The following is a 57,671-nucleotide window of genomic DNA, read 5'->3' as shown; positions in this document are numbered from 1 at the left end:
TCTCGCGGGCCTCCCGGAGCGTGCCGACGGCCTCGTCCAGGCGGTCCAGGGTGCCGAGGGCGAGGGCGCGGTAGATGAGCATGCTGGTCAGCACGTCCAGGTACTGGTGCTCGCCCGGGGCGGTGCGGGCGAGTTCGCGGCCGATCTCGATGCCCCGGTCCCATTCGGCCACGGCCTCCTCGGTGCGGCGCCTGCGCTGGAGCAGCTGGCCGGTGGCGTGCCTGGCGTACGCCTCCGCCCCGGGGTCGCGCACCCGGTCGGGCAGCACGAACACCCGGGCCGCGGCCTCCGCGGTCAGCTCGTGGCGGCCCGCGCCCTGGAGGGCCAGGGCGCGCAGGGCCTGGAAGCGCTGGCCCCAGGCGGAGTGCCGGTCGCCCACGCGGCGCTCCTCCTCGTCCAGTACCGCCAGCGCCTCGTCCCAGGTGCCCTCCCAGAACATCCCTCCGACCAGCCAGGCGGCGCACCGGGACCTGCGCTCCGCGTCCGTGGTGCGGGCGAGCAGTCCGCGCAGGATGCGGTGGCTCTCGGGGCGGCGCAGCATGTAGGCGACGGCGGCGAGCCGGTCCTCCAGACCGGGGCAGCGGCTGTCGTCGGACGGGACCTGGTCGATGGCGCGCCGCAGGAGTTCGACGCAGACGTCGGCGGAGCGGTAGCCGAGGCGTTCGCCGTGCACGGCCAGCCAGTCGACGACCCAGTCGTCCAACTCGCCGCCGGTCAGCATGAGTTGCTCGGCCACCCGCTCGAGTGCCGCGTCGGCCGCGTACAGGGCGCGCGCCGCCTCGCGGTGCAGGGTGGTGCGCTCGGCCTCCGGCGTGCCGTCGTACAGCGTGGCGCGGAACAGGGCGTGCCCGAAGCGCAGCAGTTCCCCGGTGTCCACGAGCACCCCCGCGGTGATCGCGTCCTCCACGGCGCCGAGCAGGGCGAACACGCTGCGCCCGGTGACCGCCGCGAGGTCGGTGGCGGTGAACTCGGTGCCCAGCAGGGCCGCCCGGCGCAGCACCTCGACGGTGTCGGGGCGCAGCGCGCCGAAGCGGTGGGCGACGGCGCGCAGGGGCGGGCGGGCGCCGTCGCCGCGCGCCTCGTCCGTGAGCCGGGCCCGTTCCCGCGCGACGAAGATGCCGCCGCTGCGCCACAGCGCGTCGAGCATCTCGCGCACGTACAGCGGATTGCCCTCGGCGGCGTCCAGGCGTTCGCTCAGCTCCCGCGCGGGCTCGGCGCCCGACTCGGCGGCGACGAGGGCGGCCACGTCCTCGGTGGTCAGCGGCGGCAGGACGAGGACGGTGGCGCCGCGGTCGGTGAGCGCGTGGCGCACGCCGTCCGCGGCGCCGGTGCGCACGGAGGCGATCAGGAGCACGGGGAGGCGCGCCGTGGTGCGGGTGAGCCGGTGCCAGAGCAGCAGGGTGGCGTCGTCCGCCCAGTGCACGTCGTCCAGGAGGACGGCGACCGGTCCTTGTGCGGCGGCGCCGCCGATCGCGCCGATGATCTGCTCGACGATCAGCAGGGGTGAGCGCTCCGCGCCCGCGGTCGCGGCCTGCGCACCCGGCGCGGCGGGGAGGCTCAACGAGCCGCGGTCGAGCGCCTCCCGCACCGAACGCAGGGGGAAACGCTGACCGATTTCCGTCGCGGCCATGCGGATCAGGCGGCAGCCACGGGCGGCGGCGCGGGCCGCGGCCCAGGACAGCAGCGCCGACTTGCCCATTCCCTGGCCGCCTTCGACGAGGACGGATCCGCCCTTGCCCGCGGCCAGTTCGTCCAGGAGTCCGGCGATCCGGTCCGTCTGGGCCGTACGTCCCACCAGCGTGCCGATCGCGGGGGTCTGCATCGTCTCACCCGTTCCTCGTCGTCATCGGCATCCCGCGCACGTCCCGGAAGAACCTGGATCCACGGCTCGTGTGGCAGTCGTCAGAAAGGTATACATCAGGGCCGCGCGGGGTGCCGAACCACGGGAATCGGGTCTGGCCACACCGGAAACACGGGCCAACCGGCCCTGACGGGTGGGGAATCGGCCGCCCGTCAGGCGCGCGGGTCCCCGCACCGTCGCACCGCGCCGACGACGAGGCCGACGCCCGTCGCGGGCAGCCTGACGGGCGTCCTCGTGAGTGCCTCCACCGGGGGCGTGAGCATCTTCACAGGCATGGGGAAGAGTTCCTCTCGGATGTCGTTGCCTGCGGACACGGGGTTCCGGACTGGCCGGTTCACCACCCCGTGGGCGCCGGTTCGCGACGCCCCGGCCCGGCTCCTCCGCAGGTGCGCGCGGGCGGGCGCCGTCCTCTCGGGCCCTGAACCGCGGCCGTCCCCGGCGCGTGCCACCGGCACGTCAGCCCACGTCGGACCCAAGGCCCCGGGAGCGCGCCGTGCACCTCACCTCGACCGGGCGGGGAGTCACCCCGCTCGACATCACGATCCTGGCCGGCCTCGCGCGGGGGCACCCGCACCAGCGGATCGGCTGCGACCTGCACCTCACGGAGCAGGAGTTCGGGCGGCGGATCCGGCTGCTGTTCGTGCGGCTCGGTGCCCGTTCGGGCGCCCACGCCGTGGCACTCGCGTACCGCTCGGGCTGGATGGGCGGGCTGCGGCGCGAGGCCCGGCCCGCGGTCGTCCTCTCGGACCGGCAGCGGGCCCTGCTCGGGTGCCTGGCCGAGGGCCGGGCCGTCGCCGCGTCCGCGTCCGTCGTGGGGCTCGCGCCCAAGTCGCTCGGCCCGCTGCTGTACGAGCTGCGCACCCGCCTGGGCGCGCGCACCGACGCCCACGCCGTGGCGCTGGCGGTCCAGCACGGCTACCTGGGCGGTCCGGTCGGCAGCTCCTCGGCCGGGTCGACGGCCCGCTGATCCGTCGCTCCTCCGCGCACGGCGGGGTCACGCACGCCCGACGGCGTGCGGGACCCCGCCGTGCGCGCGGGTCTCAGAAGGCCGACGTCAGGCAGGCCAGGCGGTTGCCCGCGGTGCCCGCCATGCCCGGCATGGTGGAGGTGTGCGCGGCGTGGAGCACCACGGCGTTCGCCTCGCCGGGGCGGAAGGACCAGTCGACGGTGGCGGTCGCGGTGCCCGCTCCGGACGCGTCGGTGGTGAGGTCGAGCCAGATCTCGTTGCGGCTGTTGGCGAAGGCCGGGTCCACCGACGGCGTGACCGGGTCCTTGGTGTGCTGGTAGTGCGGCCCGGCGTCGGCGGGCCGGGCGCCGCACGGCTTGGTGTGGACGTGGGCGCCGTAGGCGTGGCCGGGCAGCAGGCCCGTCACGGACAGGGTCACCACGGTCCCGGTGGCGGTCCGCTTCCGGGACGCGGAGATGCCGCCGCCCAGGGGCGCGGACGCCGGGTCGTAGCTGACGGCCTCGGGCTGGTTCCCGTACGTGTGGGGCGCCTTCAGCACCGAGGCGGACCCCTCGGGTCCGGGCGCCCGGCTCACGCCCCCGGACGTCGGCCCGGGCGTCGCGGCGGCGCCGGGCCCGTCGGGCGTGTCACCGCCGATCGAGCAGCCTGCGACGGCACCGAGGGCCAGCAGGGCCCCGCACACACCGCTCACTGTCTTGCGCATGGTCGTCCTCCACGGGATCCCCGGCGGCCGGTGCCGACCGGGTTCTCGCCGGGATCACGGGGACGGCACGGGGGCGGTTCACCGGCTTCCGGCCGTACGAGGACCCCGCACGGACCGACCACGCACCCCTAGGTCGTGGCGTCAGAATGCCTGCGCCGCGGCCCGTGCGTCACCGCCGTGCGCCGACGTCCTTGCCCGCCGCCTCGCGGGCGATCTCGACGCGCGAGCGGACGCCCAGCTTGCCGAAGATGTGCGCCACATGGGTCTGCACCGTGCGCGGCGACAGGATCAGCTCCCCCGCGATCTCGGGGTTGGAACGCCCTTCGGCGACGAGCCGCGCGACCTTGAGCTCGGTCGGCGTCAGGGCCTCCCAGCCGGACTTGGGCCGCCCTCCGGTGCCGGCCCGGCCGCGCCGCACGCCCAGGGCGCGCAGCCGGGCGTCGGCCCTGGCCAGGTACCAGTCGGCGCCGAGCGAGGCGTACACGGCCGCGGCGGCGTTGAGCTGCACGCGCGCCTCGTCGTTGCGCCCGTGCCGGGCCAGCACGACGGCGAGGTCCTCCAGGGTCGCGCCGACGGCGGGCGGGCTGTCGGTGCCGGCCAGGTCGTCCAGCGCGGCGCGCAGCAGACCGGGGTCCTCCTCGATCAGGCCGCGGCAGCGCCGCGCGGCCGCCAGGGACGCGGCCGACTCGTCGAGTTGGCCGGCCTCCCGCTCGCAGGCCGCGAGCGCGGCCCGTGCGAGGTCCGGGTCGCCGGTGGCGAGGCCGAGCCGGACGACGTCGGGCATCCACAGGTGGCAGGAGTGCAGCTCCCGCGCCCAGTCGCCGTCCAGGGTGGGGCGCAGGGCGGCCAGGGCCCGCTCCGGATCGCCCTCGCGCTCGGCCAGCATCGCGGTCGCCATCGAGGCGTACGGGACGTGGGTCTGCGGGATGCCGGTGTTCAGGGGCAGGTGCGCGATCGCGTCCAGGCTGCGCCGTGCCTCTTCCCTGCGGCCCCGCGCCCCCTGGATGAAGGCGGCGATGCCGTGCAGCGCGACGGGCAGCCACTGGTCGTCGGGCTGCGGTCCGGACAGCGCGGCGCGCAGGGCGGTGAGCGCGTCGGTCCAGCGCCCGGTGCGACAGGTGAAGGTGGCCATGCAGTAGTGGGCCCAGGGCAGGAAGCCCGGCGCGTCCCCGGCGAGCGCGAGGGCCTCGCCCAGGAGGGCGCGCGAGCGGTCGTCGTCCCTGCCGTGGTGGGCCAGGACGTGGGCGGCGAGCTGGGTGGAGAGGGTGAGCACGTCACGGGTCTCCTCCGCGTCCCCGGCGACGCGCCGCGCCGCCTCGGCGGCTTCCAGGCACCGGTGGTGGCGCCGGCGGGTCAGGGCGACGAGGCCGCGGGCGTAGTACGCGTACGACTCCGCGAGCGGGCCGAGCGGCCCGGCCGACCCGCTCAGGACCCGGTCGGCGAGGGCGTCCGCCTCGTCCAGCCTGCTCGCGGACCACAGCAGGAACGCGCGGATGCCGTGGAAGGCCACCGCGGCCTCGGGCTCGGGCCGCTCCGCCAGGGCGCGGTCGACGGCGTCGAGGGCCTCGGCGAACCGCCCCTCGCCGGCGAGGCCGAGGAGCAGCATCAGGTGCAGCTCCTGCCGCCGCGCCGGGGCCGTGGTCCGGTCGAGGAGGTCGCTGACCTGGTCGGCCGCGCCCGGGCGGCGCAGCCGGGCGGCTCCGGTGGCCTGGACGTCCCGCAGCCTGGCGCCCTCGGCGCTGTCCCGGGGGACGCGCACGGCGGCGCGCTCGGCCAGTTCGACGGCGACGCCCGGTGTGGAGCGGACGAGCCCGTCGGCGTGGGCGGCGATCCAGGTGACGCTCCAGTCGTCGAGGGGGCCCGCCACCCGGAGCAGCTGGCCGGCGACGGCGCGCGGGGCCGAGCCCGCCTCGTCCAGGGCGCGGGCCGTGTGCAGGTGCATCGCGGGGAGCAGTGCCCTGGGCATCCGCTCGTACAGTGCCTCGCGGATCGCCTCGTGACGGAAGCTGAGGAGCCCCTCGGCGTCCTCCAGGACGCCGTTTCCGGCGAGTCCGTCGACGACGCGTGCCGCGACCGCCGCCTCCGCGCCGGTCAGGGCGGCGAGTTCGGGGACGCGGAAACCGGGCCCCAGGAGGCTGGCGGCGCGCAGGACGTCGGTCTCCTCGGCCGAGAGGGGCTCCAGGCGGGCGGCGACCGATCGCGCGGACAGCCCCGGGACGTCGAAGTCGGTTTCGGTGTCGGCGAGTTCGGCCTGGCCGTCGAGGACCTCGACGACGCCCGCCGCGCGGAGGGCGTCGAGCATCTCGCGCACGTAGCGGAGGTTGCCGCCCGCCCCGGCGAGCCGCTCGCACAGCAGCGGGCCCGGCGGTGCGCCGAGCAGCGCGGCGACCAGGTCGGCGGTCTGTTCCGGGGTGAGCGGCGCGAGCGCGACCACCACTCCGAGCGAGGCGAACTCCTCGCGGAGCACGGTGAGGGTCGCGCGGTCCGGGCCCGGCCGGATCGCGGCGACGACGAGGAGGGGCAGGGCGGGCGCGGCCTCCGCGAGGGCGCGCCACACGCGCAGGCTCCCGGAGTCCGCCGACTGCGCGTTGTCCAGGACCAGCAGGACGGGGCTCTCCCGGCAGCGGTCGGTGACCCAGCCGACCATCGCGTCGACGACGGGGGCGATCGGGTCGTCGTCGTGGTCGCCGAGCAGTTCCAGGAACCGCGCCCGCCTTGCGGCGCCCTCCGCTTCGCCGCGGCCGAGGCAGTCGAGGACCGCCGCCAGCGGGAAGCGCCTGCCCAGTTCGTCGGCCGTCCCGTGCAGCACGTGGTAGCCGGAGCGGTGCGCGTCGCCGCGCAGCCGCGCCAGGAGCGCCGACTTGCCCGCGCCCGGCTCCCCTTCCACGAGGACGGCCCCGCCGCTGCCGCTTGCGGCGGCGCGCAGCAGGGCGTCCAGACGGCGCCCCTCCTCGTCCCGCCCGGACCAGAGTCCCTCGTCCACGCGCCCCCTCCTCCACGACGGCCTCGCGCCGCCGGACGCCGGTGGCCGGTTCACGGGGTGCGATCCGTCGGGATCACCCGTACGTGAGCAGTGGCACACGCGGCGTCATGGGACTGATGTACCACACCGTTCTGCCGGGGCTCCAGAGCGTGACACCCAAGTGTCGCCACGGGACCCGGAGTTCACACCGGTTGCGTACCGCCACCCTGGGCCGCCCCCTCCTGGGGCCGTACCAGCCCCGCCTCGGTGAGCCACCTGACGACGAGTGCGTCCCGCAGCGCCCGCGAACCCTCTTCGGCCGGAAGCACCTCGGACGCCACGGCCCGCACGGCCTCGCCGTCCAGCGGGCCCCACACGAGCGCGAACTGCCGCCCCCGCCGCACCACTTCGTCCTTCACCTCCGTGTACGGGAACGGCCTGCCCGCCTCCCTGAGGAGCCCGACCGTCGTCGCCCAGGCCCGGAACCTGCTGCCCTGGGCGGCGACCTGCCACTCGGGGAGCACGGTGCGGGCGCTGTCCAGGGGGTCCGCCGACGGGTGCGCCAGCATGTGGTCGATCACGGCGAGCATCTGGACGTACGTGACGTCCGCGCTCCCGGTGGCCGGGCCCAGGTCGCCCGCGGCCTCCAGGATCCCGACGACCTCCGCCGTGAGCACGGAGGGCGGTTCGAGTCCCGGGTCCAGGCCGTGCAGGTGCGCCGTGAAGTGCTCGAACGTCCAGGACGCGGCGGCGCCCGAGAGGGAGAGGGTGAGGGCCACCAGGGCCTCGTCCGCGTCCAGGACGCGGAGGTGCGCGGCCGCGAGCCAGGACTCCACCAGGGCCGTCTCCCGGTCACCGTGGTCCGGTCCGTAGACGCTCTCCGCGATCCACCGGGGGTCCGCGCCGAACCCCTGGGCGACCTGCTGGAGGGCGAGCGAGAGCGCCAGGGGCCGGGCCTGCGCGTCGGACGGCGCGGGAGCGGGCACCGGCGCGGGCAGCCGCACGTCCGGGCCCGCCAGGCCGAGGGCGTCCAGGATCACGGCGACTTCGGCGGGGCCCGGCACCTTCGGCCACCGCTGCCACTCCAGGAAGGCCACGAGGGTGCCGGGGTCCACGGAACCCCTGGTCAGCCGGAGGTGCGTGGCCACGCGCGCGATCTCCCGCACCAGCGTCCAGTGCGGTCCCTGATCGCGTTCGAGGAGCCGCTCCGCGCCCAGCCAGACGGTCACGAGGTCCAGGCCGTGCCGCATGCCGGCCGGTTCGAAGAGCCGGCGGGCGAGCTGCTCGCGGTCGACCTTGCCGGTGGCCGCGATCTGTTCCCGGGCGAGGTGCACCGCCCAGCGCCGCAGCACCTCGGCCGCGAGCGGCGAGAGCCGCGGTCCCGCCCCCTGCAGGGGGCGGGGGCCGCCGCGCAGCGCGGCCTCGACGCTCCTGCGTCCCAGTCCGGGCGGCCGGGAGCCGTCCCCGAGCGAGGCCCGCAGCGCCTCGACCATGGCCTGGACGTCCTCAGACCCGCGTGGGTGCGCCGGGTTGAGCATCCGGCCGAGTCTCGGGTAGGTCAGGTCCACTCCACCGGGCACGAGCACGAGGGACGTCAGCAACTCCGCGTAGAGCTGCTGCGACTGCGGGGACTCGGCCCAGTCCGCTCCCCCGTTCCGGGCCACGGCGAGCAGGCGCGCGAGGTGGTCGGCGTACGCCTGGTGCGACTTGGAGGTGGTGCCCAGCGCCGTCATCAGCCGTGCGGTGGTGGCGCGCAGCCCCGTCGCGGCGTCGCCGCGGTGTGCCCACGGGCCGGTGGACGGCATCCACAGCGGGTTGGCGGCGGTGAGCTCTTCCACCCGGAACCAGGACAGTCCGCCCGCTTCGGCGAGCTCGGTCCACAGCGGCGGTTCGGTGGGCACGGGGACGGACGTCTCCAGGGGGTGGGAGGTGGGGGCGTACGCGGTATCCGTGGGCTGGGGGGTGGGGGCGTACGAGCTACCCGTGAGCTGGGAGGTGTGCTCGTACGGCGTGTGCGTGGCGGCCGACGTGCTCGCGACGGCCTGGGATCCCGCGCCCTCCGGCATGGTGGGCACGACCGGCGGGTCTTCGCGCAACAAGCGCGCCCACTCCCACAGGACGACGCCGAGCAGGGAACCCTCGGACGCGCTCAGGCGGTCCCGGGCCAGCACGGACAGCTCGGCGAGGCCGGTGCCCGAGCCACTGGCCACGACGAGGTCCCGCACGGCCCGTGCCAGCACGTCCCGCGTCCCGCCAGGCGGGACCGTGCTGTCGCCCAGGCCGAAGGCCAGCAGGATGCCCTTCACCACCGGGTACATCGCGGGCGTTGACAGCACGTCGAGCCCATCCTCGACCAGCACCGTGAGGCTGGCCGACCCCTTCCGGTGCACGACGTCGAGGAGCTTGGCGAAGCTGTCGGGCGTGAACGAGTCCCGCGCGTGGGCGCGCTTGACACCGAGCCCCATCAGGAGTCCCCGCGCCTTGCGTTCCGTCTGTGTCAGGGGCTCGCCGGGCCAGATCTTCCCGGCCAGCTGCTGTGCGGTGAAGGGACGTCCCGGCACCTTGCCGCTGCCGCGCTGGAGGTGCTCGTACAGGTAGTAGTCGATCCGCTCGCCCTCGGAGGCGCCGGGCCCCGGAACCGGCGGCCGGTGGTCCGGGATCAGGGCCATCAGGGCGGCCGCAACCTGCCTGACCTCAGCGGTGGCGGCCCCCGCGGTCCCCGGCGCCTTGGCCTTCTGCTGCTGCGCAGGAGCCGGTGTCACCTGCGCGGAGGTCTGGGCGAGAGGGTCCACCACGCCTCCGCCCGCCTCCGACACCCAGGAGAACGCCAGTCCCACCGAGGAGAGCCAGTACCGCAGCAACTCGTCCTGAACGCGCTGGCGTTCGGGCGACGTCCTGGGCCCCAGAAGCTCCGCCCCCAGGGTCGCCAGGTCCAACGGGCTCCCCGGGGAGGCCTGGAGACGGGCAACGGCCGACGCCACGGCCGTCTCCTTGTGCGTGGTGTAGACGCTCGACCCGTCTGGAAGGCCGTCGAGGAACACGGTCGTCCCCCACCAGGTGAGGGCCAGCGTGCGCTCCTTGACACGCGCCGGCCCCGGCATGAGGGCGTCGAGGACGTCGCGGGGGCTGCCCTGCCCCGCTGCCACGCGCTTCTCCAGGTCCGCCACGGCGCGCAGCATGTCCAGGGTCCGTTCGCTGCTCCGCTCGGCGATCTCGTCGTGCAGCCCTGCCGCCAGGAGGACCGCCTTGGTGACGGCCTTCTGCTGCGGGGTGATGTCCTTCACCCCGAACGCCAGCCGGGTGATTCCCGTCAGGCTGACGGGCTGGTCGCCCAGCGAACCCGTGCCGGTCACCACGGACAGCACCTTGGCGACGCGGACCTCGTCCGCGTCGAGGACGCGCAGGCCCGCCTCCGCCAGCCACCGGTCGAGGAGCGCCGCGTCGTCGTCGGTGAAGCCGGGGTCGAAGGTGCGCCGCGCCAGCGCCCGCGCGTCCACCCCCTTGAGCCGCGCCGCTTCCTCCCGCGCCTCCCCCAGGGCGAAATCCTTCAGGGCGGACACCGCTTCGGGCCGGAGCACCCCGTTCACCCGGACCGCCGCCGGCCGGCGCGAGTCGAGAAGGGCTCCTTCCGCGGTGGCCTGGCCCCGCACATCCTCTTCCAGCACCGGGGAGTTGACGGGATCGACGAGCAGTCCCCGCCCCTCCAGAAGCTTCAGCAGCGAGTGGTGCTTCGCCAGCCCGGTCTCCTTGTCGTCGGCGACCGCGAAGGCGGTGCGGGCGACGTGGTCGACGTCCACGGGAATCCCGCCCCGCACCGCCCACTCCGCCAGGGTGAGGCCCAGCTGCCTGTCCTGCGCGTTGTACACCGGCTTCTCCGGCACCAGCACCCCCGCCGCCACCAGCCACTCCCTCACCAGCTCCAGGCCACGAGCCCGGTACGGCGCCTCGAACAGCCGCTGGACCACGTCCCGGAGCGTGCCGGGGCCGGGGTTCCCGCTCTGCTGCCAGAGCTCCAGCGCCCAGCCGCGCAGGGCGAGCACCCCGAACGCGGTGAGCATCCCGTTGTCCAGCCGGGTCCGCACGCCGGCCGCCCGCATGGCGGTCTCGACCGCCACCCCCTCGGCCGTCCCCGGGGGAAGGGCACGCGGACCGGTGGTCACCCCGATCCGCGCCAGCTCGTTCCGCACGAAGCCGGGGTCCACGGGGGCGTACGGATTGAGCAGCAGCCCGATCTCCTCGGCGGGGCGGTCGAGGGCGTCCGGCGCCAGGGACCAGAACTCCAGCGCGCCCCGGTACAGCTGCCCCGCTTCGGTCGACTCGGCCCAGCCGTCCCCCAGGCTCAGCGCCAGGTGGTCGAGGCCGTTGAGGTAGGCGGTGTAGGCGGGTTCGGCCTCCAGCTTCGTGAAACGGTCAGGGGTCTCTTCGCCGGAGCGGTCGGGGACCTCCTCGGTGGAGAGGTCGAGGGCCTCCTCCCGCTCCTGGTCCGTCTCCGGTACGTGATCCGGTTCGGGCGCGCCCGTCCCGTACGTCGACTGGCCGCCGCCCTCGTCCTCGTACCCCTCCGGCACCCGCACCGCCGAGCGCGAACCCTCGCCCCTGGTCGCCAGGAGCTCGTCGGGCCGCATGCCGCCCGGCTCGAACGGCCGTCCCGTGACGCCGCGTTCGCGTCCGGCCCGCAGCGCCAGGGCGACGGCGGCGTCCTCGCGTCGCGGGGTGTCCCGGTCGAGGTGCAGGGCGTACATCACGCGCTGCCTGATCTCGTACTGTGCGGGGTCGCGCTCCTTGAGCGGGCGCGGGTCGATCACCAGGTCGTACGGGTTGTGGCGGTACATGATCCTGGACATGGCGCCGGCCAGCTCCCTGATCCGCTCCTGGGGCAGCGCCTGCAGGACTCCTTCGATCACGGCCAGGTCCGCCGTCTCGGCGGGGTGCGCCGGGGGCGCCTCGGCCGCGTCCTCCTCGTCCTCCTCCCACCCGTCGTAGCCGTCGTCCTGGTCGCCGTCGAACGGGACCTCCTCCTGGAGCGCGCCCTCCGGCTCCGCCCCGTACCAGTGCTCCTGCGACAAGTGCAGGACCACGGGCGGGAGTTCGGGCGCGCCGAAGGTCTGGTACCCCAGGTCGTCGCGCACGACGGTGAGGCGCACGCCGAACGCCTGCGCGGCCAGCGGGGCCAGCAGGTCCGCCGCGGTGTGCCGCCATCCGGTCCGGTCGGGTGCGGTGCCCTCGCGGCGCAGCATCGCGGCCATCAGGGCGCGCCGCAGGAACGGCCGTGCGCCCAGGAGTTGGGCGGCGCCGGACGGCAGCGTGCCGAGCGCGGCGAACTCCCTGCGGTGCGGCTCGCTCATCATCACGAGGGCGTCGTCGAGCTCCTGCTGTGTCAGCGGCTCGCCCGCCTCCAGGGCGGTGATCTCGTCCACGGTCGGCGAGTCGGGCACGGACGGGTCGATGACCTGGGCGGTCTCCAGCGTGCGGGCGAGCACCTCGCGCAGCGCGGCGAGGGCTTCGGGCCCCTCGCCCTCGGGGATGCCGTGGCGGGCGCGCCAGCCGCCCGGGAGGACGCGGTCGAGCTGGCGGGCCAGGCTGCGGTGGAACGAGGAGCCATCGGTCCCGGGCAGCGCGTCCACGATCCGCAGGCGCTGCCCGTCGGGCGTGACCAGGGCGAGCGGCTTGCCGACCTCCGGCTCCAAGCCGCCTTGCTCCACGCCTCCTTCCTCGACGGCCTCTTCCGTCTCGCGGGTGAAGCGGTCCGGTCCCGCCGGGTCCTCGGCGTCCTGCCCGGTGCGCGCCGGCGGCAGCCAGAACCGTGGCGCGGGCCCGGTGCGCGCGTCCGGGTGCGTGGTGTACCAGGCGGCCGACGCGGCGGTGTGCGCGCGGACGGCTTCGAGGCGGCGCAGCGCCTCGACCGCGCCGTCCCGGGCGGCGGTCGCCTCCTCCGGGTCGCCGTCCGCCGCCGCCAGATGGGCCCGGTCGGCGGCGGTCCAGGCCTCGGCGTACGCCTGGAGCAGCCGGGCGCCGTGGGTGAGGGACGCCCGCTGGCCCTCGTCCAGCCACGGCATGCCGTCGGCGGGGACGGGGGCGAGCAGGGCGTCGACGTCCTGCTGGAGCCGGGCGAGGGCCTCGGGGTCCCGGGGGCCGGTCCCGTACAGCGCGTCCTCCCGTTCCGAGGCGGGCACGGGCGGGTCGGCGGGGAGGCCGGTCTCCTCGTCCGGGTCGTAGGGGGCGGGCAGTTCCTCGAAGCGGTCCTCCTCGGGGAGCTGGTGCCAGCGGGTGAGCGCGTCGGCGGCGGTACGGGCCCGGTGCATCCGGTGCGCGGCCTCGTGACCCGCCCGGATGCGGTCGGCGTACTGCTGGTGCAGGTCCAGGAGCCTGTCGGTGCGTGCCGCCAGCCGCCCCTGGGAGGCGGCGTGTTCGGTACGGGCCTCGGCCTCGGCCAGCGCGGCGTCGGCGAAGGCGGCCCTGGCGCGGCCGGTGGCGGTCCGGGCCGCGGCGACCGCGGCTTCGGCCTCGGTGCGGGCCGTCTCGGCGGCGGCCAGCTTCTGCCACGAGGCCTGTTCGGCCGCCCGCGCCTCCTGGAGCGCGGTGCTGCGCGTGCCGTGGTCCCGGGCGGCCTGTTCCAGGGCTGCCTCGGCGTCCTCCGCGTCCGTGGAGAGCCGCGACAGTTCGGCGCCCGCGTCCCGGTGGCGCCGCTCCTCCCGCTCGGCCTGCTCCCTGAGCTCCGGGGCGAGCGGGGAGTCGGTGTTCTCCTCGGCGTTCCTGCGGGCCGCGGCGAGGTCCTCGGCGCTCCGGTCGTGCGCGCGCCGGCCCTCGTCGAGGGCGCGCCGGGCGGATTCGGCGTCCCGACGGGCGCGGGTGAATGCCTTCTCGGCGGCCCGCGCGGGCTCCAGGAGCGTGCCGACCGTGAACGCGTCGCGTTTCGCCTCCGTCCGCAGCCGCCCCGCCTCCTCGTTCTTGCGGGTGGCGTCCTCCTCGGCGGCTGCCTGGGCGTCCTCGGCCTCGGTGACGGCCGTGCGCGCGGCGTCGGCCGCGGTGCGCGCGGCGGTCCACGCCTCCTGGGCCTCGGCCGTCTCGTGGCGGGCGGACTCCCACTGCTCCATCGCGGCGCCGAGGGCGGCGCGCGTCTTCCAGTAGCCGGAGACGGCCGTGTTCCAGGCGGTGTTGGCCGTCTTGACGGCGTCCCAGGCCTCCTGCACCACCTTGGGGTAGCTGGCGTCGTCGAGGAGCCCGAAGGCGAGCGCGGTGTCCTCGCGCACCCAGGCGTAGACGCCGTCGGGCACCGTGGTCTCCACGACCCCGGGCGGGAGCGGGGACGGCGGTTCCAGGCCGACGAAGGACACGGCCTTGGTCACCAGCGCGCTGTCCTTGATCCTGCGGTCGACCTGGGCGATCTGCAGCCAGCTGACGGGGAACCTGAACAGGAACGCCCGGCCGGCGGGGAGCTTCAGCTTGGCGGTGGAGAGGTGCAGGGCGTTGGGGTCGTGCCCGCTGGCGCCGGTGGCGGTGCCGGCCGGCATCAGCGCCGAGGTGCCGACGCGGTTGAACAGCGGGTCCTCGGTGACGAAGGCCGGCCCGCCGGTGATGTTGGGCTGGCGGGAGTCGGACGCGGTGTCGGACCGGGAGACGCTGTGCGCGGCCCGGAACTTCTCGGAGAGGTCGGTGGTGGTCTCGACCGCGAGCAGCTTCGCGCCCCGCGTGTGGACGCGCGGGTGCAAGTCGAGCTGCGCGTCGACGCCGCCGATCAGGGCGTTGCCGTGGAGGGTGACGGACAGGCCGTGCTCCATCGCATCGTGGAAGAACGCCTCCAGGGTGGTGGCGCTGACGACGTTGCCGATCACTTCGTGCACCGGGGTGCCCGGCTTGACCAGGGACGCGAGGGTGCCGTCTGCCGCTCCGGCGGCCGCGCTGACGGAGAGCAGGGCGCCCTGGAGGATCTCGGCGACGCTGCCGACCATCTGGACGCCGACGTTGCGCGAGCCGAGGCCGAACAGCCGGTACCCGGTCTCCTCGGACAGCTTCCAGGCGATCACGGCGTCGCGCCGGCCGCCCGAGGGTTCCTTCAGGTGGGGCACGACGGGCGGTGGGGGCAGCAGGGCCGTGGGCGCCTCCCCGTGGTCCGGGCTGAGCAGGCTGAGCGGCAGGTGTTCGCGCAGTTCACCGATGTCCTCCTGGACCCGGAACTGTTCCCTGCCTTCGACGACCACGCTGACGGTCATCGTGTAGGGGGTCTCGTACACGGCGTGCGGTCCGCTGTTCTCCGTGTCGGAGCTGCGGGCCGCGGAGCGGCCGGCCGACGACGTCTGGTCGTAGCCGGTGCCGACCTTGTCCGCGAGGCCGGCGGAGGTGGTGGTGCCGCCGGTGACCGTGCTGGCGCTGAGGGTGGGGCTGACGGACCAGGAGTACCCGGCGGACTCCCCGGTGGTGACGGACAGGGCCGCCGAGCGCGAGTTGGTCAGCGACAGCCCGCCGCGCAGCGAGGACAGCCGGGGGGTGCCGCGGGTCAGGCGGAACTCGATGGTGCCCTCGCGGGACTGGCGGAGCCTGGGCTGGAAGACGCGCAGCGTGTATCCGTTGCGGACCATCTCGTGGGCCAGCCCGCGCAGGCCGTCCGGGGACAGGACCACGCTCAGGCGGGTGAGCTTGCCGGTGCGGTCGTCGAGCAGGTTCTCGGGCAGCACCAGCGCCTTCGCCGAGGTCATCGCGTTGACCGCCGCCTGGAAGGAGGCGAGCAGGGCCGACAGGTCGAAGACGCCGGTGTGCACGGCGAACAGCGGTGCCCCGGTGGCCCAGGCGGGCGCCTTCCAGCCCGGTTCGGTCCAGCGGGGCACCTGGCCGAGGTGGTCGTCGAGGAGGCCCAGTTCCAGGGCGTCCTGCTCCGCCATCCAGAGCAGCACGCCGGCCGTGGTGGTGACGTGGACGGCCGTGTGGCGGGCGGAGAGGTTCGCCGGTGCGGACAGGACCCCCTTGGTGCGGGAGGAGGCGGCGACCACCCATTCGACGTCGCCGACGAGGAGCACGGCCCGCCCGGTGCGTTCCATGGTGCGGGTCGTCCCGGCGCTGAGCTGGAGGGCCTTCGTGGACGATCCGGTCCAGCCGTACGGTTCGACGTCGAGCCCTGCGTTCCCGGTGGCGTCGATCGTGCCGCCCCTGCCGACCTTGACGGTGCGGCCGATGCCCGCGCCGACGCCGACGGAGGCGGAGTCGGTCCGCCCGGTCTGGGAACCGCCCGTCACCTGGGTGTCGTACGAGTACTCCAGGCTCTGCTCGCCGCCCGTGACCATCAGGGGGCGCAGTCCGCGCACCTTGGCGCGGACGACGACGGAGGCCTCGCGGTCCTTCACCGCGCCCATGCCGAACAGGCCGCCGAGGTGCCAGCCGAACGCGGAGGTGGCGAGGGTGAAGTTGGCCTCGCCCTGGCCCGGTGAGAGGCCCTCGACGAGGGAGTCGTGGGCGGGCGTGCCGTACAGCGAGAAGAACCAGGAGTTGTCCGACACCTCGGCGAGGGCGTGCTTGGCGGCGCGCAGGACGTGCCGGGGGAAGGGCACCGAGGCGATCGCGTAGGGGCGCTGCTGCCACGGCTCGGGCCGGTACCGGGGCAGCGGGAGCCCGCTGGCGAGGCGCTTGGCGGCGCGCGGGTCGGGCTCGATCCGCTGGACCGGCAGCTCGCGCGGCACCCGGCCGAGGAACGGGTTGCCCGAGCCGTCCAGGTGCGGGTCGACGGTCGGTGCGAGGGCGGACGGCAGGTACAGGGAGACGACCCCCTTGACCTGTTCCGCCCGGCCGCCGGGGCCGACCAGGGTCGTCTTCGCGGAGCGCTTCACGAACCACTCGGCGGCGACCACGTTGAAGGTGGCCACGCGGTTCCTCACCCGGGGGCGCTGGTAGGAGAGCACGGTGGCGGAGAGCGAGAGGTCGTACGCCCACACGTGCGAGCGGCTCTTGAAGGCCGACACGCCCTCGGCCGTACTGCCGGTCCCCGCGGTGGAGCGGAACTTGAACTGCCGGGAGCGGTTCGCGGACAGCGCCGCGCTGCCGGCGAGCACACCGGTGAGGTCCTTGACGGTGGCCTTGAACGCCAGGCTGGTGGCCAGCGACTGGGACAGCGTGGTGGAGCGCTTGGCGGGCTGTGCGGAGGCGTTGCCGGTCCGCAGGCCGACGTCGTGCCGGAAGCCCTCGAAGCGCCGTCCCGTCAGCTCGGCCCGCAGGGTGACGGTGACGTACTCCTCGTGCCCCGGGCCCATCCGTTCGAGCCGGATGGGCAGTCCGGTGGTCATCATCCGTTCGATGCCCGACTCGGTGCGGGCCTCGCTGATGGTCTGGCGCAGCTTGATCGTGTTGGCGAGGGCGTTGCGGTAGTCCTGGTCGCTGCCGGGCCAGCCGTTCTCCCGCACGCGCGCCCAGGTGCGGGGGTCGGCCAGCCGCTTCCAGCCCCACTCGTCGCGGTCGTGCGGGCGCGGGGGCAGCAGCAGTTTGGGGTGCTGTGCGTACAGGCTGGTGTACACCCGGTCGTAGAACTCCTCGACCACGCCCTTCTGCGGGAGCACGGCCCCTTCCTCCGGGACGGGCCAGGTCAGGGACTTGACCTTGGTTCCGGCGAGGGTCGGCGGGCGGTCCCCGGTGAGGAAGGCGGGGGCGAACGGCTCGGGCACTCCCGGCGGCAGCCGCGAGCCGTCGTCCCAGCCCGCCAGGCGGCGCGCCTCGTTGCGCGGGATGCGCAGTTCGGCGGAGACGTGGAACGTCTGCCACTCCTCGCCGATCTTGCGGACCATCAGCTTCAGCGGCATCTTGTACGTGCCGCCGTGGTCCACGATCGACAGGGTCGCGTTGGTGGAGGCGGTGCTGCCGTGTCCGCCGGACTCCGTCCTGGCGTAGGAGAGCGTGCCGGTGAGGCCGAGCTGGACGCGTGCCCTCTTGGGGCCGAAGGCGGGGCCCATGGTGACGCCGAGGCTGAGGCCCTTGGTCAGCGACCGGTTGCGTTCCGCGGTGAGCTTGACGGAGTTCTGGCTGCGGATCTCCGACGTCGCGGAGTACGGCCGGAGCAGCTGCGCCTTGGCGCCCTCGCGGGTGTCGGGTTCGACGATCACCTCGAAGGCGCCGAGCACGGTCCGCTCGATGTCCTCCTCGTAGAGGGGCTCGGTGGACACCGCGGAGCGGAACGCCTGGTCGAGCAGGGACCGGAAGGTCTCGGAGGAGAAGAAGCGCCGCAGCACGTCGTGGGCGGGGGTCGTCAGCGTCGCCTTCGGCATCCGCGTCCTGGCCCACTGGTAGACCTGGTCGAGGGCGCCCACGTCCTCGGTGAAGAACACCTCGGGGACCGACTCGCGGGTGAGGGGGAACTCCTGGGGCAGGTACTCGGCCTCGTCCGGCCTGGTCGTGGAGTCGGAGACGGTCCACATCAGCCCCGAGCGCATCGCGAAGCCCGAGACCCGCGGCTCCGTCAGGACCCGGACGGGCGCGCGGTGCCCGGTCCGGCCGCGGACCGCGTCGAGCGGCGCGAGGCCGTGGAAGAGGTCCAGGGGCGAGGTGCGCGGCGGCTTGTTCTCGGTGACGTCCCTCAGCTCGATCCAGAGGTCGTCGACGTGCGTGTGGGTGTGGTCCTTGCCGCGCAGCTGGGTGGTGACCTGGGTGACGTCGCCGGTGGCGAAGCCGTACGTGGGCTCGTTGATCCGGTACACGAAACGGAGGCTGCCGAACGGGCTCACCAGGCCGCTGCCGGGGCCGAGGGGCGCGTTCACGGTCAGGGTCGACGCGTGGTTGACGGCCTGGTTCTCCCCGACGGCGGTGCGCCGCTGGGTGTCCTTGTCCAGTTTGGTGGGGTCGTGCTCGGCGTCGTGGTAGCGGTTCCAGTCGCCGTAGTTGCGCAGGCTGACCACGACCTCGTGGGGCTTGCCGTCCGGGCCCCGGTAGGTGAGCGGGTAGCCGTCGCCGAAGAACCGCTCGGGCTGGTCGACGAGCGCGAAGCGCAGCCGCTCCAGCGCCTCGTCGGGCAGCGAAAGACGCCGCCGGACCTCGCCCGCGATGGCGTTCACGCCGCGGATGGCGAGCGTGCTCTGCCCGAGGCTGCGCAGGTGGACCGGCACCTTGGCCTCGTCCTCGAAGACGACGAACTCCTCGTCGGTGCGGGTGGGCGGCGCGTCGGCCTCGACGTCGAGGACGGGGACCTGTTGGACGGCGAGGTCGCCGAGCGGGCGGACGGGCCGGATGCCGTCGGCGTCCTCGTCGCGCTCGCCCGTGTCGTCGCCGCCGCCCTCCGCGCCCTCGCGCCGGTGGCCCACGTGCAGCGCCTCGCGTTCCAGGCGTACGAGCCGCTTCCAGGCCTCCTGGCGGGCCCGGGCGCGTATCCGGTTGACGCGCTCCGCCGGTGACAGCGCCTCGGGCTCCTCGTCGAGCCCGACGTCCACCCACTGGGCGTCCGCCACCGCCTGCTTGATCTGTTCGTTCACCCACGCCTGGGCCTCCGCGTCGGTGAGGGAGCGCAGCCAGGGGTCGTCGGACCGCCGGCTGCCGGGCATCCTCGCGCTCGGCGTCATCTGCGAGGAGTCGGTGCGCCGTGCGATCTCCTCCTCCAGACGCTGTACGACGCGCACGGCCCGCGCCGCGATCGGCACAGGACCGGTGCTCCCGTCGAGCGCCGTGGCGCCCAGGAGGCCCATCAGCGAACGCTGGGTGGTGAGGGCGCCCGAGGAGTTGCGGGTGGAGAACTGCGGCCGTCGCAGGGGCAGCGTGCGCGACCTGGTCGGCGGACGCCTCACCAGGTGGGACTCGGAGAGGCTGCGCCCCAGGACGGTGGGCCGCTCGTTGGCCGACTGGCTGGTGCTGCCCTCGCCGTACGTCTCCGCGCCCTCGAAGCCGCCCTGGGCGTAGGGGCGGGGGCCGACGCCCAGCGAGCGGCCGAGGTCCTTGGCTGCCTGCGCGGCCTGCGCGGGTGTCGCCCCGTCGCGCAGCAACTGGGCCAGCCGGTAGAGCTGTTGCTCCCTCAGCTCCCGCATCCCGGCGCGCTTCGAGCTGCTCCAGCCCGGTTCGGGCACCGGCAGCGGCGACCACTGGTTCAGCAGGCCGGACGCCTGGTACCAGGCGTCGTCCAGCCGGTCCTCGGCGTGCTTCCCGCGGCTGGTGCGGGCCTGCCGCTCGGCGGCCAGGCGTTCGCTCCAGTGGGCGGCCACGCTCGCGTGCAGCCCGCTCGCGAGCGCGTGCGCCGCCAGCGCCCCGGCCCGGACCGGCTGTTCCGGGCCGTCCTCCGTCCCGTACAGCAGGGTCCGCGCGTCCCGGTAGGCGGTGCGGTACGGCTCCGAGTGCTCGACGAGACGGGCGTGGACGCGCTCGGGCCCGGCCCAGGAGTCGCCGGGCCAGAGGGTGGCCGCCACCTCCTCCAGGGGCGTCCCGTCGAGGACGAGGCGCTCGGCCCGGTCCGCCTCGTCCGCGCGCCGGACGGCCTCGGGGGCGGGCTGCCGGCCGCTGACCCGCTCGACGACCTTGACCGGGCGGGGCGGGGCGGTGGTGTCCTGCGGCAGGGGGGCGGCCGTCGTGGGGGTGGCTGTCGTGGGGGTGGCTGTCGTGGGGGTGGCTGTCGTGGGGGTGGTCGTCGTGAGGTTGGTCGTCTCGGCAGGGGCTGTCGCGGTGGGTGCGGGCGCGGGCAGCCACAGGGCCCCGATGCTCGGGTGCATGCCGCGGCTCACCAGGAAGGAGAACAACTCCCCTTCCGCCACGTCTGGTCGCAAGGTCTCGTCGTCGAAGAGCTGGCGGGTGAACTCGTAGTCGATCGCGTACTGCTCCTCGTGTTCGAGGAGTTGGCGGTGCATCCGGAGGGCGGACTCGTAGTTCCCCACCGGGGGCGACCCGTGGTAGACGTCCCGTCCGACAGCCGTGTCGAAGACGGTTCCGCGCGGGAGCGGCCCGCCGAAGGCCCGGACGTCGACGACCGTCTGGCTGGGGGAAGGAACCGGCATCCCCTGGGGGTTCGTCCGCGCCCGCTCGAAGGCCCGGAGGAGCTCGTCGGCCAGGTCCCCGGCCTCCTGGGCGCGCGAGGGGTCCCGCGGGGCGTCCTCCAGGAGCGAGGCGACGGCCAGACCGGTCCAGTAGGCGTCGGGCCGGACCGCCTTCAGATCCGCGCCCAGCCGGAGCAGGGCGGCCGGGTCGAGCCCGGCGCGCCCCCCGACCACGCTCGCCGCCGCCACGAGGGCCGCTCGCAGCGCGGTGTCGACGGGGCCCTCGAAGACGCGCCGCTCGAAATCCTGGAGGGCCGCCGTGTCCACGAGGAGTGCGATCGGGCGCAGGACGGCGTCGGTCCCGTCCTCGTAGGAGGGCACGGGGTCCTGGAGCACCTCCTCGTACGGGGGGCGCCCGAGGGCGAGGTCGAGCGCGGGCAGGGGCCACAGCGGGCCGATGAACGGGTCCTCGGACTCCCCGGACACGGGGGCGGGCCGCGCTTCCTCGCGCGCGTGCGCCCAGAAGCTCTGCCGGACGCCCTCCGCCCAGTAGCGCATGACGTCGAGGTGCAGGCCCCGGGCGCGCGCGAAGGACGCCAGCTCCCGCTCGATGGTCCCCGGGTCGAGGTCGCTCCCGGTCAGGGCCATCACCCTCGCGTAGTCCGCCTGGTAGACGCGGGAGGACTCCATGAGCCGGCCGTGCAGGGCGTCGGTCTCCGCCAGGTCCTCGCCCAGCGGAGCGCCGCCGTAGAAGACCCGCTCGTCCGCGGTGAGGGCGACGCTCCGGTCGATGGGGGCCGAGAAGGCGCGCAGGGCCGCGACCTCCGGGACGGCCGAGTCCCGCCGCAACGGGGCCAGCGCCTCGCGCATGCCGGGGCGGGCCAGGAGGCCCCGCCAGAAAGCCCCTACGGTCGGGCTGATGTGACGATCATTCAGGTGCGCAAGCGCTTCGGCCGTCGCACCCGATGCGATGAGGTCCGCGAACGTCACCAGGTCCCAGGCGTAGGCGGGCGACTCCACGAAGAGGCGTTCGTGCACGCTGTCCGGAGAGACGAACATGTCGCCGAACAGGGGCACTTGCGCGTACAGGGCCATGACGAGCGCATCGAGCGACACCTCGGAGACGCGGAGCCTGGGTTCCTCGGGGATCGTGGGCAGCTGGGGCATGACCCGCTCTTCGCGCGGGAGCTGTTGCCCCCTCTGGCTCGCGCTCCCGTTCTCCGTCCGAAGCCCGGTCGTAGCGGTCGGACGCGTCGCATTGCGGGAACGGACCTGCTCCGGGGAACGCGCGGGCCGATGGCTCGGCGGCGGCATTACGAAAGGGAGCGGCGGTACGACCGGCGGCGGGGGCGTCGCCTCGCTCCGGGACTGCTCCCTGACGTCCTGCCGCTCGCGCGGTTCACGCGGCTTACGGGGTTCACTCAGTTCGCGCGGTTCGCTCAGCTCGCGTGGCGACTCCCCCGGTGTGAAGGGGTGTTCCGGGATGACCGGGCCGGAGTCGTGGGCCTGCTCGATCTGCTCCAGGTAGCGCCGCGGCAGCACCGGCCGGTCGGGGTCCGGCAGGTCGAGGCCGGCGGACATCAGGCCGTACGCGTCGACCTGCCCGGGCTTCCTGCGGAACAGTGCCTCGTCGTCGAGGTACCGGTCGCGGACCCCGGTGTAGTGCAGCAGCTCGTGGAGGAGCTGCGCGTCGTCCTTCTCCCGCTCCAGCGGGTCGGAGTGCAGGGTGAACGACGTCTGGTCGAACCCGGCCGGGGCGTCGGAGACGCTGATTTCCACGGCCTCCGGGTGGGCGGGCTCCTCGGTGAGCCGCACGTCGAAGTGCACCTGGTGTCCTGAACGCGGCAGCGTGAAGCCGACGTTGAGGTGCCGGTCCAGGAGTCCCTGCGCGCGTTCCTGGAGCGCGGCGCGGTCCGCGTCACGGAAGCCCTCGCCGTACTTCACCGGGAGGTCGACCAGGACGCGGCGGATCCAGGTCCCGTCGTCGGCCTGCACGCTCTGCACCGAGCTGCGTATCAGCGTGTCCAGTCCGCCCAGGCCCTCGGTGCGGCCCTGGCCCGGGAGGATCTTGCCGTTCTCGATGCGGAGCGCGTCGACGGCGGGGTCGAACGACTCCAGCAGCACGCGGGCGGGCGGCGGGGCGTCACCGAGCCGGTGACGCCACTGCTCCGGGCGTACGGGGGTGGCGCTCGGGGAGACCAGGGAGTCGGGGGCCGGCGTTTCGGGCTTCCGCTCCGGGGTCGCCTCAGGGTGGCCCTCCGAGACCCTCTCAGGGTGGTCATCCGGGAGGGTCTCGGGCTTCCCGTCCGGGGGCGCCTCGTCCCGCGGTGTCTCGGGCCGCGCCTCGGTCTTTCCTGCCGGAGGCGTCTCGTCCCGCGGCGTCTCGGGCCGCGCCTCCTTCGCGTCGACGCGTACGGGCTCCCGCACGGGTTCCCGCACGAGCGGGCGCAGCGCCTCCAGCGCCTGCTCCGCCTCGCCCAGGCGGCCGTGAGTCCCGGCCTGGCGGACCTTTTCCGCAAGCGAGTTGACCTGCTCCAGGTCCCTGCCCCCCGTGCGTACGGCCTCCTGCACCAGTGCGTCCGCCTCGGCCGACGCGTCGGTGAGCAGCTCCCTGAGCCGGTTCGGGGCCATGCCCTGCCGCTCGGCCGCCTTGTGGAACTCGGTCGGCGAGGGGTCTTGGCCTCCGGTGAACCGCTTGAGGGCGTCGGCGGCGGTGACCCGCGGCTCGACCGACTCCTGGGGCGTGGACGACGACTTCGACTCCTCCAGCGCGTCGGCGCCCCGCGGCCGCCCCTGCGGTGCGAGCTGTTGCAGCTGCTCGCCCGGGACCGGCGCTTCCTGCTCCGAGGGCTTCGGGGCCTTCCGGTCCGCGCCGGGGGTGTGGGAGGGCAGGGCGGGCAGGTCGGCGAGGAGGTCCGGAGCAGTGGTGGTCTTCGGGGGGCGAGGGGAGGGCGTGGAGTCGGGCGGGTGCGTGGCATCCGTGTCCCGTGCCCGCCGCGCGGCCTTCTGCTCGATCCTCGCCTCGAACGCGTCCTGCAGCGCCACCGCCTTGTGCTGCTCGCCGCTCTTCATCAGCTGGTCCATGGCCATCCGGTGCGCATCGACCTCGTACGGCGTCAGGCCCAGCTCGATCAGTTCCGCACGGCGTTCGGCGGCGAACTCCGCCAGGCGCGCGTCGGACTCCTTGCGCCCGATGTACTCCCCCTCCAGCAACGAGCGCAGCTCCGCGCGCACTTCGGGCGCCTGGTCGGAGGCCTCCAGGCGCAACTGCCACACCTCGGCGTCCAGCGCGGACATGCCCAGGGACTTGGCGCGCTCGACGAGGTCACCGTCGAGGGCGAGAACCCTGCCCGCGAGGTCCCCGTCGTCGCCGTCCTTCCCGTCACGGCCGAACAGGGACTCGTCCAGCGCGAGCAGGGGATCGTCCAGTGGGTTCTCGAAGCGCGGCTTCATCGTGTCCGGCTTGCGCTCCTCGAACAGGTTCCACAGCTCCGTCTCGGAGACGAGGTCGCCCTCGCGGTTGCGCCACTCCGGGCGGACCGCCCGGTCGGACATCTCCGGACCGTCGCCCCCCGCCCCCAGGTTCCGCAGGCGCAGCGCCATCGCCTCGTCATGGACGCCCTCCAGGAGTTCGAGGCGCGCCGCGCGCTCGCCCACCACGCGCGCCACTTCCTTGAGGTCGCCGCGTCCACTCGCCTCCTCGATGCGCGAGGCGAAGACGTCCCATTCGAGGTCCGTCATGCCGACGCGGTCCGCGCGGTCCTTCAGCGACCCGCCGACCTCGCGCGTCAGCGCGTCGAACTCCCCGTCCCGGCGGGCGGACGCGAGCTCCTGCTGCCACTGCTCCTTGACGGCCGTGTACCCGGCCACGTCCTCCAGGCGCAGGGCGTGCCGCATCAGATCGGCCATGAACTCGCTGTCCGACGCGGGGAGTCCTGCTTCGGCGGACTCGGCCACGAGGGCGTCCAGCACCTGGAACTGCTCGATGCGGAACAGCCAGTCGCCGCTCACCTCAAGGAGCTTCTCGCGACCGCCGCCCGACTCCTGCGCCTCCTTCAACCGGTCCTGCCAGTGGGTGATTTCGCGCTCCGACATGCCGCGCACCCCGCCGTGCTCGGCCATCGACTCCGTCAGCTCACGGACCCACACCGCGTCGAACGCGGGTACCTGCGGCAGCGCCTCCAGCTCGGTGAGGAGCGACGCGTCCACCGGCTCGTCCCCGTCGCGCTTGCGCGGCTGGACCTGCGCCTCGACCAGCGCCGCCACCTCGTGCGCCAGGGCCTGGTCCGGCAGGTCGGTCACGTCACGGGCGAGCAGTTCGCCGAGGGCCTCGGTGAACAGCGACCGCCTCGCCTCCGCCACCAGCACCTGGTGCAGCTCGCCCAACCGGCCCCGCAGACCGGCCGGTTCCCCCTCAAGGGCCGCGTTCAGCCGCTCGCGCACCGACGCGTCCAGCGCCTCCTGCCCACGGTGCCGGGCCAGGAACTCCGCGAACGGGATCCCCTCGACCTCGGCCCAGCGGCGCATCAGCCGGGCCTCCTCGATCCGCACCCGGTCGGCGTTCGACCGCTCCAACCGCTCCCAGAAGGCGTCCACCCGCGCGGACGCCTCCTCGGAACGGCCCTCGGCCCAGGCCCTTCGGATCTCCTCGAGGCGCACCACGTGCTCCGACACCGGCAGCCCGGCCTCCTCGGAGGCCCGGGCCAGGGCCTCCAGCGCCGTCTCCGGGCCGGAGCGCCCGGAGGCGAACAGGTCGTCGAGGGACGTCCCGGTGCCCGCGAGCGCCTCCAGCTCCTGGTGCCAGGCCAGGCTCTCCTCGCGGAAGCCCGCGCGCCCCTCGGCCCCGCCCCGCCCGTACGCCTCGGCCAGCCGGTCCGTCCACGACGTGATCCCGGCCTCGTCCACACCCGCGGTGCGGGCACGGGCGACCAGGGCCTCGATCACCTCGGCGGCGTCCACCGAGGGCAGTGCGGAGGGGCCCTCATCCGGGCCACCGCCGCGCAGGGCGTCCAGCCGGGCCCTGAGGGACGCGTCGTCGAGCGCCAGGGCGTCCGGCTCGCCTCCCTCCCGTACCTTCGTCACCCCGGTCAGCTCGGCCACCCGCGCGTCGCGCTCGGCGACGATCAGTCCCGCCGCCTCGCCGTCGCCCTTCGCCAGGGCCTGGTCGACGCGCCACTCGTACAGCGACCACTCCCGCGCGGACATGCCCGCCGCGAGGGCCTCGCCCTGCCCCACCGCCCTCCCCGGGGGCTCGGGCGACGGGCGCAGGGCGTCCAGGCGCGCCCGCAGGTCCGCGTCCCGGGGAAGGGCCGAGGACTCCGGCGCGTCGCCGCCGTCCGAACGCAAGGCCTTCAAGCGGGCGGCCAGCTCCGCGTCACCGGGGTCGGTGAGCGAAACCGGTTCATCGGTACGGGCCGGCTCGGGCCGCAGGGCCTCAAGGCGCGAGCGCAGAGCCGCGTCGCCGTACGGGTCGGGTGCCGGCTCCTTGGTGGGAACCGGTTCGTAGACCGGCCCGGCCAGATCACCGATCGTCTTCTCCGCCAGGACCTTGGCGAAGGTCCCGGACTCCAGCAGCTCGGAGCCGGTGAACCCGGACTTCCCCACCCCGTTCTCATCCAACAGCCTGGTGAACTGCACCTTCTGAGAGTCCGTCAGTACGTCGAGCAGCTCGGGCGCGGAACGGCCCGCGGCCTTCTCCCCCAGGTTCCCGGGCCCCAGTTCCGCCAGCGCCTCCCGCACCGACCACTCCACGTCCGACACCAACTTCTGCCGGGCCGCCTGCACTTCGGGTGCGGTCGAGTACGCGTCCTCGCCCTGGGTCAGCTCCCAGCGCGCCCGGTCCTTCGCCGCCTCGAAGAACTCCAGCATCACCTCCGCCGCGCCCCGCGCGTCACCGGCGCCCTTCAGCTGCTCGGCACGCGACTCGTACGCGGCGCGCCGAGGCATCGGTACGGCCTCGGCCGCACCCGTCGGCGTGCCACCGCCCTTGCCACCCGGCTCCGACAGCGGAACCGAGGGCAGCGACGACAGCAGGTCGCCCACACTCGTGCCCGCTGCCTTCGGACGGGCCGCGGAAGTGCCGGTGGAGACCGAAGCCACGGTCTCGGCGGGCGGGCTCGACGCCTTCGCATCCGCCACCGCCTTCACCTCGGTCACCGGCTTCACCTCGGTCACCGGGAGGCTCGACTGCGGCCGGATCACCGAATCCACGGCAGGAACACCGCTCTTGCCGGTGACGACCGTCTCCGGCCGGGCGGACGTCGGGGCGGAGGCGGAGGGCGAGTTGGTGGATGGAGTGGTGGACGGGGTGGCAGACGGCTGGGACGGTGCGGGGCTCGGGGTGGTAGGGGGCGCGGTGGGGCTCGGGGTGGTGGGGCCCGTGGTGGGGCTCGGGGTCGGCACCTCACCCGTACGTACCGGACCCGGGGTGTGGCTGGTCGGTAGCGGCGCACTGCTCGGCTGAGAGGTGTCACTCGGCGACAGCGGTGTGCTGCCGGAGAGCACCGAGTCGATCGAGGGAGCAGGCGTCTGCTGCGAGCCCGAGGAGTGTGAGGTGCTGCCGCCCAGCGCCGTGGACTCCACCGGTGTCTGCGTCGAGGTGCTCGACGCGAGCGTGAGGTCGGTCTCCGGGACCGAAGTCGAGGGCGACGAGGACGAAGCCGAGGCCGTCGCGGTCTGCGGCGTCTCGGGCGGCGTGGGCGTGGGAGTCGGCGTCTCGGGCGCGAGGACGTCCTGGGACGCGACGGGCCGTACGACGCTCGGCTCCGGCAGCACCTCCTTCGGCGCGGGGCCGGACGTCTCACCACCCTGGACGACGGTCTGGAGGCCGCCACCGCCCGACGGCCCGTCCCCGCCGGACGTCGAGGGCGCGGACGAGGACGAGGAGAGCCCGGAATCCGCGGAGAAGATCGAGTCCGTGGAGAACTTCGAGAACTTCGAGAACGCCGAGTCGGCGGAATCCGTGGACGCGAGGGAAAACGCGTCCGAGTCCCGCCCTCGGAACAACGACGCCTTGTCCGCCGTAAACCCGCCTCCACCACCAGGACCACCACCGGGGCCGTCGAAGAACGACTTCAGCTTCCCCAGACCGGTGTTGATCGACTTCGGGATCGACGCCGGGTCGATCTTCACCGCTTTCGCCTTCTGCCCGGCCCAGCCGGCCGCACCGAACGCCGCACCCGACGTCGCCGTCTCCCACGTCAAATGAACCCCAGGCTCCCCACCCGTCATCCACGCCGACACATAACCCATCGGCACCGCAGACACCACATTGTTGACCGCACCCCCCACCACCGACGACGCGAACGACCCCACCCACTTCTGCCCGAACACCTTCCCCACACCAAAATCGAACGCCTTGCCCACACCGAAACCGACCACACCGCCCACCGCGCCCAGCGCCACATTCGTACCCAGCTCGCTCCAGTTCTCCGCACCCCACTCGCCCTGGCGCGTCCCCTTCGCGAACCCCACCATCTGCGCCACCGCGTTGATCACACCCATCATCAACGCACCCTGCAACACCGCCGCCACCAACTGACGGATCAACGCCGGCACCGCCGCACGAATCGCCGCCCACACCGCCGCCGTGAAAGCGAACCCCCACCCACCCGTCAACACCGTGAACGCCGCCATCGCCAACTGACCCAGCAACCACGTCACCATCCCCAAAATGGTGACCTTCGCCGTCTCCACCTGAACCGCCAGCTTCCGCAGATTCGCCGCGACCTGACGGTAAAGACCCTCGACCGCATCGAAAACCGGCTTCTCCGCCCCCTCCGGCACCCCCGACAAGAACTTGTACACCGAATCAAGAAGCGCCTGAGCCCCCGCACCCTCCATCGAACGCCCCGCACCCACCGCCGACTTCTCGAACTCCCCCCGCATGCCCTTCACCACATCAGCCATCGCCTCGAACCTCAGCGACCGCTCCACCAACAACGACTCACTCAACTGCGGCCACGGCTGACCACCCAACGCACCCAGAACCGGCTCCGCCCACTCCGGAACAGTGATGTCACCCATGGTTCACCGTCCGCGCGGAGGCGAAGGCGACAGAATTCGGAAACGGCATGCCGGAGCCCCCATGGAGCGCTGGAGAGTGGTGACACAGGAGAGCGACGGCGCGCAGGGAACACGTCGCCGCCGCCTGGCCTGTCGATGGGATGGGGTGGGGGGATGAGGTGCGGGGACGGGGTCGGGGACGGCCCTGAACCTAATCGGAGGGCAGGTTCCCGTGGAGCGCGGTCACGGTGTCCTGTGCCTCGTTCTCGGCGTCGTCCGCCGTCTTCGCCATCATGGCGATCGCCTGCCCGAAGTCGGCGACGCCCCCGACCAGGTTCATCGTCGACTCCACCAGGCTCCGTTCCGCATCCGGCAGCCAGGAGTCGAGCGCCTTGGTCATCTCGTCACCGCCGTCCCCGAGGGGTCCCTGGATGGAGTTCTCGAGGTCGTACACCTTCTCGTAGTTCTCACTGGCGAGTTGGTCAAGATCCACGGCGTACGGCTTGATCACGGACGGGGTCACCGTGATCGTCGTACCGTCCTTGTTGGTGTACGTGACGGGGTCGTTCGGTCCGCGAGGACCGTCCGCCTGCGTCCCGCCGGGGTCCGGCTTCGACGTCGAGGGCACCTTGACCCCGTCGTCCAGTCCTTCCGGAGGGGCTTGGGGCGCCGTGGGGATCATCGTCGGCGTGGGCGGGACGATCGGGGGCGGTGCCTCGGGCGTCGCTACGGGGTGGGCGGAGGCCGTGGTGGACGTCGTGGGCTTCGCCGATGGAGCGGCCATGGTGGTGTTCCCTCTCTCCTTGCACGAGTTGCAAAGGGTCCTGCACGGGGTCCTGCGCGAGGACCCGCGCGGGTCCCGGCCCGCCGGGCGGCCGGTGTTCCGGTCACGCCTCGTCGTCGTCCAGGGCCGAGGCACCGCGCTTGGGCGCGGCGGCCCTGGTCGTACGGGACTTGGCGCCGGCGGCCGGCTTGCTCGCCGGTCCGGCGCTCGGCGCCTGCTTGGCCGTCGCGGGGCCCGTCACCTCGGCGAGGTTCTCGGTCATCTTCCGCATGACGTCCTCCAGGCCGCCGCCGATCATCCGCATCAGGTCGCCGTTGGCGCCCTCGGTGCCGCCGAGGAGGTCGAACGGGTTGACCCCGCCCGGGGCGAACCCGGCCGTCTCGGCGAGCATCGGCTGCATCGTTGCCATGGCCTCCTGCTGGAGCTGGAGCATCGCCTGGCCGACCGTCTGCAGGACGATCCTGCCGAGTTCCTTCGGGGACATCTGCTTGTACTTGGTGTTGTGGAAGGTGACGTCGGTGATGCCGCCGCCCGCCGAGAAGGTGACGCTCATCGACTTGTCGGGCGAGCGGACCGTCTTGGTGGCCTGTGCGAGGTCGGCCTGCAGGGCGAGTACGGAGTCTCGCTGCTTCTCGAAGCCGTTCAGGATCTCTTCGAGTCGGGCCTCGTTCGCGGGGTCCAGCATGTCTGCCTCCGTTGCTCCGGGCGGGTCATGGAATCGCACGGTGTGCGTGCGGCGGCGGTTCAGCCCGTACGCCGCGCTTCGCGCCGGTTCCGTCACCCGCTCGTGGAGTTCGGACACGGAGTTCAGGCACTCAGGTCGGGCGCGGGCCCCGCGGGCTTCCCGCCCGCCGGACCAGTTCCGCCACCACGGCGACCTGGAGGGCCGTGGGGTGCGCGTCTCCCGTGGCGTAGAGCCTCCGGGCCAGCGCGACCGCGTCCGGCTCCCGGCCCAGCTCCCGTGCCTCGGCGACGTGTTCGGCGACCGTGCGGGCCAGCAGGTCCCGGATGCCGCCGGGCTCGGGGTCGTCCGGGTCGCCGAGGACGGCGAGCGCGGCCCGGGCCTCGCGGGGGCGCGCGGGGGGCCGGTCGGAGCCGCCGTCGGTGGTCCGGCCGGTGTCGCCGAGGAGCCGGGTGAGGTGCGCGGCGGCGGCGTCCGGGTCCGTACCGGCGGGGGTGAGTCCGGCACCGGTGAGGATGCCGTCGACTTCCGCCCGGTCGTCCTCGTCGCGTACCGGGTGGCCGAGCAACAGGGAGTGGTCCTCTACGGGGAAGTCGCCGAACTCCGAGGCGTTGAGCGCCCAGTGGACGGCGTAGTCCAGGCGTTGCGCCCGGGTGTGCCGCGCGTCGGGCTCCGGCAGCAGCCTGCCGAGGCTCCGCCGGAGCAGCGCCCTGGCGGTGCCGGGCGGTTCCTCGGGCCGCTCCTGCGGCGGGCTGATCACCAGGAGCGGCACCTCGCGCACCTCGTGGGCGTCCCGCGTGACGAGGGGTGCCGGCCTGGGCAGGAAGGTCACCCACGGCGTCCACACCTCGTGCGGGCCGGTCTCCGGGGGCGGTTCGACCAGCAGGACGTCCTCGCCGCCTTCCTCCTCCGGGCCCTGGTGGACGGTGCCCCAGGCCGCGATGACGGGGCGGCCCAGCGCATCGGCGAGCAGCTGCCCGGGGGCGTCGCCGCGCACCGGTTCCCGCCCGCGCTCGTGCGCCACGACGGGTCCCACCGCGCCGCTCGGCACCAGGTAGACCACGGCCGCGTCGTCCGGCAGGGGGTCGGTGAAGTCCTCGCCGTCCAGGGTGCCTTCGAGCAGGTCGTGGGCGAGCGCGGCCATGGTCAGGGGGACGTGGCGCTCGCGGCCCCGGTCGTCGGGCACGTACGCGTCGAGGCGCTCGCCCCTGCGCCGCCCGTCGACCAGGTGCACTTCCGCGACGTCGGGTCGCTGCCGTACGGCGTCGATCGCGCGGGCCAGCGCCCGCGAGGGCACGACCCGGGTGCGCAGTGGCGCGTCGTCGGTGGAGCGGAAGGTGCGGGCGCCGTCGAAGGCCGCCGGGTCCCAGGTGATCTCCGCGTGGTCGGCCGGGCCCGCCCGGTGACTCTCCCACACCTCCTGGCCGGGCGGGGCGTCCGCCCGGACGTGCCCGTGCTCGTCGAGGGTGACCGGCACGAGCGGGGCGTGCACCACGATGTTCGAGTGGCCCAGTTCGCGGGCGAGCGCTCGCGTGTCCGTGCCACCGTCGCGGGCGAGGACGACGACGTTGAGGGTCCGTCCGGTCTGCTCGGCGAAGGTGGCCATGTCGATGAACTGCTCCGAGGACCAGACGAGTTGGGCCAGGTGCGCGGCGGTCGTGGGGACGGCGACGTCCTCGTCGGGCACGAGCTGTCCGGCCGTGCCCCCGTCCGGTGGCGTCGTGACGCCGCTGTCCAGCACCAGGTAGAGGGTGGGCTGTCCGGCCCAGGGCAGGCTGCCCGTCCGCGGCGCCTCCGTGTCGTCCGCGCCGTCCGAGTACCGGAACCGGGCCGCGCCGTGGGGGACGTGGGCGGACCAGCGCTCCTCGGCCTCGGTCACGTACTCCTCGCCGGGCGGCAGGAAGGCCAGCACCTGCGCCTGGCTGAAGCCGGTGCCGGTGAAGTGGTGGGAGAACTGTTCGAGGCCCGCGGAGCCCCTGGGCCGGTTCCGCGCGTCGCGGACGTGGCCAGTGGTGGCGTCCGGCCCCTCCATGTGGAGCATCGTGGCGATCTCCAGGATCCGGGCCCGCCGCGCCTCCTCGGGCAGCGCCGTCCAGCCGGGGTCGTGGGCGTCCAGGACCTCCTCGGCCCGGGCGAGCTGCTCCGCCATCTCCCGCGGCGCCAGTTCCTCGGTGAGGAAGGCGGAGAGCAGCAGGGCGCGCGCGGTGTGCAGGGCCGGTCCGGGGCCCTTGTGCCAGAGGGTGTCGGCCGTGATCCACCGCATGGCTTCGAGGGCCTCGGGCGACAGGTCGTGCTCCTCGAACAGCGCGGTGGCCGCGGCCAGCAGGTCCTGTTCCAGGACGTCCCGCGTGAGGGCCGGGCCGGGGTCGCGCCCGGCGGGACCGGCGTCCTCCCATGCAGCGCGCTCGCGGGCGATCGCCGTCTCCAGCCGGAGGCGGGCCTCGTGGGCCAGTGTCCGCAGCTCGTGCGGCACGGTCGTGATCACGTTGCCGAGGAGCTTCCTGACCACCTCGTCACCGGCCTCCTCGTCGGAGTCCGGGTCGGCGTCCTCGTCACTCGCGCGGTCCGGCGGGAGCAGCGGCGCGTACTCGTCGGCGGCTTCCCCGTCCTCGCCTTCCCCGTCCCCGTACTCCTCTCCGCCCGACTCGGTGTCGGCCTCCTGGAGGGAGAAGTAGCCGTCGCCGTCGTACGCGACCGTGGAGGTGTGCAGGGGCGAGAACCTGAGCAGCGGGTCACCGTTCTGCTGGTGCGCGTCGACGATGGTACGGAAGATCTGCCGGCCGAACTCGTCGGACGGGTTCCAGTACTTGTGGGCGCCGTGCATCACCCCCATGTCGGCGTCCTTCATCTCCTCGATGATCGCCTCGTACTGGTCGGGCGAGACCGGTTCGCCGTCCTCCCGCCGCATGTCGAAGATGTCGTGGTCCCCGGTGAGGTGGCGGAACACCCCCTGCTTGTCCCGGGCCATGACCAGGCCGTCCCGGACCGTCAGTTCGCCCGTCCCGCACAGTTCGGCCATGTCCGGGGCCAGCGTCCGGTACTCGCGCCGCCGCTGCTCGTACCGCTTGGCGATCATCGCCTCCAGGGCCGGGTCGGCGGGGGGCGCGGCGGGCATGCGCGGGTCGAAGTACCCCACGAGGCCCCGCGTCGCGGGATCGGCTCCCAGGTGGGTGTCGATCTCGTTGATGGTCTTGGCCTTGATGGACTGCGGCTTGGGCAGGGCCCCCTCGCGGAGCCAGCGGACGGCCTCCGCGTTGGTGCCCCGCACGTCGATGACCACCCGGTGGCGGTCCGACATGCTCTGGAACCGCAGCTGGTTGGCCAGTGGCATGCCCCATCCCCGCTCGGCCGCCTCGGGGGGCACGGTCGCTGAGCTGGGCGTGGCGGGCTTCGCCTTGCCGACCCTCGGGTGGTGGACGACGCTGTGGACGGAGAGCCGGTCCATCTCCGAGTTGAGCACCTCCCCGGAGGACCGGCCGGTCCGCGGCGTCATCGCCGGACTCGGGACCTCGCCGGTCCCGGGCGTGCGCGGTGCGGTGAGGGAGCGCGGTGTGGCGTACGGGGAGAGGTACGCGGAGTCCTGGTGGCCCACCGGGGTGGCGCGCCCCTCGACGTGCCCCGGCTCGGAAGTGTCGGGCAGGAAGAGGGGGATGTGCAGGCGGGGCAGGCTCGCGATGCGCCGCCTCTCCCGTACGGTCGGCGCGATCCGCTGCGCGGACGACGAGGCAGAGCCCCCCGGCGGCGTCAGCATCGCGTCCCACAGCCGCGCGGTGTCCTGCGGGAGCCCGAGGGCCGACGCCGTCTCGGCGAGCTGCAGCTCCGCGTCGGCTCCGGCCGCGAGCGCGTCGTGGTACGCGTCCCGGTAGCGGGCGAAGTCCTGCGCGTACCACGGGACGAGGGCGAGGGCCTCCTCGTGCCACGCGCGGGCGGCCTTCGCGTCGGGCTCCGGCAGGGGCCGCGTGCCCTCGGCCGTGGCCCGGGCGAGTGCCTGGCCGTCGGCCCACTGGGCGCCGGTCATGCCGTACGGGGGCCGGCTTCCGCCCCAGTCCTGGAAGCGCTCCAGGTAGCGGCTCCACTGCGCCCGGCCCGGGGCCGTGCCGTCGTGCGGGCCTCCGGCCAGGATGCGCTGCGCGTACTCGGACCTTCCGAGGTCCAGGGCGGCCCTGATCCGTGCGGCGAGGTCGCCCGCCCGCCCTTGCCGGGACGTGTCGCGCGGGAGGTCGCCGAGTTCCTGTTCGACGGCCAGCGACGTCCAGTACTGGAGCGGGTCCCTCTCGATGAGTCCGCCGCCGTTGGGACTGGCGGTCAGCGGGAACGCGATGGTGGACCCCACGATCCGCCGGGCCGCCAGTCGCGCCACCGCGTCGACGGGCCCGGACCGCGACACCAGGGACGCCTTCAGGGCGGTCACGTCCAGGACGGCGGCGAGCCGCTCCAGGGGCTCGACCGCGGCCCAGAGCCACAGGTCCCGCAGCATCGCGAGGGCCGGTGAGGCCAGGGCTTCGTCCGGGGTCACCGGTGGCCGCGACCCCTGGGCCCGCGCCTCCCGCTCGACGGCGTCGAGGAAGGGCCGCCACTGCGCCTCCCGCTCCGGCGGGTACGCCGTGCGGAACGCGTGATGCTCGGCCAGTACCTCCAGCCACGTCCGTCCGGTCGAGGCGTGCAGGCCGAGCTCGTTCGCCACGGCCAGGACGGGACCCTCCTCGAACCCCCGGGGTCCGCGGGTGCCCAACGCCCTGGTGAACGCCTCCCGGTACCGGGCGTCCTCGCGCACGAGCAGCCAGTGGGTGGTCACGGCCCTGCGCCCGGCACGAGGAGGGAGGTACTGCCCGGCCAGCTCCTCCAGGGTGCGCGGGGGCGACTGCGCCGTCCCGAAGAGGGAGGGGGCCGAGCGCCCCGCGCGGTCGCGCGCCGCCAGCCGCCCGGCCCGCTCCCGCTCCGTCTGGCGCAGGAGTTCGCCGGCCACCATGACCTGGACCTCGTTGGGCGCGTCGGCGAAGACGAACAGCCGGTCGGCCACGCTGTGGGCGTTGACGCTCGCGAGCGGATCGCGCCGCAGCTCCTCGGCGATCTCGTCCACGGCGCGCAGCAGCACGTCGTGCGCACCCGTCTCCGCCCGGGGACGGCCGTCAATGCCCAGCGCCCGCAGCACTCCCCTGACGTACTGCTCGGCGTGCTCGGTGAGCACCGGGTCCGTCACCGCGTCCAGGATGGCGTCGAGGTAGGCCGGGTGGTTCCCCACCGTCTCGACGATCCGGGTCAGCTGCGGGACCGTCGGGAACTTCCGGAAGTGGGGCGGGGGCGCGCCGATCTTGACCCCGGCTCCGGTGAACAGGCCGGCGATGTACGCCTCCTGCCGTGAGGACGGCGTGTCGGTGCCGGAGGCCTCCGTGAAGAGGCTGAGGTCGTACGGGACGGTGGTGCGGGACAGGGCGATGCCCAGGTGGATCATGCGGTCGAGCAGGTCGCTCTCGTCGGCCGCGTCCCGCAGGCGGCCCGGCGGCCGCAGGCGCAGCTCGTCGAGCTCCGCCCGCGCGCTACCGGCCGGATGGCTCGCCACGAGGAGGTCCTCCTCGCGCAGCCAGGCCCTGACCAGGGCGACCAGCCCCTTGCCCACCTTGCCGTGCCGTTCGACGAAGAGCGGGCGGACGAACGTCTCGCCCACGATCAGCTGGCCCTGTTCGTCCAGCTGCTGCAGGGCCTCGGCGACCACCTTGCCCTTGGCGTCGTCCAGGAGGCTCGGCCGTCCGGTGACGCGGAGGAGCGCCAGGGTCTCCGTAAGCCCCTCGACGAAGCCGTCGCCGGTGAGCGACTCGGCGCGGCCTACCCGGCCGCGCGCCAGCTGCCCGGGGGCCGTGCGGAGCCGTACCGCGTGCGTGCGCGTGATGAAGTCGGCCGCCTCCAGCGTGCGGGCGTAGGAGGAGACCAGGGGCGGCTCGCCCTTGGGGAAGTCCACCGCCAGGGCGCGCAGGACGCCCTTCACGAAGCGCAGGCCGTAGTGGGCGTCCGCGCCCGACGGGACCTGGTCCTCGATCAGGGCGGCCAGTCCGTCCAGCTGCTCCTGGCTCTCGATGGTTCCCAGCTGCCGTGCGCGGTGGACGACCCGGGCGAGCGCGTACTGGTGGGCCGAGAGGACGTGGGACCCGGACCGCCCGACGTGGTCGTTGACCTGACGGATCTGGTCGTCGCTCAAGACGTGCACGCCGATGCCGCGGCCGATGCCGGTCAGGGTGACTCCGAGTTCACCCGTCTCGGCCAGCTGTCTCCACACCTCGCGCTCCAGCGCCCGGTCCATGACCGTCTCGGGCGCCTCCGGCAGGATCCCCACTTCGGTGAACCACCGTCGCACCGTGCCCAGTTCGAAGTCGGTGAGCGTCTCGGGCGGCCTGCCGAGGAGGCCGGCGGCGAGCGGCCGCAGGTCGATCAGCCCCGTGGCGCGCAGGCTCGCCCGCCCCTGGGACAGGGCGTGGTCGCGCAGGCCGTCGTGGAGGTTCCGCTGCCCGCCGGCCCTCAGGTGCCGCAGTGCGTACGCCCCTCCACGCAGGTGGTCCACGGCCTCGTCGGAGGCTCCCGTGCCGAGCACCTGCCGCGCGAGCCGCGTGAGGTCCGGCGCGCGGCCCACCTCCAGCATGAGGGCGAACTCGGCGGTGCTCAGGGCCAGGTGGGGGTACGGCTCACCGCGGGTCCGGCCCGGGGGCAGCCCGGCCATGTCGAGCAGCCCGTCCACGAAGGCCGGGGACTCCTCGGCGAAGAGCGCGCGGAAGGCCCGGACCGTGTCCTGGACCGCGGTGCCGTCCCCGCTGTCCACCGCGCTCCTGATCTTGCGGTACGCCTCCGCCAGTTCCGCGTCCCCGAGCCCGGCCACGGACGCCGCTCCGCGCCGCCGCGCGCGGTCGGCCTGCTGGTCCGGGCTCTCGCCGGTGACGACCAGGTCGAGCCGGACGAGCAGGTCGATGGTCGTCGCGAGTCCGGCCGCGCCGTCGGTGAAGAGCCGTGCGGCGAGCGGGCCCGGGTCGATGACCGCGTCCCGCTCCGCCCGCTCCTCGGTCCAGCGTTGCAGCACCTCCATCATGACGACCTCGGCGTATCCGGCGAGGGCGCCGGTCCCGTCCCACACCGTGATGCCCTTGTCCGTGAGCGCCCGCTCCACCGGCACGCCGTCGCCCTGGGCGTCACCGGAGCCGGGTGCCCGCGGCCCGGCCAGCTGGTCGACCAGCGCCTCCCGGACCTGTTGCGGCGTCCGGTCGCCCACCGGCCCGGCGTCCGGACGCGGCTCGGGGTCGAACGGGACGCCCGCACCGGTCAGGTAGTCGGCGACCACCACGACCTGGGTCGCCTCGACCGTGGTCGTGCCGTACAGCAGCTCGGCGACGCTCCGGGCGGTGACGGGGGTGCCGGGGTCGTCGGCGCGCAGCTGTCGTGCGAACTCGGCGGCGGCGCGCGCCAGCACGTCGCGTACGCCTCCCGCCCGGAACGGCGTCCCGTCGAGGCCGAGGGCCCCGGCCACGGCGCGGAACCGCGCCTTCAGCAGGGAGGCCGTCCTGTTCTGGGCCTTGATGAAGACCCCGGGGAGCAGTTTGCTCACGGAGTACGTCGTCCCCTTGCGGCGGCGGGCCTGTCCGACGGCCAGCTCGAACTCCGCCAGGTGGTCGTGCCACCACGCGTGCTTCCGCCACACTCGCGCGCCCGACGCCTTGAGGACTTCGAGCGAGACGACCAGTTCCTCGTGGCCCGGTGCGCCCGGGACGACGAGGACGTCGTGGAGTTCGGCCTGCGTGTGGATGCCGTGGCGCCCGAACCAGACGGCCAGGTGGGCCGCGTACTCGTACCTCTCCTCGGCCGTGGCGTCGGCCGGCGGCGCCACGGGCGGCCGGACGCGCAGCCGCTCCAGGTCCGCGCGGGCGCTGCCCGGCGGGTAGCCGGTGTCGACGAGGCCGGCCTCCAGCAGCCAGCGGGTGACCATCGCGAGTTCGGCCGGGGTGGGCGTCCCGGCGCCCAGCACGTCCTGGGCGATCGCCCCGGCGTCCACCCGGCCCGTCAGCGCCAGCTGGTTCCCCGCCAGTGCCGCGGCCCGCTCCTTCGCCTCGTCCAGGAAGGTCCGCCCGCCCGCGCGGGCCAGCAGCCAGTAGCCGTGCGTCCACCCTTCGAACACGTCCTCCTGCACGCTGCCGAACCCGCCTTCGTACAGCACGCCCTGCTGGAGTTTGGGCCCGGGGACCGACCCGGGCCTCACCCTGCGCGTGTGCTCGAAGGCGTCGGCGGCGAAGAGCATCTGCCGCCGCAGGAGGACCGCATCGTCCGCCACCTTGCGGTTGTTGACCAGCCTCGGTTCGAGTTCGTACTGCGGGACGGCCATCTGGACGACGCCGCGGGCGAACCTCTTGAACTCCTGCGTCACCTTGTTGCCGGCGCTCGCCGCCTGTCTGATCTCGAACCACGGCGTGGTGCCGGCCCCCTGCCGCGCCCCCACCACCAACAAGGCCGCCTGATACGCCCGTTCGGAGAGGACGGGGATGCCGTGCGCCTCCAGGAACCGCTCCGCCTGTGCCACTTCGACGTGGTGACCGGCAGCCAGGAGATGCTTGACCAACTCGTCGCTCCGCACGCCGAGGTCCTGCGTCTTCCGCATCTCGTCGGCGACGTGGTACGCCGCCACGTCCTCCACCTGGGCCGTCCACCCCGCGTCCCCGAGCACGGGCGCCGTGGCATCGACCAGGAACAACACGTCGCCCCGGTGTCCGGCTTGGCGCGCCAACTCGCGTACCAGGAGGCGCTGTTCCGGCAGGGGATCGGTGACGTCGAACAGCTGCCGCGCGACCTCCAGGTCGGTCACCGGGCCGCTCCCGCTCCCCGTCCGCAGCGCCGCGACGATCTCCCCCGCGGCCTCGACCATGACCCGCCGCACGCCCTCGGCGGGGATGGGCGTGCCCCCGAGCCCCAGTACGCCCAGGTGGGCCTGGAGCATGAAGTCGGCCTGGGCCTCGGAGAGACCGGGACCGTAGACGGACAGGGTCGTCGCGGCGTCGTCGGCCCAGCTCTCCGAAGCCGTCACCTTGCCGATGGCCCGCTCCAGTTGGTCGTACGTCACCGGAGGGCGCTCGCCCGCGTCGTGCGGCAGGATGCCGACCCCCGCGCCGTGGAGCACCGCGTACGCCCGCGCGGTGTCGGACATGCCGAGCAGGGCCAGGGCCTCCGCGTCACCGAGGACGATCCGCCGCCCCGCCAGCCACAGTCCGAGCCGCGCCGCGTGATCGAGGCGCTCCGCCTCGGTGGCACCGTCCGCGAGCGGTGCGGGCGGCTGCGCCCGGAGCACCTCCAGGCGGGCCAGCGCGCTTCCCCCGTGGTGCGGGGACAGGGTGATTCCCGCTTCGCGCAGCCAGCCGCGGACGAGGGCGACGTCCTGGTCCCTCGGCGACCCGCCCAGGCCGAGGACGGTCCGGGTGATCACGTGCGGATCGACCGCCCGGTTCTCCCGCAGGCTCGTCCGCGCCAGCTCGACCGCCCGCACCTTCGCCTGGTCGAGCACGGTGGGCTCCCCAAGGGCGGAGAGGAGGTCGTACGCCCGCGTCAGGCCGAGCGGGAAGCCCCCGCCCCCGTACAGCTGCCCCGGGACCGGCCCGCCCGCCGCCTCGGCGAGCCGGTGGAAGGGCACCCGCGACCCGGCACGCAGCGCGCGCTCATGGGTGTCGAGCAGGTGCAGTGCCCGGGCCAGCTCCCTGATCCCGGCGCCCGTGCGGACCGTGTCGCGCAACCCGGCCCCGGTGACGACTCCCCGCACGAACGCCGACGCCGTACCGTCCTGCGGCGCCTCCTCCTCAGGGTCGAGCAGGTCCTCCAGCTCGGTGACGTCGACGGGGCTCCCCTGGAGGCGCTGGCGCTCCCCCGCCGCGAGGAGCACCGCGGCCTTGTCCTCGGAGGGTCCGAGCACCCGGTACCCGTGCTCCCGGAGCCACGTCCCCGCCGCGGCCGACGGATCCGGCTCGTCCGGGAAGAACGGGGCGAGGTCCCCCGCGTCGACCCCGTACAGGTGCCTGGCGAGCAGCGACTTCCCGGCCGCGTCGTGCAGCTTCCGGGCGCGTGCCGCCACCACGTCCTCGGTGTCCGCCGCCGACGGGGTGCGGTCGGCCAGCAGCCGCGCCGCCCAGGCGATGCCCGTCGCCCGGGGCAACCCGGCGGCGACGGCGAGGTCCTTGATCCGCAGCGCGGCCGTCGCCCAGTGGGCACCGGCCCCGCGCGCGATCTCCTTCGCGGCCTCGGACGGCTCGGGGAGCGCGAGGCCGTCCGCCCACGCTCCGTGGCCGGGGAGGGCGTGGATCCGTGCCTTCTTCCGGACGGGCGGTGCGTCGCGTACTTCCGGTACGGGGCCGGGCGGCGCGCCCTGGACGTCCGGGAGCGAAGGACCGGCGTCCGGCACCGGGACCGGGACCGAAGGATCGACGACCGTGACCGTGGCGTCCGGGACCGGTGCGACCACTTTGCGCGGACGGCCCCGCTTGCGCTTCTCCTGTGTGCTCGTGCTCGTACTCTGCCGCGGCGCGGTGTCCCGCTCGGGCGGCGCCACCTTCCGCTTGTGCCCCGACCCCGCCCTCCCGTCCGTGTACGCCGCCGCGCCGGCCTTCCCGCCGGCCCCGTCCTTCCGCGCTTGCGCGTGCGCCTCGCGCCGCATCAGGCCGTGCGCGACGGCCACGTGGTAGTCGTCCGGCTTCGCCGTGCCGAAGATGAGGGCGGCGACCGCTTCCGGCGGGACGGACGCCCGGTCCGTCTTGCCCTTCTTCGCCAGGTGTTCGGTGACGCGGCGCGTGGCGTTGGCCACCTGCCGGCCGAAGGTCTTCGGCCCGAATTCCCGGCCGTCGAGGCCCAGGACCACCAGCGCGCCGCGCAGTTCGTCGGAGAGGCCGGCGGGCAGGCCGGGTTCCGTCAGGGTGCGGTCGATGGCGTCGCGCAGCTCCTGGGCCGTGAAGGGCGGCTGCCCACGGCCCGTCGAGGCGTCCGGCCACAGCAGGGCGCCCCTCGCCCACTTCGCCAGGGGGGTGAGGCCCTCGGCCATCAGCAGAGACACGTAGTGATCCGCTTGGGGGACACCGGTCGACGCGTGGTGGAACGCCACCCGGAGGGCATTGTCCATCGCCGTCGCCCGCATCAGGTTCCTGGCCAGGGACAGCGGGGCCGGCCGGCTCCGCTCCGCGACGAGCGGGTCGAGCCCCTTGCCGAGCGCCGTCGGCGGCTTGACCACTCCGTGGACGTCCAGCCAGTGCTCCACCATCGACACGACGGACGGGGCCGGGGAAGCGGTGCCCAGGACCTCGGAGGCGACGAACACGGGAACGACGGACCCGCTCTCCTCCACGTGGCGGCGCGCCGTGTCGAGCACGGTGGCGACGAGGCGCGCGCGGACCGTGGGCCGCCCCGACGACTCCAGGAGGTTCGCCGCCGTGACCCACGCGTCGGCCTTGGCCAGGGCTCGGTCGAGGCCCGGCCCCGTGCCGAGCCCGCGCACGTGGTGCTCGACCTCCTCCCGGGAGAGCCTCTGCGGGCTCCGTGCGACGAGGTGGGCCAGCAGGGCCATGTCGGCCTGGGACAGGCCCGCTTCGAGGTCGGTGGTGAAGGGGACGTGGTCCGCCATCTCCAGGACGTCCCGGACCTTCGCCGCGTCGACGCCGTCCCCCACGGCCTCGCGCACGCGTGCCACCAGGTCCTCCGGTGCGGGCGGCGGCCCTCCCTCCGAGAGGATCCCGTCCACCGCCGCCAGGACCAGCGCGGCGTCCGCGTGGCGGTGGTCGTAGGAGTCGATGTCCATCTCGCCGAGCCAGCGGTCGGCCACGTCGGGCCGGACCGGGAAGCCCTTGGCGTCCAACTGCTCCAGCAGGACGTCCCTGTTGATCCCGAAGGGGGCGACCTTGGCCAGACGGCGAGCGGCGTCGATGGCTTCCGAGCGGGCCTGCGCGGTGTGGACGTAGGGCGGCGGAGCACTGCTCGCGGTCGGCGGCGCCCCAGGGGCCGGTGCGTCCGCCACGCCGGTGACGGGGGTCGGCACCGGCGCCGCGACGGGGGACGGTGCGATGCCGGTGACCTCCCCGGCCACGGCGCCCTGGACCGTATTCCCTCCTCCCGCACCCTCTCTTCCGCCCGTGCCCCCTCCTTCTCCCGTGACCCCTTCGGTCGTGATCCCCTCGTCCGTCGACTCCTCGGTGTCGCTGTCGATGACCATAGGCTCCTCGACCGCCGGTGCGGAGACCTCTGTCCCCTCGTAGAAGACCCGGTCGCGGATCACCGCAGAGCCGACCAGCGGCTCCACCCAGGACAGCACCGCCCTGCCGACCGGACCCACCTGGCGCTGCCGGTCGACCAGCCGGTCGAGCCACGGCGTCAGCCGTACGCCGTCGAGTTCCGCCCCCTCGCTCCTGGCCAGCGCCACCCACCGTTCGACCCAGCGCCGCATCACCCACGCGGCCACCGGCGTCGGGACGCTCCCGGAGCCGGGGACGAACGGCGTGAGCCCCGCCGCCTCCATGGCCCCGGCCACCGTGTCCACCTGGATGCCCTCGGCGTCACTCCCCGGCGGGAAGAACCTTGCGCCCAGGGTGAGTTCACCACCCAGGAGCCCCGTCACGGTCTCTTCGTCCAGCGGCTCGTCGGGATTGAGCACCCGGCCCAGTTCCGCCGCCGAGCGGTCGAGCCCGTCGGGCAGGAACGACAGCACCTTCAGCAGGTCGCGGTACGCGGCCGTGGCGGCCCCCGAGCGCGCCCAGGCCGGGTCCCCATCGCCGCGCACCCGGTCGAGGCGCGCCAGGTGCGCGGCGTACGGCTGCCCGCCGCCGACCAGCCCGGTGGCCTTCGCGCGCGCCTCCACCCGCACCTTCTCCCGGGCCTCGGCGGCCTCGCGGTCGGCCCGCTCCCGCCGCGTCTCCACGCGCGACACCAGACCGACCTGCGCGACGGTCGAACGCCAGTTGCGGATCGCGGCGTCCGACACCTTCCACACCGGCTTCGGAACGGCCTTCGGGGCTGGCGGGATGGTCGGGGCAGTCGGGGCCTTCTCGGCCGGGGAGCGGGGCTCCCGGGGCGAGGACGGGGGCAAGGACAGGGGTGCGAGCGGAGACGTGGGCAGGGGCGACGCGAGGGCGGAGGAGCTCTCCGCGCCTGCCGCCTCGGAGCTTTCCGTATCTCCCGCCTCGGAGGTCTCGGTGTCCCCCGCCTCGGAGGTCTCGGTGTCCCCCGCCTCGGAGCTCTCCGTATCTCCCCCCTCGGAGCTCTCCGTGTCCCCTGCCTCGGAGCCCTCCGCGTCCCCCGCCTCCTGGAAGACCCGCTCCCAGTGACTCAACTGCGGCTCGTCCAGGCCGAAGTGAACACCCATCGCCATCAGCGCCTCAGTAGCCGCGTCCGGGCCCTCCCCCAGCGCGGTCTGGTACGCCCTGCGCGTGTCGCGGAACTCCCGCCGATAGGGCGCGGAGCTGCGCAACAGGTCGTCGTGCAGGGTGGCGACGTCCTCCACCTCCACGTCCACGTACTCGGCGATCTCGACGAGCTCGGTCAGCTTCGCGTACAGGGCCAGTTCCTCGGCCGACAGGTCGTCCTTGTCGGCCAGGTCCCTCCGGTAGCGCTGCCACGGCGCCCCCGCCGTCTCCTCGCCGTCGGACAGCTCGGGGTTGGACCGCTCGTCCATCAGATCGGTGCCGGACCGCTCGTCCATCGCGTCGGCCTCCGAGGACGACGGGGGCTCGCTCACCGGGTCGGCCGTCATCAGAGTGCGCCAGTACGCGACCACGGCGGGCGTCAGGCCCAGCTCGTCGGCCGATACCTCCAGGACGTCGCCGATGTCCTCGCCGGAGTCCGACTCCGCCTCGGCCTCCGCGTACGCGGCCTCGAACGCACGGAAGTCCTCCGCGTACGCGGGGACCGCGTCCAGCAGCATCCGGTGGAAGTCGGCGACTTCGTTCTCAGGGGCGTCGAAGGCACCGTCGCGGCTGGACGGTTCGTCGCGCAGGAGCAGGTCGACCATCATCCAGTCCAGCCCGGACCGGACGGCTGGGGAGACCACCGCGGCGTGGAACGACCGGTGGTAGCGGTCCCATGCCTCCTCTTCCGGCACGTACTCCGGTGACATTGACGCGGAAGGACGGCCCTCGTCCTCCCACTCGCCCTCCCACTCGTCCTGCCGCTCCGAGTCGCTCGTCGCCATGGACTCCGGCGACGACGCACGGTACGGGTTCCCGCCGCGCAGGCCCGGCGACGGAGCCGGCAGGTCCAGGGCGCTCCGGATCCCCTCCGCGGCGTCCCGCGCGGCCGCGAACGACTGCGGGGACAGCGCGGACGCCGCCGCGGTGCTCATGGCCTGGGCGACGGCCACGCCCGTCCAGTACTGGAGCGGCGCGCGCTCCTTGAGCCCTTCGCCGTGGTCGGCGATCGTGAGGGGGAAGCCGATGGTGGTCCCGACGACGCGAGCGGCCACGGAGCGCTCGAAGAGCCCGAGTTCACGGTAGGCGCCCGCCTCGAAGACCTGGAGCGACTCGACGTCCAGGGCCCTGGAGAGGTCACGCAGCGCCTCCCCGCTGGTGAGCGGACGGGCGGGCGGCTTCCCCTTCGTGAGAGGTACCTCCTCGCTCGTGAGCGGCGCCTCCGCGCTGCTGACCGGGAGGGCGGGCGGCTCCCCGGTCGTGATCGACAGAGCGTACGGTTCCTGGTGGACCGACAGAGCGGACCCGGCGCCCTCCTCGTCCGTCGCCAGGACGGACTCGACCTCCCCCCGCAGCGCCTCCGCCTCGGCGCGGACCCGGGCGGCCCGCTGCTCCAGCAGGGTGGGGCCCGTGCCCTGCCGCCCGGCCGCCTCGTGATCCTGCCGGTCCGCACGCGGCCGTTCGGTCAACTGACCATCGGGGAGGCCTGTTTCAGGTCGCCGTACCTCGTCGCTCCCGCGCCGGGCGGGAGCGGGATCGGCCGAGGGCGGTGGTACGGGACGGTCCGGCGCCTCCAGGGCCCCGGACGCCGTACCGCTGGACCGCTCCCTGCCCGACGGCGGCTCGCGCCGTGCCGCCTCGGCCGCCTCGGCCGCGTCCTTCCCCGCCCTCCTCTGCTCCACCTTCGCCTCGAAGGCCTCCTGAAGACGCTGTGCGGGGCCGGGCTCCCCGCGCTTCATCAGCTGGTCCATCGCCAGCCGGTGCGCGTCGATCTCGTAGGCCGTCAGGCCCAGTTCGACGAGCTCGGCGCGCCGCCCGTCCTCGAACTCCCGCATCCGCGCGTCGACGTCCCGCCGCCCCTCGTACTGTTCGTCCAGCAGGTCGCGCAACTGCCCGCGCACCTCGGGCGCGTCGCCGGACGCCTCCAGCCGCAGCCGCCACACCTCGGCTTCGGCCTCGTCCATCCCGAGCCCGCGGGCCCGCTCCACGAGGTCGCCCTGAAGGTCGCGCAACCGGCCTTCGAGGTCGCCGCCCCCGCCCTCCCCAGTGTCGTCGCCGGGCCGGAACAGCGTCCCGTCCAGCGCGCGCAGCGGGTCGTCGAGGGGGTCGTCGAAACGCGGCTTGAGGGCGTCGGGCCTGCGCTCCTCGAAGAGGTTCCAGAGGGCGTCCTCGGCGACCAGGCCGCCCTCCCGGTTGCGCCACTCCCCCGTGGTCGCGCGCGCGAACAGCTCGGGGCCGTCGTGCGCGGAGGGCCCGCCACCCGCGCGCAGGTTCTCCACCCGCAACGCCGCGGCCCGCTCGAACGCCGCCTCCAGCACCTCGATGCGGGCGGCCCGTTCCCGTACCACTCGTACGACGTCCGCGAGGTCGCCGCGGCCCGAGGCGTCCTCGATCCTCCCCTCGAACGCGGACCACTCCGCCTCCCGCATGCCGGAGCGGTCCGCGCGGTCCTTCAGCGCCCCGCTGCCCTCCGCGGCCAGCGCGTCGAAGTCGCGCTCCGCCCGGGCCGCCTCGACCTCCTCGCGCCAGCGCGCCTCGACGCGCGAGAAACCGCCCGCGTCCTCAAGCCTGAGCGCATCCCGCATCCGCCCGGCGAAGAACTCCGCGTCCACCTCCGGCAGGCCCGTCGCGACGGACTCGGCGACCAGCGCGTCCAGGGTCTCGAACCGCTCGATGCGCGAGAACCAGTCCGCGCCCACGTCCCTCAGCGCCTCAGGGCCGCCTCCGGTGTCCAGCACGTCCTCCAACCGGTCCTGCCAGTAGGCGACTTCCCCCTCCGGCATCCCGCGGAGTTCACCGTGCTCGCCCATCGACTCCAGAAGGCGCCGCGCCCACACCTCGTCGAGCACGGGAACGCCCGGCAGCTCCTCCAACTGCCCCTGGACCGAGGGGTCGACGTCCTCCCTGACCCGCGGGGCCAGGTCGTCCGCGTCCACGCCTTCGGACCACCTGCGGGCCGCGAGGAACTCCCCGAGCGGGACCCCCTCCAACTCCGCCCATCTGCGCATCAGTTGCAGATCCCGCACTTCGCCCCGACGAGACGATGACTCGTGTACGCGATCCCAGAACGCGTCCACCAGCCGTGCCGCCTCGTCGCCCCGGCCCTCCGCCCAGGCCCGACGGATCTCCTCCAGGCGCACCACGTGCTCCGACAGCGGCACGCCCGCCTCCTCCACCTCCCGCGCCAGGGCCTCCAGCGCCGTGTCCGGACCCGAACGCGCCCTCGCGAGGAGTTCCTCCGGCGAGAGCCCCTCACCGGCCAGATCCTGGAGCCTGCGGTGCCACTCCTTGCCCACCTCACGGAAGGAGTGGCCCGCTTCGCCCTCGCCCCGGCCGTGCGCCTCGACGAGCCGGTCCGTCCACGCGGTGATCCGGGCCTCGTCCATGCCCGCCGTACGGGCGCGGGCCACCAGGGACTCCACCAGTCGTACGTCCGCGCCGCCCATCGGCCCCGGCGGTTCCTCCCGGCCCGTCGCACCGCCGTGACGCAGGGCGTCCAGACGGGCCGCGAGGTCCGCGTCGTCGGGCACGGACCCGGGGACCTCCAGCCCCTCCAGGACCAGCACGGTCGCCGCCTCGGCCTCCAGGTCGGCGAGCATCCGGTTGCGGTCCCTGATCACCGCCTGGGCGTCGCCCAGCCGCCCGTCGCGCACGGCTTCGCCGATGAGCGTCTCGTACCCCTCCCAGGCCCCGCGCGTCAGCCCGGCCGACTCCGCGCGTACCCGTGCGGCCGACACCACGTCCGCCGGCCCCTCCCCCGTGAACCCCGCTTCCCCGAGGTCGACTTGGCCGTCGTACCCACCGGAGAGCCGGAACACCAACTCGTCCCGGGCCAGCGACAACTCCTCGAAGTGGGCCGCCCGGTCGGCTTCGATCAGCACGGCGCCCTCCAGGTCGCCCTTCGCGAAGGCCCGCTCGACGCGCCACTCGTACCCGCTCCACTCCGCCGGGGACATCCCGGCGGCCATCGCCTCCGCCTCGCCGACCCGGGGCGTCCCGGCCACCAGCCCCTCGACCGCCTCGCCGGACACGGCCGTGGCCCCGGGCTCCTCGCCCACGGCCAGGAGGCCTTCGGACGGCTCCGCCCGCAGTGCCGCGAGGCGCGCCGCGAGCTGGGCGTCGGACGCCTCGTCCCCGTACCTCCCCTCGGACCGCGCCCCAGCCCCCTCCCCGGAAGCTCCGCCGAGCAGCTCGCCGATGGTCCCGGCCTGCCCCGCCACCGTCTGCTCCAGGGAAGCGGCGTCGACCCGTTGCCCGTGCGGCGCCAGTTCCGAGGCCCGGCTTTCGACCACGATGCGCTGCGACGGCGTCAGGGCGTCCCACAACTGGCTCACAGGTCGGGCCAGCGCCTCCTCGCCCAGACCGGGAAGGCGCGCCAGGGACTCCCTCAGGGCGTCGAGGGCGGCCGGCTTCGCCTTCTGCGGAAGGGCGTCCGGCACCACCGCGTACTCCGGGCCCAGCAGATCACCGATCGTGGCCGCTTCCACGTCCGAACTGATCTTCTGGCGGGCGGCCACGACGTCCGGCTGGTCCGAGAACGCCTCGTCACCCCTCGTGAGCTCCCAGCGGGCCCGGTCGCGCACCGCGTCGTGGTAGTCGAGCATCACCTGAGCCGCACCGCGCCGGTCGCCCTTGTCCCTCAACTCGGCTGATCTGGCGGCGAACTCCTCCCGCACCGGCGGACGCCCGGGGGCCTCGGCGGAACCGGGCCGTACCCCGCCGGGCACGCTGGCCTGCGGCCGTACCGCGGAACCGTCCAGGGGCGCGCTCTTGCCGGTGACCACGGTCTCGACCTTGGGCACCGTCGAGGGCCTCCCGCCCGACAGCACCGAGTCGATGGACGCGGAAGGGGACGAAGAGGAAGTGACGGCCATCGAGTCCGTGGATGTCATGGAGAACGCATCGGAATTGCGCGACCCGAGCAACGACGCCTTGTCCGCCGTAAACCCGCCTCCACCACCAGAGCCGCCGTCGAAGGACGACTTCAGCTTCCCCAACCCCGTATTGGCCACCTTCGGAATCGACGCCGGATCGATCCTCACCTCCTTCGCCTTCTGACCCGCCCAGCCCGCCGCACCGAACGCCGCACCCGACGTCGCCGTCTCCCACGTCAGATGAACCCCAGGCTCCCCACCCGTCATCCACGCCGACACGTATCCCATCGGCACCGCCGACACCACATTGTTGACCGCACCCCCCACCACCGACGACGCAAACGACCCCACCCACTTCTGCCCGAACACCTTCCCCACACCGAAGTCGAACGCCTTGCCCACACCGAAACCGACCACACCGCCCACCGCGCCCAGCGCCACATTCGTACCCAGCTCGCTCCAGTTCTCCGCACCCCACTCCCCCTGGCGCGTCCCCTTCGCGAACCCCACCACCTGCGCCACCGCGTTGATCACACCCATCATCAACGCGCCCTGCAACACCGCCGCCACCAACTGACGGATCAACGCCGGCACCGCCGCACGAATCGCCGCCCACACCGCCGCCGTAAACGCGAACCCCCACCCACCCGTCAACACCGTGAACGCCGCCATCGCCAACTGACCCAGCAACCACGTCACCATCCCCAAAATGGTGACCTTCGCCGTCTCCACCTGAATCGCCAGCTTCCGCAGATTCGCCGCGACCTGACGGTAAAGACCCTCGATCGCATCGAAAACCGGCTTCTCCGCCCCCTCCGGAACCCCCGACAGGAACTTGTACACCGAATCAAGGAGTGCCTGCGCCCCCGCACCCTCCATCGAACGCCCCGCACCCACCGCCGACTTCTCGAACTCCCCCCGCAACCCCTTCACCACATCAGCCATCGCCTCGAACCTCAACGACCGCTCCACCAACAACGACTCACTCAACTGCGGCCACGGCTGACCACCCAACGCACCCAGAACCGGCTCCGCCCACTCCGGAACAGTGATGTCACCCATGGATCGTCATCTCCGTGGAGTCAGGGACGAGCGGTGTCTCACGGCATCTCAAGGCATACGGCGATGGCCGACCCCGTGCGTACGGGGTCGGCCTCGCATCGTGGCGCGCGGTACGGGACGTGACCGCCACGGCGCAGCCCGGGGGGCCGCGCCGGGCGCACGGTCGACGCGCGGTCAGTGGCGACCGAGCGTGCCCTGGCAGTTCTGCTGGTCCCCTCCCCAGACCGACTCCTCCTCCTGGAGCCAGTCCTTGGCGGACGACTGTTCTTCCTGCTGTCCCTGCTGCTGCCCCTGGGGTCCGCCCTGCATGGGCATCATCGGCGACATCGGCATCCCCATCCCGGGCTGCGCGGCGCCGGCGGGCGTGCCGCCGGTCAGTGCCGTGCCCTTCGGGCCGACGACGCCGCCGCTCAGCGGGGTGCTGTCCAGCGTGGTGGGCGAGTTCAGGGAAGGGGTTCCGCCGGGGCGCGGGGACGTACCGCCGGTGGGGACGAGCCCGCCGCCCCCCGGTACTCCGCCCCCCGGCCCGCCCACGCTCACGGTTCCGCCCGGTCCGCCCGCGGGTCCGCCGGGAGCGCCCGGCAGGCCGGTGGACAGAGCGCCCTTGGTGAGGGCGCCGGGCGCTCCCGGTGTGCCGATGGAGTAGCTGGGGAAGCCGGGGAGGCCGACGCTGTTGGAAGGCGGGCCGGTGACCCCCTGACCGGCGGCGAAGGTTCCCTGGGCGAGGCCGGGGACAGAGAGGCCGCTCGGGGGGACGCCGGGCAGGCCGAAGGGGATGCCGTCGGCGCCGGGCACCGAGGACGTACCGGGCGGGCGGAAGCTGTTGAGGGAGGTCGACGGGTTGTAGCCGGGGTATCCGCCCACGGAGTCGAGGTCCGGCGCCTTCGCACCGGGAACCGGTACCTTCCCGTCGAGGTCCGGTGTCTTCGCGTCCAGGTCCGGCGCCTTCGGAATGCCGTCCTTCGCCGTCGCGACGAGCATCTTCTGCTCCTCCTCGGACGGCGCGTCCTGGATCTCGGAAACGGCTTCGGACTGCGGGATCTCCTTGGACGCCCGCAACAGGGGCGTGACCTCGGCCGTGGCGACACCGTCGGTCTCTCCCGGCAGCGTCCTCGCCAGCAGCCTGCCGCCTTCCGGCGACCGCGGGTCGCCCAGCACCGGCGGGGGGTAGCCCTGGGTGCCCGCGTTGCTGAGGTCGGCCCCGTGCAGTCGGTAGGAGTCGCCGAGGTCCTCGATGATCGTGCCGATCTCCTCGGCTGCGGCGACCGCCTGTTGGGGTGTCAGTTGTCTCTCGGGTATCGCGGGCATGGCACGGCCCTCTCTTGGCGTGCTGAACTGTCGGTCGGGGGACGTCAGATGATGCCGGGGACGTCGGGGGGGGCGTCGAGGCCCGGCGCGTCCTAGGCGGACAGCGTCTGGACGTTGAGGGCGCTGTCCTTCGGGTCGGTCTCCGGGGTCTTGCGCGTGGTCGGCGCGGGCGGCGGCGGGGTCGTGTCGGGCGGGGCGGCGGAGTGCTTGGCCAGGACCGCGTCGACGGCGTACCAGGTCTGCTGGAGCTGGGTGCCCGCCTCGCGCACCGGCGGCGGCCACTTGGTGACCTGCTGAAGGAGGATGCCCAGGTAGTCGTTGAACTGTCCGACGATCCTGGAGCAGACCTGGGCGCCCTCCCCCTGCCAGCCCTCACCCGGGGTGTCCCCGACGAACATCTTCATCGACCGCTCGGTGATGCCCCGGTTCAGTTCGCCGAGCATGGCGGCCACCTTCTCGAAGGCGTCGGCGGAGGTGTAGAAGGTCGCCGGGTCGGACGCCCCGATGGCGGCGACGACCTTCTGGAGGGCGAGCATCGCCTCGCCCGCGGCGCCGGGGAGCAGGGTGGACGGCCGCTCCTCGGGGGTGCGGTCGGTGGTGGTCCCGGACGAGGCGGGCGGCACGGGCTGCGGTTGCGGAGGCGGCGGCTTCGTCGAGGGCATCGCGGACTTCCTCTCGGAGATCGGGTGGGCGGGTGCCGGGCGGGCGGGGGCGGAGCGTCCGGGTTACTCGGGCGGCTTGCCGTACGGCTTGACGGGCCGCATGACCGACTGCCCGGCGGCGGGGTCCGGGGCCAGGTCGGCCACGCTCGCCAGCGTCCCGCCGGAGGACTTCATGAAGTCACCGCTCGTGGCGATGAGTTGACCCAGGTCCTTCGCTTCGGCCTCGGCCAGTTCCTCGGCATTGGCGTAGCCCTGTGCGATCTGTTCGAGGTCGGCGCCGATCTGACCGATGCACTGGGAGAAGTACGAGAGGGCGTCCGCGAGGAGGACGATCACGCGGTTGAACCTCTCCACGAGGTCGCCCGCCCGCGGGATGACGCTCGGGTCCCCCGGGTTGAGGTGCAGCGGCTGGAGCACGTCGATGACGGCGGCGACTCCCGGCACCTCCGCGGAGCCGTCGCCCGCGCAGTCCTGCAGGAACCTGCCGAACTCCGCGACGTCGCGCGGCTGTACGGCGATGGTGGTGGAGCCGGTCTTCTGGCCGGCTTCGGGATCGGACACGGAGGTTCAGCCCTTCTGGGTCGCCCGCGCTCCGCGGCCCCGGCCGGCGGCCGGGGCCGCGGAGCGTTCCGGGGTGGCCGACGGACGCTTCAGCCGCCGAAGTTGGCGGCGGAGGTCTGGTCCTGCTGGTGGTAGATGTCGGCGACGTTCTCGACGCCGTTCGCGGCCTTTCCGAGAAAGACCTGGAGTTCCTTGGCGAGGCGGTCCCAGTTGGCCTGGCACTCGGCGTAGACGTCCTTGGACTCGCCCTCCCATCCGCTGATCGTCGTGGCGAGGTTCGATTCCAGGGAGTCGAGCGCCTGGCCGAACTGGTTGCCGGCCTGGATCATCGCCTGGACTATCTGGCGCATCTGCTCGGGATTGCCGCGGAAGCCGTCGACGGCCATGTCATTCTCCTTCTGGTTCTGGCGGGTCGTGCGGAAGTGGTGTGCCCGGGGGCGGAGTCGTCGCGCGGCGGCGGGTGCCGTACCGCCGTCAGCTCACGCCCCCGCCGTCGACCACGCCGTCCATCAGGCGCTGCAGCTCGCTCATGCTGGTCTGCGCCGCCTCCTCGGTCTGCACCTGGAGTCCGAGGGTCTCCTGCACCTTGTTCTGCAGGGTGTCGAGCTGGCCGCGGATGGCGGTGCAGCGCTCGCTGAAGTTCTCCATGACGCCCCGGAAGAGGCGCTGGGAGTCGGCCTCCCAGTGCGAGATGAGGTCCTCGACCTGCTGCTCGGTCGTCGACTGGACGTGGCGGCAGGCGGTCAGCGTCTGGGAGATCATGTCCAGCGCCTGGTTCATCTGGGCGACGTTCGAGGCGGTGACGTTCGAGGGCATTTCTTCTCCTCGTTGCGGTCTTCTGTCAGGTGACGGCTCGTTCGCCGTTCATTCCTGGTCACGGTCCGCCACCGGATCGGGTTCAGCCTTTCCCGACCGCTTCCCGGCTCGAATTCGACGCGAATGGGCGCGGGAATTCAGGGACGTCCCAGGACCCCGGACGGCGGCCCTCCCCCGCCCCCGTCGCGGGCCGCGCGGAGCCCGCGCCGCGGGCGCGCCTCGCCGCCCGTGGCCAGCGTGTTGCCGCCCTTGCGGTCATCGGGTTCAGGGGTGTCCGGGAGCGCGCCCCACACCTCGGGCTCGGCACGGCCGAGGATCCCGGTGGAGGGGCCGTTGCCCGACCGGCCGGGGCCGTGCGCCCCCATCGCGCCGCCCATGCCCATTCCTCCGTAACCCGCGCCGACCCCGCTGGTGACGCCGGCGACTCCGACGGTGGGCCCGCCCGGCAGGCCGAAGGGCTGGTTGGAGGGCTGCTGCCCGGGCGCGAGGACCGCGCCCTGCTGGAGGTCGGCGGTGGTGACGTTGGCCTGGCCGACGCTGTTGAGGGTGGTGGCCTGGTCGCGGCCGAGGACCCCGGGCGGCGGGCCGCCGTCCTTGGCCGTCCTGACCAGGGCCGTACCGTCGTCCGCGGGGCGGGGCGGGGCCGTACCCCCGGCGGGGCGGTCGTCGGTGAGGAAGCGGCTGGTGTCGCGGTTCTCCTCGACCTCGCGCCGGTGCGCGGCGGCCGCCGCCTCGTGGTTGCCGGTGAGCTGGAAGTGCTGGTAGCTCAGGCGGCGGCCGAGCGAGCTGACGACGTCGGACACCAGCGGGGTCACCCGCTGGGCCTGCTGGGGCGTCAGGACGATGTCGGGTGGCCGGTTGGCGTACGCGGTCATGGCCGCCGCCTCCTTGGGCTCGGGGCTGGGATCGGGATGGGAGCGGGGGTGGGCGAGGGGTGGGCGCGCGTGGGACCGAAGTGGGCGGGGCGGCGCCCTCAGGCCTGGGCAACGCCCCCAGACCTGGGCCGGGCCCTCAGGCCCGGGGGCGGCGCCCTCAGGCCTGGGTGGCGCTCTTCAGCAGGCCGTTGACCTCGTGCCAGGCGTTGTTGACCGCCTCGCCCGCGGTGTCCGCCTCGGCCGCCCAGGGACGGATGAGCGGGGCCAGCTTGCGCAGCCGTGCGGTGAGTCCGGTGGCGAGCGCCTCGGTGGTGTCGGCCGCGCCGCCCTGCCAGGACTCGCCGCCGTTGGCGCGGAACAGCCGCTCGTTGCGGTCCTGTACGAGGTCGGCCAGGCGCTCGATCCGTTCGGCGGCCTCGGTGAGGGCGGTGGCCGCGTCGAAGTACGCCTGCGGGTCCGCCTCGGCCAGGGCCCTGAGCAGCTCCTGGAGCCGGGCCGTGCCGGCGAGCGCGCCCGGTGGCACGGCGTTCGCGACGGTGGTGCCCGTGCTGTCAGACATCGGCGCTCATCTCCCCGGCGGGCTGGTCGGTGGGTGCCTGGGGCCGGGGCGCGGCGAGCGGCGACGCGTCCGGCGGCGGGAGCCGCGGGAGCTTGCTGCCCAGGGCCTTCGCCCCGGCCTCGCGCACGCCCTCGGCGTCGCGGGTGGTGGTGCCGATGTGCTCGACGGCCCGGCCGAGGTCGCGGTAGCCGGTGGCGGTCTCGCGCAGTACGGCGAGGAGCCGGGCGACGTTGTCGCCGAGGCCCCTGGCGAACTGGGCGCCACCGGGCAGGACCCGCTCGTCGGGCACCGGGAGGGCGATCCCCGCGACCAGCTCGATCACGGCGTCGAGGCCGTTGTCGCCGGAGGGGCCGCCCTGCGCCGCGGCGTGCAGGAACCTGCCGTAGTCGACCAGGTCGTCGGGGCGGGCGGCGAGGGTCCGTGGGGTCATCTGGTGTCTCCCGGGTGCGGGGCGGACGGGTCTGTCTGGACGTCGGGGCCGACGCGGCGGAGCCCCGCACCGGAGCGGTGCGGGGCACCGCCGTGCGGCCCGGTCCTAGAAGTTCTTCAGCATGGCGGCGTGGCTGCTGTCCGTCTCCTGGGCGTCGCTGGCGGCGTCGCGCAGGTACTGGCCGGCGTCGCGGATCCACTCGAGGATCACCTCGAGGTTCTGGGCGATGACAGCCAGGGTCTGGCGGAAGCCCTCGCGGCTCTCGCCCGTCCAGCCGTCGGTCATCTTGGTGTCGACGTTGGCCTGGAGACTCTTGACGCGCGCGGACATCGCCTCGTGGCCCTGGAGCATGACCCCGACGCCTTCCTCGATCTCCTCGGGGTTGTACGAGTAGTCACCGACGCCCTGGAGGTCCCCGGGCTGGAAGCCGTCGGAGGTGACGGGGGTCCCCTGGACGGGGCGTGCGTACTGGATCGGCCGCTGGACTGGCGTGGCCATGATGTGCTCCTTCTGTCTCTGTGGGCTGTGGGCTGTGGGCTGTCGGGTAGCGGCGATCAGGCGGTCGGCGGGGCGTCGATGGTTATCTGGGCGACCTCGGTCTTGCGCCCTTCCTCGCTCTCCAGGCCGTCGTTGACGATGCTCTCGGTCATGTCCGCGAATTCGGTCAGCCGGTTCATTTCGGCGACCATGCCCGCCACCCAGTCCGCCAGGACCACGTCGAAAGCCTTGCGTGCCGGACCCGAGAACTGCAGGTTCATGACCCGGTTCACGATCTGGTTGCGCATGATGTCCCACTCGCCGGCCTCGTCCCGCATGAACTTCACGCCGTCGAGGGTCGCGCTGGTCTGTGCGACGGTACCTGTTCCGACGAACCCCTCTGCCATTTTCCACTCCTTGGTCGAAATTTGGTTGCCTGCCTAGGAATACGCATCACCAGCGCGCCCAGTTCACCCGTGACCGCGTTTTCTCCGGCCCACGAGAATTCCCCTTCGGGGATGCGGACATGGACGTGCCCCGCACGCACAGCGCACGGGGCACAGTCAGCACACGCCCAGAATCGTCGGGAGCTCCTACATGTTGGCGAGCTTGTTCGCGTGCTCCTTGTCCTTCTCCTCGACCTGCTGGATCAGGCGCAGGACCCCGTCGCGCTGCTTCTCCAGCCATCCGCCGATCGCAACGAGGTGAGCCGTCGTCTCGCCCAGGACACGGTTGAACTCCTCCTTGCTGTTTCCCGCCCAGTTCTCGAAGTTGAGCTCGGCGTTCTGGTGGATGACAGTGACGGAGTTCTTGATCTCCTCCGTTCCCTTCGCCAGCCGGTCCACTCCACCCTGGATCGCCTCGACCGAATACTTGTAGCCCTCGGGTGCCGTCGTCATCGGATTCTCCTCTTCTCTCTTTCGCGGCGGTTAAGCGTAGGACTTCTTGAATTCGAGCTGCTGGGCCTTCTGTTCGCGGTCGCCTTCCTTCTGGACCTGGTCGTCGAGGATCTTCTTCAGCGTCTCGTCGAGGTCCTTCAGACGGTCGTTGGCGATGCCCATGATCCGCTCCCACTCCTTCTCCAGGGTGTGCCACGCCTCGGCCGTGGGACCCGACCAGTTGTCGAAGATCGCGTCGGCTTCCTGCGCGGCGGTCTTGATCTGGACGTCGATGCCTTCCCACCCGTTGATGACTGCGGCGATTCCGGCACGCATGCCGTCGAAATTGGTCTTGACCTCTGACATGGGGGAGCCCCTGCCTTTCCTCTGGGTTACGGGGACGGGAGTCCCCGGGATCGTGGGCTTACGGGTTGGTCGTCAGCGGCGTCTTCGCCGCGGCCTCGTCCAGGACGGGCCCGCTGGGGACGAGCCCCAGGACACTGGTGGGCACGGGGACGGCCTTGGTGGTGTCGTAGCCGAGGAGCTTGGCCGTCTGGTCGGAGGCCAGGCGGTACTTGACGCCCAGCTCGGTCACCAGCCAGATGCGCGGCGCGGCCTCGGCGGCCGTGGTCTCCTCGCGTACGAGCATGCCGCTGCCGGGCGCGACCACCACGCGGTCGGCGATGAGCGCGGCGTCCGCACCCGTCGGCCTCGGGACGCCCGCGGCGGGCTTGACCATGTTCGCCGGGGTGTTGGTGCGGAAGGCGGCCTCCACCTTGCTGCCGCCCGAGTCGGCCGGGCCGACCCGGTAACAGGGCACCCGGGTCCCGACGTTGCCCGTGCCGATCGCCTGCGGCGGGGTGACGGGCAGGCCCGTCGCCTTCAGCGGGCGCTGCGAGCGCGGCGCGGAGGAGACGGCCGCGGTGCCGATGTCGATCGGCAGGACGGTGGTGCCGCGGTACGCGGCGGCCGTGCCCGGGTCCGCGAGCACCAGCGCCGTCTCGGTCTGGGTGAGCGGGGTGAGCCCGTCCTGGAGCAGCAGGTAGGACGCACCGGTGGGGTCCCGGTAGACCTGCCCGATCACGGAGGGGCGCCCGCCGACGGGCGGGCCCGGCCGCCCGCGCCCGGGGGCCTGCGGGGGCGTCAGGTCCGTACCGGACGGCAGGGAGTTGAGCCACGCGTCCTTGACGTCGAAGGAGACCACGTCGGCGTATCCGAGGCCGGTGAGGGTGGACTCGGCGGGCACCTTCAGCTTGCGGTCCATCCAGGCGAGGAACGCCCCGCCGGCCTCTCCGCGCACGACCATCGTCTGGTTCTCGTCGAGCACCGTGATGCCCGCGCCCGCGCCGCCGAGGTAGGCGGTCACGAGCTTGCTGGTGGTGCCGTCGGCCTCCTTGCGGGTGGCCGAGCAGATGTTCCAGGGACGCCGGTCGAGGTTCTTGGCGTCGGGCAGGTCGTCGGGGGCGCCGACGATGCCGAGCGGCAGGCCCTTGGGCGTGTCCTTGAGGGACTTGGCGCCGACGGTGACTGGTCCGCCGGAAGTGCTGGAGAAGCGTGACGTACGGGTGTTGGTCTTCTTGCCGCCGGTGATCAGCAGCGCGGACGTCTCGTTGAGGACGGGGTGCAGGGCCCCGGAGAGGAACACGTACCGGGTGCCCGTCTCCTTCTCGATGACCAGCGTGCCCTCCTTCTTGAAGGAGTTGGTCACGCCGGGCGAGATGAAGCCGAAGGCGACGAGACCGCCGAGGGCGACCGCGCCGAGCGCGGTCCCGGCGACGGCGCCGAGGGTGAACCGGCGCATCGGGGTCTCCCGGGCGTCGGGTTCGGCCCGGATGAGTCCGGCGGTGACCCTGCTCAGGGTGAAGAGGTGGGCCTGGACCTGGTCCCGGCGGG

28 protein-coding genes (2 of these 28 running past the window's edge) are annotated in these 57,671 nt (G+C 73.7%); 7 read left to right on the top strand and 21 right to left on the bottom strand.

Features of this window, described 5'->3' with window-relative positions; all coding sequences use genetic code 11:
* Positions 1–1,822, bottom strand: the 5' portion of a protein-coding gene (locus ABT160_RS10330) for a helix-turn-helix transcriptional regulator (RefSeq protein WP_351646031.1). It extends 1,004 nt beyond the left edge of the window; only the first 1,822 of its 2,826 coding nucleotides appear in the window; it begins with the start codon at positions 1,820–1,822; its stop codon lies off the left edge, out of view.
* Between the two features lie 191 nt (positions 1,823–2,013).
* Entirely contained in the window at positions 2,014–2,136 is a 123-nt protein-coding gene (locus ABT160_RS10325; RefSeq protein ID WP_351646028.1) for a hypothetical protein, read from the bottom strand.
* Positions 2,137–2,354: 218 nt separating this feature from the next.
* Here ABT160_RS10325 and ABT160_RS10320 point away from each other — a divergent pair, with 218 nt between their 5' ends.
* Positions 2,355–2,828: a helix-turn-helix domain-containing protein gene (locus tag ABT160_RS10320; RefSeq protein ID WP_351646026.1), complete on the top strand. Its 474-nt coding sequence runs from the start codon at positions 2,355–2,357 to the stop codon at positions 2,826–2,828.
* A gap of 73 nt (positions 2,829–2,901) precedes the next feature.
* On the opposite strand, the gene ABT160_RS10315 is transcribed toward ABT160_RS10320, so the two are convergent.
* From ABT160_RS10315 to ABT160_RS10305, 3 genes are all read right to left on the bottom strand, one after another.
* On the bottom strand, positions 2,902–3,531 hold the full coding sequence (locus ABT160_RS10315; RefSeq protein WP_351646025.1) for a superoxide dismutase family protein: 630 nt from the start codon (positions 3,529–3,531) through the stop codon (positions 2,902–2,904).
* A 169-nt stretch (positions 3,532–3,700) separates the two neighbouring features.
* A complete protein-coding gene (locus tag ABT160_RS10310; protein ID WP_351646022.1) occupies positions 3,701–6,514 on the bottom strand; it encodes an ATP-binding protein in 2,814 nt (937 codons plus the stop codon).
* 182 nt (positions 6,515–6,696) lie between these two features.
* On the bottom strand, positions 6,697–26,454 hold the full coding sequence (locus tag ABT160_RS10305; RefSeq protein ID WP_351646020.1) for a hypothetical protein: 19,758 nt from the start codon (positions 26,452–26,454) through the stop codon (positions 6,697–6,699).
* A gap of 40 nt (positions 26,455–26,494) precedes the next feature.
* On the opposite strand from ABT160_RS10305, the gene ABT160_RS10300 reads away from it, so the two are divergent.
* The 3 genes from ABT160_RS10300 to ABT160_RS10290 all read left to right on the top strand — a co-directional run bounded on the left by ABT160_RS10300 (position 26,495) and on the right by ABT160_RS10290 (position 27,952).
* The gene (locus ABT160_RS10300) at positions 26,495–26,875 is read left to right on the top strand and encodes a hypothetical protein (RefSeq protein ID WP_351646017.1); all 381 of its coding nucleotides are present in this window, start codon (positions 26,495–26,497) and stop codon (positions 26,873–26,875) included.
* A 3-nt stretch (positions 26,876–26,878) separates the two neighbouring features.
* Positions 26,879–27,619, top strand: a complete 741-nt coding sequence (locus tag ABT160_RS10295) for a hypothetical protein (protein ID WP_351646015.1) — start codon at positions 26,879–26,881, stop codon at positions 27,617–27,619.
* A gap of 66 nt (positions 27,620–27,685) precedes the next feature.
* Positions 27,686–27,952 (top strand): hypothetical protein, encoded by a 267-nt coding sequence (locus ABT160_RS10290; RefSeq protein WP_351645959.1) that lies wholly within the window; start codon positions 27,686–27,688, stop codon positions 27,950–27,952.
* Between the two features lie 675 nt (positions 27,953–28,627).
* On the opposite strand, the gene ABT160_RS10285 is transcribed toward ABT160_RS10290, so the two are convergent.
* From ABT160_RS10285 to ABT160_RS10275, 3 genes are all read right to left on the bottom strand, one after another.
* A complete protein-coding gene (locus tag ABT160_RS10285; RefSeq protein ID WP_351646012.1) occupies positions 28,628–29,200 on the bottom strand; it encodes a hypothetical protein in 573 nt (190 codons plus the stop codon).
* Between the two features lie 103 nt (positions 29,201–29,303).
* Entirely contained in the window at positions 29,304–29,885 is a 582-nt protein-coding gene (locus tag ABT160_RS10280; protein ID WP_351646010.1) for a YbaB/EbfC family nucleoid-associated protein, read from the bottom strand.
* Positions 29,886–30,015: 130 nt separating this feature from the next.
* Positions 30,016–48,078 (bottom strand): hypothetical protein, encoded by an 18,063-nt coding sequence (locus tag ABT160_RS10275; RefSeq protein ID WP_351646008.1) that lies wholly within the window; start codon positions 48,076–48,078, stop codon positions 30,016–30,018.
* Here ABT160_RS10275 and ABT160_RS10270 point away from each other — a divergent pair.
* The 3 genes from ABT160_RS10270 (at position 48,071) to ABT160_RS10260 (ending at position 49,156) form a co-directional block, all read left to right on the top strand.
* Positions 48,071–48,334, top strand: coding sequence for a hypothetical protein (locus tag ABT160_RS10270; RefSeq protein WP_351646006.1), 264 nt, complete (start codon positions 48,071–48,073; stop codon positions 48,332–48,334). The two genes, ABT160_RS10275 and ABT160_RS10270, sit on opposite strands and share 8 nt — an antisense overlap.
* A 126-nt stretch (positions 48,335–48,460) precedes the next feature.
* Complete coding sequence (locus ABT160_RS10265; protein ID WP_351646004.1) at positions 48,461–48,727, top strand: hypothetical protein; 267 nt, start codon at positions 48,461–48,463, stop codon at positions 48,725–48,727.
* A 258-nt stretch (positions 48,728–48,985) separates the two neighbouring features.
* Positions 48,986–49,156: a hypothetical protein gene (locus ABT160_RS10260; RefSeq protein WP_351646001.1), complete on the top strand. Its 171-nt coding sequence runs from the start codon at positions 48,986–48,988 to the stop codon at positions 49,154–49,156.
* Between the two features lie 230 nt (positions 49,157–49,386).
* On the opposite strand, the gene ABT160_RS10255 is transcribed toward ABT160_RS10260, so the two are convergent.
* From ABT160_RS10255 to eccB, 13 genes are all read right to left on the bottom strand, one after another.
* Positions 49,387–50,520: a hypothetical protein gene (locus ABT160_RS10255; protein WP_351645999.1), complete on the bottom strand. Its 1,134-nt coding sequence runs from the start codon at positions 50,518–50,520 to the stop codon at positions 49,387–49,389.
* Positions 50,521–50,612: 92 nt separating this feature from the next.
* A complete protein-coding gene (locus ABT160_RS10250; protein WP_351645998.1) occupies positions 50,613–51,182 on the bottom strand; it encodes a hypothetical protein in 570 nt (189 codons plus the stop codon).
* A gap of 63 nt (positions 51,183–51,245) precedes the next feature.
* On the bottom strand, positions 51,246–51,743 hold the full coding sequence (locus ABT160_RS10245; RefSeq protein ID WP_351645995.1) for a hypothetical protein: 498 nt from the start codon (positions 51,741–51,743) through the stop codon (positions 51,246–51,248).
* A gap of 89 nt (positions 51,744–51,832) precedes the next feature.
* Complete coding sequence (locus ABT160_RS10240) at positions 51,833–52,129, bottom strand: WXG100 family type VII secretion target (protein ID WP_351645994.1); 297 nt, start codon at positions 52,127–52,129, stop codon at positions 51,833–51,835.
* Positions 52,130–52,217: 88 nt separating this feature from the next.
* A complete protein-coding gene (locus ABT160_RS10235) occupies positions 52,218–52,559 on the bottom strand; it encodes a hypothetical protein (protein ID WP_351645992.1) in 342 nt (113 codons plus the stop codon).
* A 137-nt stretch (positions 52,560–52,696) separates the two neighbouring features.
* Positions 52,697–53,434, bottom strand: coding sequence for a hypothetical protein (locus ABT160_RS10230; RefSeq protein ID WP_351645991.1), 738 nt, complete (start codon positions 53,432–53,434; stop codon positions 52,697–52,699).
* A 157-nt stretch (positions 53,435–53,591) separates the two neighbouring features.
* Positions 53,592–53,993 carry a hypothetical protein gene (locus ABT160_RS10225; RefSeq protein WP_351645989.1) on the bottom strand — a complete coding sequence of 134 codons (402 nt, stop codon included), beginning with the start codon at positions 53,991–53,993 and terminating at the stop codon, positions 53,592–53,594.
* Entirely contained in the window at positions 53,986–54,423 is a 438-nt protein-coding gene (locus ABT160_RS10220) for a hypothetical protein (protein WP_351645987.1), read from the bottom strand. The genes ABT160_RS10225 and ABT160_RS10220 overlap by 8 nt, the downstream gene beginning before the upstream one ends.
* 105 nt (positions 54,424–54,528) lie before the next feature.
* Positions 54,529–54,921, bottom strand: a complete 393-nt coding sequence (locus ABT160_RS10215) for a WXG100 family type VII secretion target (RefSeq protein ID WP_351645985.1) — start codon at positions 54,919–54,921, stop codon at positions 54,529–54,531.
* Positions 54,922–54,977: 56 nt separating this feature from the next.
* Positions 54,978–55,307: a hypothetical protein gene (locus ABT160_RS10210; protein WP_351645982.1), complete on the bottom strand. Its 330-nt coding sequence runs from the start codon at positions 55,305–55,307 to the stop codon at positions 54,978–54,980.
* Between the two features lie 186 nt (positions 55,308–55,493).
* On the bottom strand, positions 55,494–55,799 hold the full coding sequence (locus ABT160_RS10205; protein ID WP_351645981.1) for a hypothetical protein: 306 nt from the start codon (positions 55,797–55,799) through the stop codon (positions 55,494–55,496).
* 30 nt (positions 55,800–55,829) lie between these two features.
* Positions 55,830–56,144, bottom strand: a complete 315-nt coding sequence (locus ABT160_RS10200) for a WXG100 family type VII secretion target (RefSeq protein ID WP_351645979.1) — start codon at positions 56,142–56,144, stop codon at positions 55,830–55,832.
* Positions 56,145–56,202: 58 nt separating this feature from the next.
* Positions 56,203–57,671: the 3' portion of a type VII secretion protein EccB gene (eccB, locus tag ABT160_RS10195; RefSeq protein ID WP_351645977.1), read on the bottom strand. It continues 7 nt past the right edge of the window; the window shows 1,469 of its 1,476 coding nt (coding positions 8–1,476); its start codon lies beyond the right edge, outside the window — the gene reads right to left on this strand; the stop codon is at positions 56,203–56,205.

It is taken from the genome of Streptomyces sp. NPDC001941 (assembly GCF_040296945.1).
GTDB lineage: Bacteria > Actinomycetota > Actinomycetes > Streptomycetales > Streptomycetaceae > Streptomyces.
Note: the sequence above shows the minus strand (reverse complement) of the source record. Positions and strands in the feature narration are given on the sequence as shown.

Coding starts and splice junctions, on each gene's coding strand:
- ABT160_RS10325 (WP_351646028.1), bottom strand. CDS start 2,136: ATGCCTGTGAAGATGCTCACGCCCCCGGTGGAGGCACTCACGAGGACG.
- ABT160_RS10315 (WP_351646025.1), bottom strand. CDS start 3,531: ATGCGCAAGACAGTGAGCGGTGTGTGCGGGGCCCTGCTGGCCCTCGGT.
- ABT160_RS10285 (WP_351646012.1), bottom strand. CDS start 29,200: ATGGCCGCTCCATCGGCGAAGCCCACGACGTCCACCACGGCCTCCGCC.
- ABT160_RS10280 (WP_351646010.1), bottom strand. CDS start 29,885: ATGCTGGACCCCGCGAACGAGGCCCGACTCGAAGAGATCCTGAACGGC.
- ABT160_RS10255 (WP_351645999.1), bottom strand. CDS start 50,520: ATGCCCGCGATACCCGAGAGACAACTGACACCCCAACAGGCGGTCGCC.
- ABT160_RS10250 (WP_351645998.1), bottom strand. CDS start 51,182: ATGCCCTCGACGAAGCCGCCGCCTCCGCAACCGCAGCCCGTGCCGCCC.
- ABT160_RS10240 (WP_351645994.1), bottom strand. CDS start 52,129: ATGGCCGTCGACGGCTTCCGCGGCAATCCCGAGCAGATGCGCCAGATA.
- ABT160_RS10235 (WP_351645992.1), bottom strand. CDS start 52,559: ATGCCCTCGAACGTCACCGCCTCGAACGTCGCCCAGATGAACCAGGCG.
- ABT160_RS10230 (WP_351645991.1), bottom strand. CDS start 53,434: ATGACCGCGTACGCCAACCGGCCACCCGACATCGTCCTGACGCCCCAG.
- ABT160_RS10225 (WP_351645989.1), bottom strand. CDS start 53,993: ATGTCTGACAGCACGGGCACCACCGTCGCGAACGCCGTGCCACCGGGC.
- ABT160_RS10220 (WP_351645987.1), bottom strand. CDS start 54,423: ATGACCCCACGGACCCTCGCCGCCCGCCCCGACGACCTGGTCGACTAC.
- ABT160_RS10215 (WP_351645985.1), bottom strand. CDS start 54,921: ATGGCCACGCCAGTCCAGCGGCCGATCCAGTACGCACGCCCCGTCCAG.
- ABT160_RS10210 (WP_351645982.1), bottom strand. CDS start 55,307: ATGGCAGAGGGGTTCGTCGGAACAGGTACCGTCGCACAGACCAGCGCG.
- ABT160_RS10205 (WP_351645981.1), bottom strand. CDS start 55,799: ATGACGACGGCACCCGAGGGCTACAAGTATTCGGTCGAGGCGATCCAG.
- ABT160_RS10200 (WP_351645979.1), bottom strand. CDS start 56,144: ATGTCAGAGGTCAAGACCAATTTCGACGGCATGCGTGCCGGAATCGCC.